This is a genomic window from Rhizobium glycinendophyticum (assembly GCF_006443685.1).
Lineage (GTDB): Bacteria > Pseudomonadota > Alphaproteobacteria > Rhizobiales > Rhizobiaceae > Allorhizobium > Allorhizobium glycinendophyticum.
On the sequence record NZ_VFYP01000003.1, the window covers coordinates 57,672 to 114,208 of the forward strand.

Annotated in this window: 54 protein-coding genes (2 of these 54 cut by a window edge); 24 read left to right on the plus strand and 30 right to left on the minus strand. The window is 61.2% G+C overall.

Annotated features, from left to right (window positions below; translation table 11 throughout):
• A protein-coding gene (locus tag FJQ55_RS17345; RefSeq protein ID WP_140830183.1) for a putative bifunctional diguanylate cyclase/phosphodiesterase crosses the window boundary here: on the minus strand, positions 1-717 show its 5' portion. 1,593 nt of this gene lie to the left of the window's left edge; only the first 717 of its 2,310 coding nucleotides appear in the window; its start codon is at positions 715-717; the stop codon falls past the left edge of the window.
• Between the two features lie 365 nt (positions 718-1,082).
• Here FJQ55_RS17345 and FJQ55_RS17350 point away from each other — a divergent pair, with 365 nt between their 5' ends.
• Entirely contained in the window at positions 1,083-1,634 is a 552-nt protein-coding gene (locus FJQ55_RS17350) for a TRAP transporter small permease subunit (RefSeq protein WP_140830185.1), read from the plus strand.
• Between the two features lies 1 nt (position 1,635).
• Positions 1,636-3,513: a TRAP transporter large permease gene (locus tag FJQ55_RS17355; RefSeq protein ID WP_140830188.1), complete on the plus strand. Its 1,878-nt coding sequence runs from the start codon at positions 1,636-1,638 to the stop codon at positions 3,511-3,513.
• Between the two features lie 113 nt (positions 3,514-3,626).
• Here FJQ55_RS17355 and FJQ55_RS17360 read toward each other — a convergent pair whose 3' ends face one another.
• The 5 genes from FJQ55_RS17360 to FJQ55_RS17380 form a co-directional block, all read right to left on the minus strand.
• The gene (locus tag FJQ55_RS17360) at positions 3,627-4,733 is read right to left on the minus strand and encodes a TRAP transporter substrate-binding protein (RefSeq protein ID WP_140830190.1); all 1,107 of its coding nucleotides are present in this window, start codon (positions 4,731-4,733) and stop codon (positions 3,627-3,629) included.
• 274 nt (positions 4,734-5,007) lie between these two features.
• Entirely contained in the window at positions 5,008-5,475 is a 468-nt protein-coding gene (locus tag FJQ55_RS17365) for a hypothetical protein (RefSeq protein ID WP_140830192.1), read from the minus strand.
• An 87-nt stretch (positions 5,476-5,562) separates the two neighbouring features.
• Complete coding sequence (locus tag FJQ55_RS17370; protein ID WP_140830194.1) at positions 5,563-6,528, minus strand: 2-hydroxyacid dehydrogenase; 966 nt, start codon at positions 6,526-6,528, stop codon at positions 5,563-5,565.
• A gap of 17 nt (positions 6,529-6,545) precedes the next feature.
• Complete coding sequence (locus tag FJQ55_RS17375; RefSeq protein WP_140830196.1) at positions 6,546-7,562, minus strand: LacI family DNA-binding transcriptional regulator; 1,017 nt, start codon at positions 7,560-7,562, stop codon at positions 6,546-6,548.
• A 77-nt stretch (positions 7,563-7,639) separates the two neighbouring features.
• Positions 7,640-8,197, minus strand: a complete 558-nt coding sequence (locus FJQ55_RS17380; RefSeq protein WP_140830199.1) for a MarR family winged helix-turn-helix transcriptional regulator — start codon at positions 8,195-8,197, stop codon at positions 7,640-7,642.
• Positions 8,198-8,300: 103 nt separating this feature from the next.
• Here FJQ55_RS17380 and FJQ55_RS17385 point away from each other — a divergent pair, with 103 nt between their 5' ends.
• The 6 genes from FJQ55_RS17385 to FJQ55_RS17410 all read left to right on the plus strand — a co-directional run bounded on the left by FJQ55_RS17385 (position 8,301) and on the right by FJQ55_RS17410 (position 14,230).
• Positions 8,301-9,092, plus strand: a complete 792-nt coding sequence (locus tag FJQ55_RS17385) for a creatininase family protein (RefSeq protein WP_140830201.1) — start codon at positions 8,301-8,303, stop codon at positions 9,090-9,092.
• A 54-nt stretch (positions 9,093-9,146) separates the two neighbouring features.
• Positions 9,147-9,422 carry a type II toxin-antitoxin system Phd/YefM family antitoxin gene (locus FJQ55_RS17390; protein ID WP_140830203.1) on the plus strand — a complete coding sequence of 92 codons (276 nt, stop codon included), beginning with the start codon at positions 9,147-9,149 and terminating at the stop codon, positions 9,420-9,422.
• Positions 9,419-9,829, plus strand: a complete 411-nt coding sequence (locus FJQ55_RS17395; protein WP_140830205.1) for a type II toxin-antitoxin system VapC family toxin — start codon at positions 9,419-9,421, stop codon at positions 9,827-9,829. Before FJQ55_RS17390 ends, FJQ55_RS17395 begins: the two co-directional genes overlap by 4 nt.
• A gap of 79 nt (positions 9,830-9,908) precedes the next feature.
• Complete coding sequence (locus tag FJQ55_RS17400) at positions 9,909-11,018, plus strand: CobW family GTP-binding protein (protein ID WP_140830207.1); 1,110 nt, start codon at positions 9,909-9,911, stop codon at positions 11,016-11,018.
• Between the two features lie 66 nt (positions 11,019-11,084).
• Positions 11,085-12,071 (plus strand): WD40 repeat domain-containing protein, encoded by a 987-nt coding sequence (locus tag FJQ55_RS17405; protein ID WP_140830209.1) that lies wholly within the window; start codon positions 11,085-11,087, stop codon positions 12,069-12,071.
• A gap of 311 nt (positions 12,072-12,382) precedes the next feature.
• Complete coding sequence (locus FJQ55_RS17410; protein ID WP_140830211.1) at positions 12,383-14,230, plus strand: methyl-accepting chemotaxis protein; 1,848 nt, start codon at positions 12,383-12,385, stop codon at positions 14,228-14,230.
• Positions 14,231-14,303: 73 nt separating this feature from the next.
• On the opposite strand, the gene FJQ55_RS17415 is transcribed toward FJQ55_RS17410, so the two are convergent.
• The 5 genes from FJQ55_RS17415 to odc2 form a co-directional block, all read right to left on the minus strand.
• Positions 14,304-14,930: an outer membrane protein gene (locus FJQ55_RS17415; RefSeq protein ID WP_140830213.1), complete on the minus strand. Its 627-nt coding sequence runs from the start codon at positions 14,928-14,930 to the stop codon at positions 14,304-14,306.
• Positions 14,931-15,226: 296 nt separating this feature from the next.
• Positions 15,227-15,925 carry an OmpW/AlkL family protein gene (locus FJQ55_RS17420; protein ID WP_140830215.1) on the minus strand — a complete coding sequence of 233 codons (699 nt, stop codon included), beginning with the start codon at positions 15,923-15,925 and terminating at the stop codon, positions 15,227-15,229.
• Positions 15,926-16,188: 263 nt separating this feature from the next.
• Complete coding sequence (locus FJQ55_RS17425) at positions 16,189-16,824, minus strand: outer membrane protein (RefSeq protein WP_140830217.1); 636 nt, start codon at positions 16,822-16,824, stop codon at positions 16,189-16,191.
• Between the two features lie 163 nt (positions 16,825-16,987).
• Positions 16,988-17,584, minus strand: coding sequence for a GNAT family N-acetyltransferase (locus FJQ55_RS17430; protein ID WP_140830219.1), 597 nt, complete (start codon positions 17,582-17,584; stop codon positions 16,988-16,990).
• 69 nt (positions 17,585-17,653) lie between these two features.
• The gene (gene odc2, locus FJQ55_RS17435; protein ID WP_140830221.1) at positions 17,654-18,787 is read right to left on the minus strand and encodes an ornithine/lysine decarboxylase; all 1,134 of its coding nucleotides are present in this window, start codon (positions 18,785-18,787) and stop codon (positions 17,654-17,656) included.
• Between the two features lie 571 nt (positions 18,788-19,358).
• Here odc2 and FJQ55_RS17440 point away from each other — a divergent pair.
• From FJQ55_RS17440 to FJQ55_RS17450, 3 genes are all read left to right on the plus strand, one after another.
• The gene (locus FJQ55_RS17440; RefSeq protein ID WP_062280249.1) at positions 19,359-20,252 is read left to right on the plus strand and encodes a LysR family transcriptional regulator; all 894 of its coding nucleotides are present in this window, start codon (positions 19,359-19,361) and stop codon (positions 20,250-20,252) included.
• Positions 20,253-20,339: 87 nt separating this feature from the next.
• On the plus strand, positions 20,340-20,984 hold the full coding sequence (locus FJQ55_RS17445; protein ID WP_140830223.1) for a DUF1007 family protein: 645 nt from the start codon (positions 20,340-20,342) through the stop codon (positions 20,982-20,984).
• Between the two features lie 23 nt (positions 20,985-21,007).
• Positions 21,008-22,111, plus strand: coding sequence for a nickel/cobalt transporter (locus FJQ55_RS17450; protein ID WP_140830899.1), 1,104 nt, complete (start codon positions 21,008-21,010; stop codon positions 22,109-22,111).
• A gap of 7 nt (positions 22,112-22,118) precedes the next feature.
• Here FJQ55_RS17450 and FJQ55_RS17455 read toward each other — a convergent pair whose 3' ends face one another.
• The 4 genes from FJQ55_RS17455 to FJQ55_RS17470 form a co-directional block, all read right to left on the minus strand.
• Positions 22,119-22,526, minus strand: a complete 408-nt coding sequence (locus FJQ55_RS17455; protein WP_140830226.1) for a hypothetical protein — start codon at positions 22,524-22,526, stop codon at positions 22,119-22,121.
• Positions 22,527-22,545: 19 nt separating this feature from the next.
• Positions 22,546-23,235, minus strand: a complete 690-nt coding sequence (locus tag FJQ55_RS17460) for a GNAT family N-acetyltransferase (protein WP_140830228.1) — start codon at positions 23,233-23,235, stop codon at positions 22,546-22,548.
• A 99-nt stretch (positions 23,236-23,334) separates the two neighbouring features.
• Entirely contained in the window at positions 23,335-24,033 is a 699-nt protein-coding gene (locus tag FJQ55_RS17465; RefSeq protein ID WP_140830230.1) for a tellurite resistance TerB family protein, read from the minus strand.
• Between the two features lie 102 nt (positions 24,034-24,135).
• Positions 24,136-24,774, minus strand: coding sequence for a 2-dehydro-3-deoxy-phosphogluconate aldolase (locus FJQ55_RS17470; protein ID WP_140830232.1), 639 nt, complete (start codon positions 24,772-24,774; stop codon positions 24,136-24,138).
• Between the two features lie 151 nt (positions 24,775-24,925).
• On the opposite strand from FJQ55_RS17470, the gene FJQ55_RS17475 reads away from it, so the two are divergent.
• The 5 genes from FJQ55_RS17475 to trhO all read left to right on the plus strand — a co-directional run bounded on the left by FJQ55_RS17475 (position 24,926) and on the right by trhO (position 28,538).
• Positions 24,926-25,414, plus strand: a complete 489-nt coding sequence (locus tag FJQ55_RS17475; RefSeq protein WP_140830234.1) for a CYTH domain-containing protein — start codon at positions 24,926-24,928, stop codon at positions 25,412-25,414.
• Entirely contained in the window at positions 25,398-26,324 is a 927-nt protein-coding gene (locus FJQ55_RS17480) for a CHAD domain-containing protein (protein WP_140830237.1), read from the plus strand. The genes FJQ55_RS17475 and FJQ55_RS17480 overlap by 17 nt, the downstream gene beginning before the upstream one ends.
• A 35-nt stretch (positions 26,325-26,359) precedes the next feature.
• Positions 26,360-27,055, plus strand: a complete 696-nt coding sequence (locus tag FJQ55_RS17485) for a helix-turn-helix transcriptional regulator (protein ID WP_140830239.1) — start codon at positions 26,360-26,362, stop codon at positions 27,053-27,055.
• A 66-nt stretch (positions 27,056-27,121) separates the two neighbouring features.
• A complete protein-coding gene (locus tag FJQ55_RS17490) occupies positions 27,122-27,487 on the plus strand; it encodes a VOC family protein (protein WP_140830242.1) in 366 nt (121 codons plus the stop codon).
• A 106-nt stretch (positions 27,488-27,593) separates the two neighbouring features.
• A complete protein-coding gene (trhO, locus tag FJQ55_RS17495) occupies positions 27,594-28,538 on the plus strand; it encodes an oxygen-dependent tRNA uridine(34) hydroxylase TrhO (RefSeq protein WP_140830244.1) in 945 nt (314 codons plus the stop codon).
• A gap of 23 nt (positions 28,539-28,561) precedes the next feature.
• Here the strand turns inward: trhO and FJQ55_RS17500 are convergent, their stop codons facing one another.
• The 3 genes from FJQ55_RS17500 to FJQ55_RS17510 form a co-directional block, all read right to left on the minus strand.
• Positions 28,562-28,810, minus strand: a complete 249-nt coding sequence (locus FJQ55_RS17500) for a hypothetical protein (RefSeq protein WP_140830246.1) — start codon at positions 28,808-28,810, stop codon at positions 28,562-28,564.
• A gap of 70 nt (positions 28,811-28,880) precedes the next feature.
• Positions 28,881-31,121 carry a bifunctional diguanylate cyclase/phosphodiesterase gene (locus FJQ55_RS17505; RefSeq protein WP_246085183.1) on the minus strand — a complete coding sequence of 747 codons (2,241 nt, stop codon included), beginning with the start codon at positions 31,119-31,121 and terminating at the stop codon, positions 28,881-28,883.
• Positions 31,122-31,315: 194 nt separating this feature from the next.
• On the minus strand, positions 31,316-31,954 hold the full coding sequence (locus tag FJQ55_RS17510; RefSeq protein ID WP_281285502.1) for an NAD(P)H-dependent oxidoreductase: 639 nt from the start codon (positions 31,952-31,954) through the stop codon (positions 31,316-31,318).
• 162 nt (positions 31,955-32,116) lie between these two features.
• Between FJQ55_RS17510 and FJQ55_RS17515 the strand changes: the two genes are divergently transcribed.
• Positions 32,117-32,512 carry a winged helix-turn-helix transcriptional regulator gene (locus FJQ55_RS17515; protein WP_140830251.1) on the plus strand — a complete coding sequence of 132 codons (396 nt, stop codon included), beginning with the start codon at positions 32,117-32,119 and terminating at the stop codon, positions 32,510-32,512.
• A gap of 32 nt (positions 32,513-32,544) precedes the next feature.
• On the opposite strand, the gene FJQ55_RS17520 is transcribed toward FJQ55_RS17515, so the two are convergent.
• From FJQ55_RS17520 to FJQ55_RS17545, 6 genes are all read right to left on the minus strand, one after another.
• Positions 32,545-33,918, minus strand: coding sequence for a GH1 family beta-glucosidase (locus tag FJQ55_RS17520; RefSeq protein ID WP_140830254.1), 1,374 nt, complete (start codon positions 33,916-33,918; stop codon positions 32,545-32,547).
• A 362-nt stretch (positions 33,919-34,280) separates the two neighbouring features.
• Positions 34,281-35,453 carry a Gfo/Idh/MocA family protein gene (locus FJQ55_RS17525; RefSeq protein ID WP_140830256.1) on the minus strand — a complete coding sequence of 391 codons (1,173 nt, stop codon included), beginning with the start codon at positions 35,451-35,453 and terminating at the stop codon, positions 34,281-34,283.
• Between the two features lie 222 nt (positions 35,454-35,675).
• The gene (locus FJQ55_RS17530; protein ID WP_140830259.1) at positions 35,676-36,728 is read right to left on the minus strand and encodes a sugar phosphate isomerase/epimerase family protein; all 1,053 of its coding nucleotides are present in this window, start codon (positions 36,726-36,728) and stop codon (positions 35,676-35,678) included.
• Between the two features lie 143 nt (positions 36,729-36,871).
• A complete protein-coding gene (locus tag FJQ55_RS17535; RefSeq protein ID WP_140830261.1) occupies positions 36,872-37,825 on the minus strand; it encodes a substrate-binding domain-containing protein in 954 nt (317 codons plus the stop codon).
• Between the two features lie 73 nt (positions 37,826-37,898).
• Entirely contained in the window at positions 37,899-38,909 is a 1,011-nt protein-coding gene (locus tag FJQ55_RS17540; protein WP_140830263.1) for an ABC transporter permease, read from the minus strand.
• A 95-nt stretch (positions 38,910-39,004) separates the two neighbouring features.
• Positions 39,005-40,531: a sugar ABC transporter ATP-binding protein gene (locus FJQ55_RS17545; protein ID WP_140830265.1), complete on the minus strand. Its 1,527-nt coding sequence runs from the start codon at positions 40,529-40,531 to the stop codon at positions 39,005-39,007.
• 177 nt (positions 40,532-40,708) lie between these two features.
• Between FJQ55_RS17545 and FJQ55_RS17550 the strand changes: the two genes are divergently transcribed.
• Both FJQ55_RS17550 and greA read left to right on the plus strand, forming a co-directional pair.
• The gene (locus FJQ55_RS17550) at positions 40,709-41,728 is read left to right on the plus strand and encodes a LacI family DNA-binding transcriptional regulator (RefSeq protein ID WP_140830268.1); all 1,020 of its coding nucleotides are present in this window, start codon (positions 40,709-40,711) and stop codon (positions 41,726-41,728) included.
• A 130-nt stretch (positions 41,729-41,858) separates the two neighbouring features.
• Positions 41,859-42,341 carry a transcription elongation factor GreA gene (gene greA, locus FJQ55_RS17555; RefSeq protein ID WP_140830270.1) on the plus strand — a complete coding sequence of 161 codons (483 nt, stop codon included), beginning with the start codon at positions 41,859-41,861 and terminating at the stop codon, positions 42,339-42,341.
• Between the two features lie 31 nt (positions 42,342-42,372).
• Here the strand turns inward: greA and FJQ55_RS17560 are convergent, their stop codons facing one another.
• Positions 42,373-43,245, minus strand: coding sequence for an aldo/keto reductase family oxidoreductase (locus FJQ55_RS17560; protein ID WP_140830272.1), 873 nt, complete (start codon positions 43,243-43,245; stop codon positions 42,373-42,375).
• Between the two features lie 113 nt (positions 43,246-43,358).
• Between FJQ55_RS17560 and FJQ55_RS17565 the strand changes: the two genes are divergently transcribed.
• The gene (locus FJQ55_RS17565) at positions 43,359-44,270 is read left to right on the plus strand and encodes a LysR family transcriptional regulator (protein ID WP_140830274.1); all 912 of its coding nucleotides are present in this window, start codon (positions 43,359-43,361) and stop codon (positions 44,268-44,270) included.
• 71 nt (positions 44,271-44,341) lie between these two features.
• Here FJQ55_RS17565 and xylA read toward each other — a convergent pair whose 3' ends face one another.
• The 5 genes from xylA to FJQ55_RS17590 form a co-directional block, all read right to left on the minus strand.
• The gene (gene xylA, locus FJQ55_RS17570) at positions 44,342-45,652 is read right to left on the minus strand and encodes a xylose isomerase (RefSeq protein ID WP_140830276.1); all 1,311 of its coding nucleotides are present in this window, start codon (positions 45,650-45,652) and stop codon (positions 44,342-44,344) included.
• A gap of 158 nt (positions 45,653-45,810) precedes the next feature.
• The gene (gene xylB / locus FJQ55_RS17575) at positions 45,811-47,265 is read right to left on the minus strand and encodes a xylulokinase (RefSeq protein ID WP_140830278.1); all 1,455 of its coding nucleotides are present in this window, start codon (positions 47,263-47,265) and stop codon (positions 45,811-45,813) included.
• Between the two features lie 25 nt (positions 47,266-47,290).
• On the minus strand, positions 47,291-48,316 hold the full coding sequence (locus FJQ55_RS17580; RefSeq protein ID WP_140830280.1) for a LacI family DNA-binding transcriptional regulator: 1,026 nt from the start codon (positions 48,314-48,316) through the stop codon (positions 47,291-47,293).
• 173 nt (positions 48,317-48,489) lie between these two features.
• The gene (locus tag FJQ55_RS17585; protein WP_167507754.1) at positions 48,490-50,079 is read right to left on the minus strand and encodes a DHA2 family efflux MFS transporter permease subunit; all 1,590 of its coding nucleotides are present in this window, start codon (positions 50,077-50,079) and stop codon (positions 48,490-48,492) included.
• Positions 50,080-50,114: 35 nt separating this feature from the next.
• Positions 50,115-51,332, minus strand: a complete 1,218-nt coding sequence (locus tag FJQ55_RS17590) for an HlyD family secretion protein (protein WP_425467549.1) — start codon at positions 51,330-51,332, stop codon at positions 50,115-50,117.
• A gap of 143 nt (positions 51,333-51,475) precedes the next feature.
• Here FJQ55_RS17590 and FJQ55_RS17595 point away from each other — a divergent pair, with 143 nt between their 5' ends.
• The 4 genes from FJQ55_RS17595 to gltX form a co-directional block, all read left to right on the plus strand.
• Positions 51,476-52,186 (plus strand): TetR/AcrR family transcriptional regulator, encoded by a 711-nt coding sequence (locus tag FJQ55_RS17595; protein ID WP_140830286.1) that lies wholly within the window; start codon positions 51,476-51,478, stop codon positions 52,184-52,186.
• Between the two features lie 85 nt (positions 52,187-52,271).
• Entirely contained in the window at positions 52,272-53,030 is a 759-nt protein-coding gene (locus FJQ55_RS17600) for a TerC family protein (RefSeq protein WP_140830288.1), read from the plus strand.
• Between the two features lie 151 nt (positions 53,031-53,181).
• Positions 53,182-54,948 (plus strand): SLC13 family permease, encoded by a 1,767-nt coding sequence (locus tag FJQ55_RS17605; RefSeq protein ID WP_140830291.1) that lies wholly within the window; start codon positions 53,182-53,184, stop codon positions 54,946-54,948.
• Between the two features lie 465 nt (positions 54,949-55,413).
• Positions 55,414-56,537 carry the 5' portion of a glutamate--tRNA ligase gene (gene gltX / locus FJQ55_RS17610; RefSeq protein ID WP_140830293.1) on the plus strand. Its footprint extends 334 nt past the window's final position, so the window shows 1,124 of its 1,458 coding nt (coding positions 1-1,124); it begins with the start codon at positions 55,414-55,416; its stop codon lies beyond the right edge, outside the window.

Below are 56,537 nucleotides of genomic sequence, written 5' to 3' on the forward strand. Positions count from 1 at the left end.
AGCCTTGCGATTGATCACCTCGATCCGGTTGTCCGGGTCGAGCATCAGAAGGCCATGCGTCATGTTGCTCAGCGCCGTGTCGAAACGATCGGCAATCTTCGACATTTCCCGCGAGGCAATGACATTTTCATAGAGAAACTCGCGCACACCATTCGCCATCGCCCGGGTGGTGAGGAAGAACGGAATGAGCATTAGGGACAGGAGCCCCTTGAACAGATCCTGCGCCAGCAGGCTGCCGATGACCATCGGGGTGCAGCAGGCCAGAGTCTGAAGATCGACGGCCAGTCGCGAGCCATAATTGCGGCCCACGACGGAAACCATGGAGCCCAGCGTGACGGCGATGCAGGCGAGTTCGGCAAAGGTGTCCTCAAACGATAGCATTGCGTAGCCGCTACCGATACCCAACAGGGCAGCTGTCAGGGCGCCGCCGAGAACATACCGCATCTCCCAGTTGGCGATGCCCTCGCGCGTCAGGCTCGCTTTGTCCACTTGGTCGAACTGCTTGAATGAGTAAATGCGGTAGGCGAAGACCGAAGCAAAACACCCACAAAGGAGGAGATAGAAGACGGCTCCGGTCTGGATATAGACCACGAGGCAGGTCAGGATGTGCACGACCATGCCCGTGAACAACGTCGAGCGATTGTCAAACAGCGAACTGACGAAGGACAGGTAGACGTCCGTCGGGACGTGCAGGTCGTGCCTGTTCTCGGCTCTCATCATCTGCCTCCCGGCAAGCTCGGGCGCGCAAAGCCCGTTGCCAATAGAAGTCTCAGCGCCTCGCCTCGCTTGCTCGACAAGTGACCGCCAAAGCCATGTTCCAAAACGCCACAGTCGTGATCCAGCCGAATAGCACGATACCTTGCACTACTCGAAAGCGGGACGCCAACCTCTACACGAGAACGTATTAAGACCGGGAAACCACGATTGTTAAAACTTTCGGCAATAGTGCAGCCATGAGCTGCGGTGCCGTCCAGTTGCAACGGCATTCGACTTTCGTAGACCCGCACCGTCACGCAACGGCGCTCCGGTTGCGCGTCGCGGACCCATGCTCTAAGGACGAAAAGACACGGGGAGAAAAAACAATGACCCTTTTATTGGCTGTTTCGCGGTTGATCGACTGGATCAACGGCGTCATTGGGCGGTCGGTGTCCTGGCTGCTTCTCGCAGCTGTCCTGATCAGCGCGGGAAACGCCGTCGTCCGCAAGGCGTTCGACATCTCGTCCAACGCATGGCTGGAGCTGCAGTGGTATCTCTTCGGTACAGTATTCATGCTGGCTGCCGCCTATGCTTTGCAACGCAACGAGCACATCCGGATCGACATTCTGTCGAGCAATTGGAGCGCGCGGACACGCAGCTGGATCGATCTTATCCTGCACATCATCTTCCTCGTACCTTTCTCCGGGCTGATGAGCTATCTGGCGTGGCCCTGGTTCTGGCGGTCCTTCTTCAGCGGTGAAATTTCATCCAGCGCCGGCGGCCTGATCATCTGGCCGGCCAAGGCGGCGATCCTGGTGGGTTTCCTGCTGCTGACGGCACAGGCCTTTTCGGAAATCATCAAGCGGGCAGCCGTTCTGATGGGGCGGATAGACGACCCGCTGGCAACCCAGCCCGCGACGGAAAGCGTGGAGGCCTGAGATGATCGACCTGATCGCCCACAATCTCGCCCCGATCATGTTCACGACCGTCATGGCCATGCTGTTGCTCGGCTATCCGGTTGCCTTCACGCTCGCTGCCGGCGGCCTGATCTACTTCGTACTCGGCGTCGAGGTCTCGCATATCTCCTCGGAAATCCGCCTCTTCTGGCCGCTGCTGCAGTCGCATCCCGAACGCATTTTCGGGATCATGTACAACGACACGCTTCTCTCGATCCCCTTCTTCACGCTAATGGGCATCATCCTCGAACGCTCGCGCATGGCTGAAGACCTGCTCGACACGATCGGGCAGTTGTTCGGACCCGTGCGGGGCGGCCTTGCCTATGCCGTCATTCTCGTCGGCGCCCTGCTCGGCGCAACGACCGGCGTCGTCGCGGCCTCGGTCATGGCCATGGGCCTGATATCGCTGCCGATTATGCTGCGCTACAAATACAACGGCCCTCTGGTCTCCGGGACCATCGCCGCCTCGGGCACCCTCGCCCAGATCGTGCCACCGTCGCTGGTCCTGATCGTCATGGCCGATCAGCTCGGCCGCTCCGTCGGCGACATGTATGTCGGCGCGCTCTATCCGGCGCTGATGATCATCGCGGCCTACTGCCTTTACGTCTTCGCCGTCACGATGATCAAGCCGGAATGGGCCCCTGCCCTGCCTCGCGAAGCTCGGACCTTGGGCGATGGCGTGACCTCTCTCTTCGTCATGATCGCCATCGGGGCTGCGCTTTATTTCCTCGGCCACGAAGTGCTCTTCACCGGTATCCAGAGCCCAGAATGGCAGATGGTGACGGCGCTGGCCTTCGGCGTGCTCTCTGTCTACGCCTTCGCCCTGATCAATCGTAGCCGCAATCTCAACATCATCTCGCGTCTCGCGCAGCAGGTCATCATCGTGATGGTGCCGCCGCTGGCGCTGATCTTCCTCGTGCTCGGCACCATCTTCCTCGGCATCGCCACGCCGACGGAAGGAGGCGCCATGGGGGCAGCCGGCGCCATGATCATTGCCGCTGCAAAGGGTCGGATGTCAGTCGGCATCCTGAAGAACGCCCTCGATGCCACCACGCGTCTCTCGGCCTTCGTCATGATGATCCTGATCGGCGCCCGCGTCTTCGGACTGACCTTCTACGGCATCAACGGCAATGTCTGGATCGAGGACCTGATGCTGGCATTGCCGGGCGGCGAATACGGCTTCCTGATCGTCGTCACCATCATCGTCTTCATCCTCGGCTGCTTCCTCGATTTCTTCGAGATCGCCTTCATCATGGTACCGCTGCTGGCGCCCGTTGCCCAGAGCCATGGCATCGACCTCGTCTGGTTCGGCATCATTCTCGGCATCAACCTGCAGACCTCGTTCCTGACGCCGCCCTTCGGCTTCTCGCTCTTCTATCTGCGCTCGGTCGCCCCGGAAGGCCAGTGGAAGGATAAGGTCACCGGCGAGCTGAGAGAGGGCATCAAGACCCTGGATATCTACAAGGGCGTCGTCCCCTTCATCATCATCCAGTTCCTGGCGATCATGGCGGTCATCGCCTTCCCCGGGCTGGTGATGCATTACAAGGGTGAGGCGGTCGTCACCGATCCGAACACGATCGAGATTAAGATCCCGGAACAGTCCAATCCGGGTGGCACTGCAGGGCCGAATTTCGGCCTACCCCCCCTCGGCAGCGAGGGACAGGCTCCCGCTACGAATCAACCGCCGGCACTCGGACTACCGCCGCTGGATTTCGGTGGCAACGGTAACACTTCGCCGGCAGCTCCTGCCCAGCAGCCGGCGCTGGGCTTGCCGCCGCTCGAGCTTGGAACCCCACCGGCCGCCCAACCCACGACACCGGCACCATCGATCGATCTCAGCAAGCCGCCGGTGATCAATTAAAGAAGATGAGTGCAGACCGTTTCCGGTCTGCTTAGGAAACTGCAAAGCCCCTTGAATGACAAAGGCCCTGGACGATTGCTCGTCCAGGGCCTTTGTCATAAGTGAGGATAATCTCAGAGCTTGCCGGCACGCTGCTGGATCATCATGAACGTGTCGAAGGTATATTCTCCGACCTGTGCCCAGAGATAGGCGTCCTTCTTGAAAGCGAGCTGGTCTTCATAGGTCTTCTTGAAGAACGGGCTCTGCGCCGAAAGCTCGGCATAGATCTCGGTCGCCGCCGTGTAGCAGGCTTCCATGATTTCCTGGCTGAACGGTCGCAGCACGGTACCCTCGGACACGAGCTGCTTCAGAGCAGGCGGGTTCTTCGTGTCATACTTCGCCATCATGTTGGTGTTGGCGAAGGCACAGGCGTCCGTCAGGACGGCCTGATAGTGCTTCGGCAGGGCGTTGTACTTCTCAAGATTGAAGAAGGCATGCACGACCGGGCCGCCTTCCCAGAAACCGGGATAGTAGTAGTACTTCGCCACCTTGTGGAAGCCGAGCTTGGAATCGTCGTACGGGCCGACGAATTCGGCCGCGTCGATCGTGCCCTTTTCCAGCGCCGGATAGATGTCGCCACCGGCCAGCTGCTGCGGCACGACGCCGACCTTCTCCAGCACCTTGCCGGCGAGGCCGGCGATGCGCATCTTCAGGCCCTTGAGATCGTCGACCGTGTTGATCTCCTTGCGGAACCAGCCGCCCATCTGGACCCCGGTATTGCCGGCCGGCAGACCATAGAGACCTTGGGTCGCGTAGAACTCGTTCATCAGCGTGTTGCCATTGCCCTGGTTGAACCAGGCATTCGACATGCGCGCATTGAGGCCGAAGGGCAGCGCCGTGCCGATAGCAAAAGTCGGCTCCTTGCCCCAGAAATAGTAGGAGGTTGTGTGAGCCGCTTCGACGGTGCCGGCAGATACGGCATCGACCGCCTGCAGGCCTGGAACGATTTCACCGGCAGCGAAAACCTGGATTTCGAAATTGCCGCCGGTGGCGGCCTTCACGTGGTCGGCGAGATCAACCGCGCCACCATAGATGGTGTCGAGGGACTTGGGGAACGACGACGTCAGGCGCCATGTCACCTTCGGGTTTTCCTGCGCAATAGCGGGTGCGGCGAGCGCTGCGGAAGCCGCAACACCCGCCCCGGTCGCGCCGGCCTTCTTGATAAATGATCTGCGATCCATGTATTTCCTCCCTGTGAAATTCCTCGACCGGCGGAACGTCTCGGCCCCTCCCGGCGCTGACATGTGAGCTAATCATGTTGGATGAGCCCTTTCAAGCCAAAGCGCCTTGGTCTTTCGGACTAGACTTTGGTCGTGCATACCGCCCGTGACAGTTGCAAGCCGTCTCGGCCGCCATGCTCCAAAGCCCGGCTGGCGCAGACGAACGATACGTGCGGAGCAGCGCGCTGTAAGCCGGCGCCTGTGCTGTTACCCAAGGGATATGAGACGTAGTGGGTCAGGGCACCATGAGCAGCGCCAGATCCGCCTCCGCCGGATCGGCGACCTCATAGGAAAAGCTCTTGCCCCGGACAAGCGTCAGAACGGGCGCCCCATGCACGGTGGACAGCGTGACGCTGCCGTCTTCGTTCTGCGTCCAATTCGTCGCTCGGGCGAGGCCGGGCCATACGGATTCGCAATCGGGAGGGGCAAAGAAGTCCCGACTGCGGCTCGTCAGCGTCGCCCCCCGCTCAACGAGGCAGACGGTCTTTCGTGAAAAATTGGATACGGAAAAGACCGCCGGCGGGGAGGCTGCAGAAATCTGCGGCGCAAACACTCCCGCTGGCGGCGTTGACCCGACAGTGATGGAATCGGGAACCTGATCAGCAACGACGGCTGGGCCCTGCCCAATCCACAGCGACAGCAGAACCGCAGACGCAGCCGCCGAAACGGCCGAGACACTCAGCACCTGGAGATAGGCCTTCATGGACGCACATCCTCTTGCCCGAGACGGGTATGGCGAACAAGGATGCGCCTTGAAGCTTGCGGAAGGCTGACGAGATTTAGAAACGCCTTAAGAAGACGCAGAGGTTTCCGGAACCGGGGTCAAAGCCTTGCCGCTATCGAACCAGGCGATCAGGTTGTTCGCAACCAGATCCGCCATGGCATTCCGGGTCGGAACAGACGCCGAGGCGACATGCGGCAACAGCGAGACGTTTTTAAGCGCAATCAGGTCATCTGGCACCTGCGGCTCGTCGGCGTAGACGTCGAGACCGGCCGCCGCGATCGTGCCATCCTGAAGCGCGCGGATCAACGCCGGCTGATCGATCGTTGACCCCCGACCGACATTGATCAGAACCCCGTCCGGCCCGAGAGCTTCCAGAACCTCGGCATTGATCGATCCCTTGGTTTGGGGCGTGGCCGGCACGATGGAAATCAGCGTATCGACTGCGCGGGCGAGCCCCAGCAGACTGTCATGATAGGCGAAGGACACGTCCGAACGCGGGCTGCGGGTGTGGTAGCTGATGTCGACCTTGAAGGGCACCAGGCGTTCCGCGATTTCGAGCCCGATCCGTCCGAGCCCATGGATGCCGATGCGACGCCCCTTGAGCGACATCGGCGACAGCGGAAATGGGCCCTCGGCGGCCCATCGACCGGCCCGCAGATAGCTTTCGGCGGCCGGAAACTGGCGCAGTGTGTTAAGAAGCAGAGCGATCGTCGTGTCCGCCACCTCGTCGTTCAGCACATCCGGCGTGTTGGTGACCACGATCCCGCGAGCTGCTGCAGCCTTCACGTCCACCCCGTCATAGCCGACGCCAAAGCTGCCGATCACCTGCAGATGCGGCAGGGCCTCGATCAGCGAGGCGGGAAAACGCCCGGACACGGCAGCGCCCCTCACACCCGACCGCGTCTCTTCCGTCAAAGCAACGACGGCATCTGCACTATCGATCTCGACCAGGTCGAACCGCTCCGTCAGCCGCGCGCGAACGCGCGGGTGAATCCGCCCCGGGATAAGGATCGTGATGCGTTCCGATGACATGGAAAACTCCTTGGTCTCTAGCGGCGGATCGGACCGGTTGACTGACGAATCCGCATCTCCGGCTTGATCAGGTGGATGCCGTCAGGCTCATGACTGCCCGCAAGCTTGTCGAGCAGGGCACGGGCCGCGAGCCGTCCGACTTCCGCCTGTCCGTTCCATACGGTCGTCAGCGACGGGGTCGCGATTGACGCCTCTTCGAGGTCATCATAGCCCGTAACGGAGATATCCTGACCGGGGATCAGACCGGCACGCGCGATGCCGTTCATCAACCCGATCGCTACCAGATCGTTCCAGCAGACGGCAGCAGTCGGTTTCTGTGGCAGCGACAGGAAGTTGACGGCAGCCTCGAACCCGCCTTGCTTGGTGCGTGGGCCAGGAATGCGAAGACCGGGATCGACCTCGATACCCGCCTTGCGCAACGCATTCACATAGCCCTGGTAGCGGTCACGGCCGGTCGATGTCTGATCCGTACCGCCGATCATGGCAATCGAGCGATGCCCGAGGCCAATCAGATGATTGGTGGCAAGCGAGATTCCATAGGTGTCATCACCGCGATAGATCGGGACGTCGACACCTTCCATGGACCGCGCCACGAAGATCGCCGGCATGCCGTTGTTTTCCGCTAGCGCCACGTCTTCCGGCGGCGTGCCGATGGCGGGCGACATGATGACACCGTCCCCGCCGAGCTGCAGCAGGGTTTCCACGAACATGCGCTGCTTGTCGACACTGTCGTAATGATTGGACAGGATGAAGGTATGCCGGCTGCGGTCGAGCTCGGTTTCGATGGCTTTCAGAATTTCCCCGTAGAACGGGTTCATGATGTCATGCACGACGACGCCGATGATCCCGGAGCGGGAGGTGCGCAGACTGGCGGCACGCCGGTTGTAGATATAGCCGAGATGCCGGGCCTGCTCCTTGATCTTCTCCCGCGTGTCGACCGCCACCAGAGGACTGTCACGCAGCGCAAGCGAGATGGTGGCAGTTGAAAGACCAAGAGACTCCGCAATGGTCGAAAGCTTTACCTTTTGCGCCACGTTTCCTCCCTCGCAGCAAAATCGGTGGTCGCCTTGGCGCCCTTAAACGTTTTAATTAAACAATTAAAAGGGCCTTTTCAATCGTCTTCATCAACGTCGTTGGCGGAACGAGAGAGTGAGACCTTACCCGACAGATTGCCATCGACGATGGCCAGCAGCTTGACCAAAGTTCGCAATTCCTTGTTGGAGAGGCCCCGCACCGCTTCCTGCTCGCACTCTGCCGTCGCACCGGCAATGCGCTCGACGGTGTTGCGCCCCTCCTCCGTCAGATGGACCTTGGTCAGGCGTGCATCGCGATCATCCGCCCGACGAAAGACGAAACCCTGCGCTTCCATGCGGCCGATGGTGCGGGTCATGGTGGGTGCCTTGACGCCGAGACGCTGGGCAAGAGCACCGGGGGTAAGCCCGTCTTCCACCGACAGCAACTGGATCACGCCATCCTGCCCCGGATAAAGGCCGCTTTCGGCAAGGCCATGCGACAGCCGGGTGCGCATGCCGCGCGCCACCTGCGTCACGGCATTGGCAAGTGTGCCCGGAGCGGCAGGCTCTTTCTTCTTGCCGGCCTTCTTCCGCTCAGCCTTTTCAGACTTGTCTTTATCGGCCCGCTCCTTGTCGGCCTTGTCCTTTTTCGCCATTACTCTCCCCGGGCTTCGCGCATCTGCGGCATGGTCGGCCTACCACCCGGACAGGCCGTCGAACTGGCTGCAAGTCTTAACGAAGATCAGGAGGCGATGCCAGATGTCGAAACCGATGCCTTGGTACGAGGAAAACAATCCATCTCTTGAGCCCGAAGAACGGGCGGAATGGATCGCCGTCCTCCCCCTTGGCGCGCACGAGCAACACGGGCCGCACTTGCCGTTCGACACCGACACGCTGATCGCCCGCGGCATAGTAGATCGTGTCGTGGCGGCCTTGCCTGCCTCCTTGCCGGTGACGGTGCTTCCGGTCGAGACAGTCGGCTACTCCATCGAGCACATGGACGTCGAGGGCACACGCACCCTTTCCTATGACGAGGCCATCACCCGCTGGCTCGCCATTGCCGAGAATCTCCATCGTCGGGGTATCCGTAAACTGGTTCTCCTCAACGCCCATGGCGGCAATTCGCCATTACTGACCATCGTGGCAACCGAAGCGCGCGTGCGCTTCAACATGCTGGTCGTGGCAACCAGCTGGACCCGCTTCGGTCAACCGGACGGCTGGATGGCCCCGGAAGACAAGGCGATCGACATTCATGGCGGCGATATCGAGACATCGGTGATGCTGGTGCTCTGCCCCGAACGCGTCGACATGACGAAGGCAGCCGCCTTTCCTTCGCGCCAGGCAGAATACACCACGCGCTTCAAGCACCTGCGCGCCTACGGCCCCCACGCGTTTGGCTGGAAGATGTCAGACCTCAACAAGGACGGCGTCGCCGGCAATGCTGCGGCAGCGACGGCGCAGCGGGGTGAGAAGCTGATCGCCCACAGCGTGAAGGGGCTGATTGAGCTGCTTGAGGATGTACACGGGTTTGATGTGACGACCCTTCGGTGAGCTTGCATCCTCGTACGGATAAGCTCATTTTCGAAGAGAACCGAGGGTTGCCGCATGAGGATTTTCCGTACAGGACGCGCAGGAAAATTAGGCGAACTCATCGATCGGGCAGACAAGGGAGAAGACATACTCCTGACCCGAGACGGAGATCCGATTGCGCGTATTGTTCCTTTGAAGGCTGTCGAGACGCCCACGAGAAGCAGAGACGAGTTCCGCGTCGCCCTACGCGAGATCAAGGAACGAGCGCGGCAGACGGCAGACCCATTTCCGGGCGAAACTGCCGCCAGAAGCCAAGACTTCCTGTATGACGAGGATGGCCTGCCGCAGTGATCGCCATCGACACCTCAGCTCACATGGCAATCTTACAACAAGAAGTACACGGAGTAGCCTGTGAACAGGCCATAGGAAGGGCCGGGCGGCGGCTCATTTCTGCGGCGACGATCGCTGAATGCCTCATCGTGGCAAGTCGTCGTCGACTTACCGGCCCCATGCAAAGTCTCTTCTCCATTGTCGTAACCGAAACCATAGATCTCACCCAGGCCCGATCCGAACGCGCCGCAGCTACCTACAAGCGCTTCGGCAAAGGCATCCGTCCCGCATCCCTCAACTTCGGCGATTGCTTTGCCTACGCTACGGCGACGGAATTCGACTGCCCGCTGCTCTATGTCGGCGATGACTTTGCGCGCACCGACCTTCGCTCGACACTCTCCACCTCCTCTCCGCATGAAAGCCTTTGAACTGGCGAAGCGGAACGCCTATATGGGGTAATACAATTACAGCCGCACCGCCCGGCACCCCCTGACATCTGAGGCTTTCATGACCGAAGCATCCGTAAAACCGACACCCGTCACCGTGCTCACCGGCTATCTCGGCGCCGGCAAGACGACGCTCCTCAACCGCATTCTGTCTGAGAACCACGGCAAAAAATACGCCGTCATCGTCAACGAGTTCGGCGAGATCGGCATCGACAACGACCTGATTGTCGAGTCGGATGAAGAAATCTACGAGATGAACAACGGCTGCGTCTGCTGCACCGTGCGTGGCGACCTTATCCGTGTCGTTGAAGGCCTGATGCGGCGTCCGGGCCGCTTCGATGGTATCATCGTCGAGACCACGGGCCTCGCCGATCCTGTTCCGGTCGCACAGACCTTCTTCATGGACGACGATGTCCGCACCAAGACGGAGCTTGATGCTGTCGTCGCCCTTGTGGATGCCAAGCATCTGCCGCTGCGCCTCAAGGACAGCCGCGAAGCCGAGGACCAGATCGCCTTCGCCGATGTCGTCGTCATCAACAAGGCCGACCTTGTCAGCCATGACGAACTCCACCAGATCGAGCACATCGTGCGCGCCATCAACCCGTCGGCCCGCATCTACTCGACCACCCGGTCGGGTGTCGATCTGACAAAGGTTCTCGACCAGGGCGCCTTCAACCTTGAGCGCGCACTGGAAAACGACCCGCATTTCCTCGATCATGACGATCCGAACCATGTCTGTGGTCCGGACTGCGACCACGATCATCACCATGGCCATGAACACCACCATCACGACCACCACGATCATGGTCACGGGCACGATCATGGCCATGGCCATCACCATCATGACCACGCCCCCTCGGCGATCCATGATGTCACCGTCACCTCGGTCTCGCTGCGCGGCGGCGAGATGAACCCGGATCGCTTCTTCCCGTGGATTCAGAAGGTCACCCAGACGCAAGGGCCGAATATCCTACGCCTCAAGGGCATCATTGCCTTCAAGGGCGATGAGGAGCGTTATGTCGTTCAGGGCGTGCACATGATCGTTGAAGGTGATCACCAGCGTCCGTGGAAGGATGGCGAAAAGCGCGAAAGCCGCCTCGTCTTCATCGGCCGCGAGCTTGACCGCGAGAAGCTCGAAGCGAGCTTCAAGGCCTGCGAAGCCACCGCCTGAACCACCTGAGCGGGGCGCAACGCGCCCTTCTCCGCCAGAACTTTGCCTGAAAGAAAGCTTGTTCGTATGCCTACAGTCGCCCCGCTCGATATCGAAGGTCACGTTGTCTCGACCCATTTTCTCGGAGACATCCCGGTCTTTGCTGCCGCAACGGGCGCCATCCACCGTCTGGACGGCGGCGAGAAGGTGACGGAGGCCAATGCCGGCCTTCTCACCTGCGTCAAGGATCCGGCGAGCCAGACCCTGCTCACCGGCGGCGAAGACGGCCGCGTTCTGCGCATTGCCCATGACGGCACGGTGACAGAACTGGCCCATGTACCGCGCAAGTGGATCTCTGTCGTGGCACCAGGCCCCCAGGGTGCGGTGGCTTATGCGCATGGCAAATCGACCTTCGTCCGCCTCGCCGATGGCACGACGAAGGATTTTACCGAGGAGCGCACTGTCGAGGCAGTCGACTTCGCGCCGAAGGGCCTGCGCATCGCGGTCGCCCGCTATAACGGCGTGACGCTCCACTGGGTCGGCACCGCGGGTGCCCCGGTCGATCTCGAATGGAAGGGCGCACATACCGGCGTCACCTTCTCGCCCGACGGCCGCTTCGTCGTCACCATGATGCAGGAGTCAGCGCTCCACGGCTGGAAGCTCGACGGCAAGGGATCTGACACGCGCCATATGCGCATGACGGGATATCCGGCGAAGGTAAAGTCGCTCTCCTGGTCACCCAAGGGCAAATGGCTCGCCTCTTCCGGCGCACCCGCCGCCATCGTCTGGCCTTTTGCCGGCAAGGATGGCCCTATGGGCAAGGCGCCACTTGAGCTCGGAACGCGTGCCAATATCATGGTCACCAACGTCTCCTTCCATCCGGCTGAGGAGGTTTTGGCGATCGGCTTCATTGATGGCATGATCCTGGCGGTTCGCATCACCGACGGCAAAGAGGCACTCCTGCGTCGCCCGGGCAAGGGGGCAATCACCTCGATGGCCTGGAGTTCCAGCGGCAAGCTTCTGGCTTTCGGCTCGGAATCAGGCGACTGCGGCGTGGTCGACATCGCCGGTTGATTGTGCCCAAAGCAGCCGAAACACTTCTCAATTGCGTGTAGAGCATACATTTTTCGCCCCTAGAGTTAGGGGAGGCGAAAAATCGCATATTTTGGTTCACCGAATACTTACCTTAACCATGCGGTAGTAATTCCATCCCTAATTTGGGGTGGGCGAGCAAGAGACAGAACGCCGGGTCTCGCCTGGACTGGGAATCACTCCTTCAAAATGTTGCGAACAATATCCGATTCAACGATGGCAAGACCTGCCAGCGGGGCGCAGACGCGTGCGAACTGCTACGGCTTGGTCTATCGCGCCAATGGACCCGCCCCATGAACCTGAACCTCAAAATCGTCGTTACGGCAACCGGCCTCGCCCTGGCTGCAGGCATCGTCACCGTCGCCGGCATCGGCACCCAGACCTTGCAGACGCTCAAGGTCAACGGACCGATCTACAAAGAGATCGTCGACGGCAAAGATCTGATCGCCGACATTCTGCCGCCGCCGCTCTATCTGATCGAATCCTATGCGCTCGCCAACGAGACGGTCGTGCATCCCGACACGACTGCAATCAACGTGCCGCGCTTCGAAGTACTGCAGAAGGCCTATGAAGAACGGCGCGAGTATTGGAAGAATTCGACCTTGCCGGAAAACTTGCGCAACCAGCTGTACAACAAGGTGCTGACCAAGGGCGACGTCTACTGGAAAACCCTGCGCAACGATTATCTGCCCGCTTTGCAGGCGGGTGATGCCAGCGCTATCAATCCGGTCCTCATCAAACTGAAGACCGAGTTCCACGACCACGAAGTGGCCGTAAACGAACTCGTGGGCATGGCAACCGAGTATCTGGTCAACAGGGAAAAATTCGCAGCGGAAGAATCCGCCAGCCGCGAACAGCTGAGTTTTGTACTGGGTCTCCTGCTGATCAGCATGGCGCTCGGCACCGTCTTCTTCATCCACCGCCGCGCCCTGAAACCGCTGGGCGAGATCACCGACTACATGACCCGCATGGCCGAGGGTGATCTTCAGTCCGTCGTGCCGCATGCAACGCGCAAGGATGAGATCGGCCATATTGCAACAGCCGTCGAGGTGTTTCGCCAAGCCGGCCTGGAAAACCAGCGCCTGCAGGCGGAGACGGAGGCCGCCCGCAGCGAGGTCGACCGTCAGCGCGCTGCCCGAGATCAGGACCGCATGATCGAGGCGGAAGCCCTGCGCTTCGTCATTGAGGCCCTCGGTGCCGGTCTGCATCGTCTTGCCGAATGCAACATTCGCATCACGCTGGACGAGGCGTTCGACGCCCGCTTCGAGCCACTGCGCCACGACTTCAACCATTCGATCGCAACGTTCCAGGCCACGCTCGAAAAGGTTCTGGAAGAAACCCGTCGGCTGCTGGAGAACAGCCAGGAAATGCGCGAGGCCTCCGGCAATCTGGCGACACGCACCGAGCAGCAGGCCGCCGCCCTGGAACAGACTTCGGCAGCACTCGAGCAGGTGACCGCAACCGTCCGTTCCTCCGCGGAACGCACACACGACACCCGCGAGCTGGTCCGCGAAGCCAAGCACTGTGCGGAAGCCTCCGGTGGCGTGGTGCGCTCGGCGGTCTCTGCCATGCAACGGATCGAAACGGCCTCTTCGGAGATCGGGCAGATCATCGGCGTGATCGATGAGATAGCCTTCCAGACCAATCTTTTGGCTTTGAATGCCGGCGTAGAAGCCGCTCGCGCTGGTGAGGCCGGCAAGGGCTTCGCGGTTGTCGCCCAGGAAGTCCGGGAGCTTGCCCAGCGGTCTGCCAATGCTGCACGCGACATCAAGGGATTGATCCAGAAATCGAGCGTGGAAGTATCGTCGGGCGTGCAGCTCGTCGGCGAAACCGGCACGGCCCTCACCCAGATCGGCGACTATGTCACCCGAATCGACACCAATGTCGATGCAATCGCCACGGCTGCCCGCGAGCAGGCGGTCGGGTTGCAGGAGATCAGCGCCGCGATCAACAGCATTGATCAGATGACCCAGCAGAACGCGGCAATGGTCGAGGAAACGACTGCGATCAGCCATACGCTTGCAGAAGGTGCGGTCCAGCTCACCTCCCTGGTCAACCGCTTCCAGCTCAACCGGCGTAGCGCAATTCGCGGCGACGACACGGCAATCCCGATGGTGGAGCGACCAGCCTCGGCCGCCTGAGTAACCACGCCGGCAAAACAAAAAAGCCCGGCTTTCCGAAAAGGAGAGCCGGGCTTTTCATTCAGTCAGTCGATCAGAACTTGACGGCGAGGCCGACGTTCACGACGTGCTGGTCGAAGTCGACGTCAGCACCGCCCAGGTCACCGCTGCCGAAATCGTTGTAACGATATTCGATGCGAGTGAACATGCGGTCGGTTACGGCGTAATCAACGCCACCGCCGATGGTCCAGCCGTGCAGCGTGTCATCGTCATCAACGCCAGCGCCGTCAGCCGAGATGTTGCTTCCGGTGTAACCGCCAGCTGCGAACAGCAGGGCACGGTCCATGGCATAACCAACACGTGCACGCGCGGACCAGTTGAGACCGCTGTTGATGTCGGTGCCTGCAACGGTTTCTTCGTTCCAGTCGTAGTTTAGATCGCCTTCGAGACCGACCACCAGCTGGTTTCCGAGATCCCAGTTGTAGCCGACGAAGCCGCCGAAACGCGCGCCGTCGAAATCTTCGTCGAAGGTAGCGCTAGAACCGTCGCCCCAGCCGTAGCCGGTGAGAATACCGGCATAACCGCCAGCCCAAGAAAACTGCGGAGCAGATTCCACGGCAACCGGCGGCTCTGCCGGCGCTTCGTAAATGGCGTCCGCTGCGAAAGCCGAGGTCGAAATTGCCATAGCTGCGGCAGATCCGAGAAGGAAGGTTTTGAACATATGAGTCACTCCTGTTTACGAGATCGCTTATATCACCATCCAGGATTTCATTGTGTAATAATTATACAACACAACATCACAAACCCGTCTGGTGCCTGAGTTCCCGCCCGAGCGATCAGATCGCCGGACCCTGCCCCAGAAGTCCCCAGCCTCCAGATGGTTCCCGAACACGGCGAAAAAAAGTTGATGCCGGACACAAGCGCGTGAGCCGTGGCTGAAATGCCACGAAATCGGCATGCAAAAAGGGCGACCGCAGCCGCGATCGCCCTCCGCTTCATCCCGTCAGATCTGTGGGATCAGAACCGGTACGTTACACCCGCACCAATCAGCCAGGGGTCCAGTTTTGCCTTGCCGGTATAGGTCGTACCGCCAATGGTGGCCTCGTAGTCCGGGCGCAGGAAGAGCTTCTTGACGTCGAAGTTGACGCCCCAGTGATCATTGATCATGTAGTCTGCACCGACCTGCAGAGCCGCGCCGAAACTGTCCTTCACGTCCACATCACTCGCCGCGTCACCAGACTGGTTGTAGAACATCGTGTAGTTCACACCGGCACCCATATAGGGCTTGAAGGCGCCAAAATCGGTGAAGTGATACTGCAGCGTCAGCGTCGGCGGCAGCACCCAGGTCTTGCCGATCTTGCCAAGACCCGCAATCGAACCCTCACCATAAATATTGGCATAGGTCGTGCCGAGGATCAGTTCGGCAGCGATATGGTCGGTCAGATAGTAGGAGATATCGAGCTCGGGGATGACGCTGTCGCTGTAGGACAGACCAGAACCACTGATCTGGTCGACGGAACCCGAATCATGGGTGATGACACCGAGTCCGCGAACGCGCACTTGCCACGGGCTCAGCGCCGCGACCGCATCCATCGTCGCCTGTGGTACCGGCTCCTGCGCGGGCGCCAGATCCGCAGCCACCGCCATCGGGGCGGCGAGCAGTGCGAGGCAAGTGGTAACAAGCGCGCGAAGGCGCAGTGAAGGGGCGGCGGTCATGTCTCTCTCCTTGTACAGTTCGGCAAAGCCACCCGCAGGTAACGTCCGGACCCCACTGGTCGAGTTGAGCCAGATCAATAGGTTAGCAAGTGCGCAGAGAGAAATGGTCGCAAAGGCGAGACTGTTGCAGACAGGCCACAACCAGCTTTGACGATTGCAAAACTGACGACAGATGGGGCGTCCATCTGCTCGAATACAGGACGAAATACATGAGCCCGGCTCTGCCGCGACAGAAACCGGGCTCGACTCACGCGGTGGTTGGCTCAGAATTTCAGGCCGAGGCCCGCTTGAACGACGTGTTGGGTGAAATCGATATTGACCGCACCGACATCGGCATTGCCGTAATCGTTGTAACGATACTCCGCCCGCACAAAGATGCGATCGTTGATCGCGTAATCCACGCCCGCACCAACGGTCCAGCCGTTCATCGTCTCGTCAATCGATACACCGGTATCGTCGTAACTGAACTGGGTGGCTGCCCAGCCGCCGGCAGCGTAGACGAGCGCCCGGTCGACGGCATAACCGACACGACCACGGACGGCGCCATGAATATTGCTGCCGAAGGTCTCTGTCCCGTCCTCGCGCTCGTTCCAGTCATAGCCGAGATCGCCCTCAATGCCGACAATCACAGAAGAACCGAGATCCACATTATACCCGGCAAAGCCGCCGAACCGGCCACCGTCGAAATCGATGGTGCCCGAAGCGCCGCCGGCCGCCGCATCGCCCTCGCCCCAGCCGTACCCGGCATGTAAGCCGACATAACCGCCAGCCCAGGAAAACGACGACACTGCGCTTGCCTCGGGCGGAGAAGCCGGCGCAGTTTGAACCGCGTCGGCGGCCTGCGTCACGCCGGACAGCAGGAGCGCCAGGGCCGCTCCAATAGACAAAACTTTCCACATTCCCATTCTCCTCGATCACCACAACCCGCTTATTCGGTGATGACTGTCTTAGAAAATGAATGGGAGCGCTGGCAGTCCAATCTCTGCAGGTATTTTGCTCGGGGACCGCGTGGTGGCCCGCGGCCCCCGTTGCGCTGGAGGCAAGGGGAGTTCTGGGACCGCCTCAGGCTGCGCGGCGCAAGCCCGTCGGCTGCGACAGCATGCGCCCGGAGGCGACAACCATGCCGGCGGCTCCTTCGAGCCAGCCATGCACGAGTTCCAGCGCCAAGAAGCGATCACGCGCGAACGGACCCGGCATCACCAGATGCTGCGTCTTCTCGGCAAAGAAGCCGAAGCGCTCGTAATAAGGCGCATCGCCGACGAGCAGTACGGCGCCATGGCCGCGCTTCTTGGCTTCCATCAGGGCGGCGCGCATCAAGGCGGCTCCGATGCCCTTGCCTTCCTGAGCGGAATCGACGGCAAGCGGCCCGAGCAGCAGCGCATCGATGGCGCGCCCCTCGCGGCTCACGCCCGCTTCGATGTTCCAGAGGCGCACGGTGCCGATGACGTGACCCGAGACATCGCGGGCGACGAGCGCAAGGCCTTCGGCGGGGATCCGGCCGCGACGGATCTTCTCGGACGACTTGTTGCGGCGATCCGGACCCATGGCACGATCGAGCAGCGCTTCGCGCGCCACGATGTCGGCTGGCGTTTCAGTATCGATGACGAAGGCAGGCGCCGGCGCAAAGAGCGCGCGCATGCTGGTCAGAACAGCGGCCATTGTGGCCTCCCATCCCAAGCGGTGACGATGATTGTGAAGATCCGCGCCGGTTTTCCGGCGCGGGAGACGTCAGATGACGTAGGACTTCAGCGGATCAAACCCGTTGAACGCCACCGCCGAATAGGTGGTTGTGTAGGCGCCGGTTCCTTCGATCAGAACCTCGTCGCCGATCGAAAGCGAGATCGGCAGCGGATACATGTTCTTCTCGTAGAGAACGTCAGCCGAATCGCAGGTAGGGCCGGCAAGAACGCAGGGTTCCATCTCGTCGGCGTCACGGGCGGTGCGGATCGGGTAACGGATCGCCTCATCCATGGTTTCGGCGAGACCGCCGAACTTGCCGATGTCGAGGAACACCCAACGGTGCTCGTCATTGTCCGACTTCTTCGAGATCAGCACGACTTCCGCCTTGATCACGCCAGCATTGCCGACCATGCCGCGGCCCGGCTCGATGATGGTCTGCGGGATGTTGTTGCCGAAGTGCTTCTTCAGCGACTCCTTGATCGCCAGACCATAAGCTTCTGCCGACGGGATGTCGCGCAGATACTTGGTCGGGAAACCACCACCCATATTGACCATCTTCAGAACGATGCCCTGCTTGGCCAGCGAGTTGAACACACGCTTTGCATCGGCAAGGGCGCCGTCCCAGGCATCGACCTTGGTCATCTGCGAACCGACATGGAACGAGACGCCGAAGGATTCGAGGCCGAGCTGGTGTGCGTAGACGAGAACGTCGACGGCCATCTGCGGCACACAGCCGAACTTGCGGGAAAGCGGCCACTCGGCGCCTTCACCGTCCGTTAGGACGCGGCAGAACACGCGGGAGCCGGGAGCGGCACGCGCGATCTTCTCGACTTCCTCGTGGCTGTCGACGGCATAGAGGTTGACACCGAGTGCGAAGGCACGAGCGATGTCGCGCTCCTTCTTGATGGTGTTGCCGAAGGAGATGCGCGAAGCATCCGCACCGGCATCAAGTGCCATCTGTATTTCGGCAACGGAAGCGCAGTCGAAGTTCGAGCCCAGCGATGCCAGAAGCTGGAGGATCTCCGGCGCCGGGTTCGCCTTGACTGCGTAGTAGATGGCGCTGTCCGGCAGGGCGTGACGGAAGGCGCCGAAATTGTCGCGCACAACGTCGAGGTCGACCACGAGGCAGGGACCTTCCGGACGTCGGGTGTTGATGAAGTCGAGGATACGTGCAGTGGTCATCGGTCTACCTTCCAAATTCCAAGCTTCCCGAAGCGGCCAGGCTTCGGATGGACAAAGGACGGCGAGACATCGCAAGAGACCAGTCGGTGGAGACACTGGTACCGTACGAACGCTCGACGCGCGAAACGATGGATGAACGCACTCTTGCCGGAGCGCATAAATCCGCTTTGTCTGCCATGGATTGGAGGGAGACCCTACCGCACTTCCGGCAATGATGGTGTGCCTCTTCAGTACCCCGGCTGATGGAAAGCCGGCAGAGAACCAGAAAGGCCCGCACCGTCGTTGCTTCAAGATGTCCTCGCATTTCCCGGTTGGCCGGAATAGCGACTGGAGGGGTTAGTTCCAGGTACCTTACCGATGACCTCACCTTAGGGATAAATCCCAGTTCGAGGGTCGGCGGACACCCACAGGCACGTGCGACTTTGGGCAAGCACGGAGATAAGAAAAGCGAACGTCATAATCAAGAGGTTTTTTGCACCGGGCTGGAAGTTTTTTCCCGCATTTCCGGTTATCTATTGAACGAACTCGCCGGAGTGTTCACAATCCGGCGAAAGAGGAAATCGAGGACACCATGGATACGCTGACCCGCATCCGCGCCTTCATTGATGTGGTGGAAGCCGAGGGCTTCTCGGCTGCCGCCCGCAAGACCGGTCGCTCGAAGGCACTGCTGTCTAAGTATGTCCGTGAATTGGAAGACGAATTGGGTGCGCTCCTGCTCAACCGCACCACCCGCCAGTTCTCCATGACCGAAGCCGGACACACCTATTATCGGACAGCCGCCGACATCCTGAAGGAGATCGACAACCTCGCCGACCTCGTGCGCGAAAACAATGCCGACCTCAAGGGCAAGCTGAAGGTCACGTTGCCGCGCACCTTTATCGATGCGGAGATCGGCCAATCCTTGATCGATTTCGCCAGCGAAAATCCTGAACTCGCCCTAGAGATTGTGGCTGAGGACCGATTCGTCGACCTGATCGAGGAGGGTTTCGACCTCGGCATCCGAATCACCAAGCTCGATGATTCCGGCATGATCGCTCGCAAGCTTTCCGATTTCCGCGTCTATGCCTGCGCCACGCCTGCCTTCATAGAGGCCCGCGGCCCCCTCACCCATCCCAGTGAATTATCGCGCGTACCCTTTCTCATCGACACCAACTCCCGCTCGCACAACAGCCTTCGCTTCATCGACACCGACGGTAGCCCGATCTCGGTCAGCGTATCCGGACCGATCGAGGTGAACAGCCCGCAGGCGACGCTCCGCGCCGCCCGCGCCGGCCTCGGCGTCGCAATGATCCCCGATTTCATCGCCCGCCCCTATCTGGCATCCGGTGAACTGGTCTCGCTGTTCGACGAATATATCGCCAAGGATCGCGGCATTTATGCCGTCTATCCACACCGGCGCTATCTCCCCGCCAAGGTGCGCGCTTTCGTCGACTATCTCCACGCATGGTTCAAGCGCTATTCCTGACGATCGGATGGAACAACGGGTCCCATTTTCGTCCCATTCGTGAGGCACGGAAGGCTCCCGAAACCGGATGCGGGAAGGTCGGATTACATGCGCGGATGCCTTGGATATGCAGCGGCAGGGCTCGGTCTGTTGCTGGCCACGCCTGCACTCTCGCATCCCCATATCTTCGCTGAAGCAAGGCTTGAGATCGTCGCGGCCGATGACGGCACGGTCAAGGAACTGCGCAATGTCTGGCGCTTCGACGACGTCTTCTCCTCCAGCGTTCTCATGGACTTCGACAAGAACAGCGACCTGAAGCTCGATCACAAGGAACTCCAGGAGATTGCTCATACGATCCGCGAATCGCTCGGCGACTACAGCTACTTCACCTTCATCTCCAAGGACGGCGCCTCGTCCGAGGTGGCAAAGCCGGACGTTTTCAACGTCGACTACAAGGACAACCAACTCCTCGTCTTCTTCATCGCCAAGCCGAAGACACCGCTGAAGATCGGCGGGCGAATGAATTTCGGGGTCTACGATCCGACACTTTACACGGCAATCGACTTTGCCAAGGACAGCGACATCGTTGTCGAAGGCAAAGCCTTTGCCGGCTGCAAGCACACGGTCGTCCGACCGGACCCCGATCAGGTCATCGCCCAGAACCAGTCTAACCTGACGGAAGCCTTCTTCAACGACCCCGCCGGGACCGACATGGGCAAGCTCTTCGCTACCCGGCTGGAGCTGACATGCTGATCGGTATTCGGGCGCCCAGGGCCATGCCGTTGCTATTGGGGTTTGCAGCCCTTCTGCTCGCTTCGGGCCTCGCCCATGCCGCCTCGCCGCTCGGCGTCGGTGCAGCAGAGCCCTCCTACCAGCCGATGAGCGGACCATTCGCCCATCTGCTTGTGTGGATCAACACCCATCAGCAGGCCTTTTACCGGTCGCTCACCACCGCACTGAAGGCAATGCGGGAAGATCCTTCTGCGCTCGCAACCCTGATCGGCCTCTCCTTTGCTTACGGGGTCTTTCATGCGGCCGGCCCCGGCCACGGTAAAGCGGTCATTTCCTCCTACATGCTTGCCAATGAGATCGAACTCAAGCGCGGTATACTCGTCGCCTTCGTCTCCGCTCTCCTCCAGGCTCTGGTTGCGATTGCCGTCGTCGGCGCCGCCTATTTCGTGCTGCGCGGCACGGCGATCACCATGACGGTTGCCACCCAGGCGCTAGAGACGGCAAGCTATGCGATGATCGTCCTTTTCGGGGTCTGGCTTCTCGTTCGCAAGCTCAAGGTGTCTTTCTCGCCTTCCTTGCGGGGTACACAAACAGCGTCTCCGCTATTCGATGGAGCCGCGGCAGCGGCAGGCCAGGCCGGCACCACGGCGTCACTCTTTGCCGCCTCGGAAGAACAGGTCGGTGCGCCCAAGCTTTCACCTGCCCAGACCTCGCGCTTTCGAGCCGATGCAATTGCCCACGGCCATGACGCGCTTGCACCGGGATCGATCTGTCACGAATGCGGCATGACCCACGTACCCGACCCCGCCACGTTGCGCATGAATGCTTTCGGCCTGCGTGATGCGTGGTCTGCCGTCATTGCGGTCGGTTTGCGCCCGTGTTCAGGCGCACTTCTGGTGATGACCTTTGCGCTCTTGAACGGTCTGGTGCTTGGCGGCGTGCTTTCGGTCCTCGCCATGGCGCTTGGAACGGCCATCACTGTCTCGGCCCTAGCAAGCCTCGCCGTCGGCGCAAAAGGGCTGGCGCTGCGGCTTTCCGGCCCCGGTTCGCGCCGTGCCGGCATGGTGGCAAGCGGCATCGAAATCGGCGCCGCTGTGCTGGTCACCCTCCTCGGCGCCCTGCTCCTGGCGGCAAGCCTTCAGGCATGAGTGCCAGTCAGGACTGATCGCCTTCATGGCTACGCTGATAGCGCGAGCGGAACCACAGGATCAGGAACATCGCCATCAGCCCGATCGCACCCACGAAGGCTCCAAGCTCCGGCGAATAGGAGCCGAGCCACAGCACGATAGTCGGCAGCAGCAGAAGAAGCCCGACGACCACGGCGACCACGATGGCAGCCGAGGAGGCCGGCGATTTTGCCGGGCTGGGCGCTACAGCACCTTCGGCGCGCGGCCTGCGCTTCGGCGCCGGCAGGAAACGGAAGGCATAGACCGCAATGCCGATCAGCACACAGATCCCGACCGAATAGGCAATGGTCGTGTTGAGATAGCTGCCATAGGCGAGCGCCGCAACGACCAGCACCGTGCCGACATTCAGGATGATGCTGAAGATGTTCTTTTCCACGAAACCGTCTTTCCCTGTCTTAAGCCTGTTTGGCGGCGAGGCCAGCCCGTAGGTCTTCCAGCTTCTGCTTCTGCTTTCCCTCGCCGTCGAAGTTCTCCGGCGAAAGCCAGGCCTCGAAAGCAGCAGCCAACAAAGGCCATTCGCCGTCTATCATCGAAAACCACGCCGTGTCGCGGTTCTTGCCCTTGGACAGCATGTGCTGGCGAAACACGCCTTCAAACTGGAAACCGTAACGCAGTGCCGAAGCCTTGCTCGGCGCATTCTCGTTGTGGCACTTCCACTCGTAGCGGCGATATCCCAGATCCTCGAACACGTGCTTTGCGAGCAGGTAATGCGCTTCGGTCGCGAGCGGTGTCCGGCTCATGTCGGGCCCATGCGCCACGCCGCCGATCTCCACCACGCCATTCGCCGGATCAGGCCGCATGTAGTTGGCCATGCCGACCACCTTGCCGGTCGCCTTGTCGCGAAACACCTCCGTGACCCAGCCGCCTTTCTGCACGCCGGTGAGCCAGGCATCGAAATCCTCAATGCCGCCGAAATCGGGCTGGGTGAAATAGGTGAGCAGCGGATTGATCTGCATTCCGCCAAGCCCATCCCACAGTGCCTGCAGATGCGTCGCGCGGTCATAGGGTTCGATAACGACGAAACGCCCCTCCAGCCTGACCGGCTGGGGAGCGGCACATCCCTTGAAGGTGGACAGATCGCGCATGGCGGGCCTCCGGCTAACTGATTGCCTGAGGCTTAGGCCACCGGCCCGCCAAAGGCAACTGTCGGAGTAAGGCGCCGCCCTGCCCCGATGCCGAAGGCTTTAAAGGCTGACCTTGGCAGACGATACCGTCGCCTCTATATGGTCGACCAGCGCATCGGCAAGGCCGAGACGACCGGCCAGCATGTCGAGATAGCCGCGCTCCGTGCGTGTATCCGGCTCGATCGCCAGCCGCGAGGCGGTGTAGAGCTCAACCTTCTGCTCTTCCGTCAAAGCAGAAGCGACCAGCGCATCCATGTCCGTCGGCTTGGCGAGCTCGCCTTCGATGAAGGCTTCAGCTTCGGACCCCAGCCCCGATAGCTGGATCTTCTCCATGATCCGCCCGCGCTCCTGCGCATCAATATGGCCATCCGCCTTGGCGGCGGCAATCATGGCGCGTAAGAGGCCAATCGCAAAGTCATGGGTGATCGCAGCGGGCTCGGTGCTGAAGGGCGAATCCGAGGGCGGCGGCAGGAGCTCCGGCAGCGCCTGCTTCGGCTCCGGCGCCTGCCCGGACTGATAATTCTTGTAGGCCTGATACCCGAGACCGGCGATCACGGCGAGACCACCCAGCTTCAGGGCGCTGCCGCCGAGCGAACGGCCGGTCTTCGTGCCGAGCAGGACGGTCGCCAGTGCGCCCGCCTTCCAGGGATTGGCCTTGGCCAGCCCCACCAGATCGGTCCCCTTCTGGCCGATCGAGCCAGTGGTTCCGGGCATCTGCGATCCCAGGAATTGGTCCAGCAGTTTTTTGGCGTCGAACATTATGGTCTCCTTGTTCAGCGTCTCGTTCCCTAGATAGGGATGGAGACGCTGAATGCAATTGGAGACCGCCGGTTCCGCCCGGCGCGTCCGTTCAAGAGAATGTCAACCCTTGAGGGCCGCCGCTTCGCTGGCAAGCTTGGTGATGCCGGCCCAGTCGCCGGCGGTCACCAGTTCTTTCGGCGCAACCCAGGAGCCGCCGACGCAGACGACGTTCGGCAGGGAAAGATAGTCCATCGCATTCTTCAGCGAGATCCCGCCGGTCGGGCAAAACAGCGTACCGGCGAGCGGCGAGGAGAGCGCCTTCAGATAGGCGGCACCACCGGCCTGTTCGGCCGGGAAGAACTTCAAGACCTCATACCCCTCTTCGCGCAGCGCCATAACTTCCGAGGCGGTGGCCGCACCGGGCAGCAGCGGAATATCCGACTGCCGCGCCACATCGAGCAGTTCCTGAGTCGTGCCCGGGCTGACGATGAACTGCGAACCGGCATCGACCGCTGCGGCATAATGGCTCGCATTGAGGATCGTGCCGGCGCCGACGACGGCGCCTTCGACTTCTTCGGCGACGAGCCGAACGGCTTCGAGGGCTGCCGCCGTGCGCAGCGTGATCTCGATTGCCTTCAGACCGCCTGCCACCAGAGCCCGCGCCAGCGGCACGGCTGACTTGGCATCCTCGATGATCAGCACCGGAACTACCGGCTGGAGCTTCAGGGTGGTGAGCAGCTTGTCGGTTTTTTCGCCCATGGCAGAGGCCTCTTTAAAACGATTAGATCGGCGTTTTACTAGCGCGCGTGACAGTCCTTGTCGAGCGACCCCTAGCACGGAATCTTTCCGGTTTCCTAACAGCAACGCCTCGTCTATGGTTGCATTGCGTAATTTTTCGGAGCGAGTGTGTATGGCGAAGGAAATCGAACGCAAGTTTCTCGTCCGCGACGATGGCTGGAAAGAGGGCGTCACGTCCCGGACCCGGATCAAGCAAGCCTATATCGCCGCAGAAGCCGATCGCTCGGTGCGCATCCGCACCCGCAACGACGAGACGGCACAGCTGACGATAAAATTCGGCAATGGTGTTCTGACACGAGACGAATTCGAATACCAAATCCCCCATGACGACGCTGTTGAAATGATTGAATTCGCCACCGGCAACGTCATTGAGAAGACGCGGCATACGGTCGATTTCGAAGGGTTCACCTGGGAGATCGACGTGTTCGAAGGCGCTTATCGCGGGCTGGTGATCGCCGAGGTCGAGATGGCCTCGGAAACCGACGATCCCTCGCTGCCGGCCTGGCTTGGCCGCGAAGTGACCGGCGACAAACGCTATTCCAATCAGGCGCTGGCCACCCAGCGACTGCGGCCGGAGCTGGTGCATGCCATATCGCATTAGGCCGGACCGGGATCTCCCGACGGAGCTTCGCTCCGTTGCCCGCCGCCAGCTCGATCACGCCATCACCGTCCTTCAGGCGAAGCCTGATGGTCTTCACGAGGCAATTCATGAAGCCCGCAAGAAGTTCAAGCGCGTCCGCAATCTCCTTCGCCTCGTCGCCCATGCAGACAAAGCCTTCTTCAAGCAACAGAATACGAGCCTCGGGGCCGCCGCACGCAGCCTGTCGCGCATTCGCGATGCGACAGCACTCATGGAGACCGTAACGCATCTGACGACATTTGCGAACGAGGAAGAAGCAGAGACGCTGGACGCGACCCGCACCGTGCTCGAACTGCGCCGGGACGAGATTGCAGCGCAAGAGACGGATCTCGAGGAGAAAGTTGCAGGCGTGATCGCCGATTGCCGCCTTTCGCTCGGTGCACTCGAAGCCCTCGACCTGCCTTCGAAGGCGGGCCCGGCCGCACGCCTGATAGCCAAGGGCTGGCTGAAGGCGCTCAAGCGTGCCCACGCAGCCCTGGACGGCTGCAAAAGTGAAGGTCATGGCGAGTCCTTTCACGACTTGCGCAAGTCCGCTCAGGCCCACTGGATGAACCTCTCGCTGCTGCGCGACCTCTGGCCCAGTGCCTTTGCCGCCAAGAGCCGCGATGCAAAAATCCTGGTGGACCTGCTCGGCCACGAGCACGACCTGACGGTTCTGACGGAACTCTTCGACACGGAGCCAGATCTGTTTGGCAGCGGCGAAGACCAGTCCTTCCTGCTCGCCATCATCATCCGGCGCCAGCAGGACCTGCGCCGCGAGGCGCTGGCTCTCGCCGAAATCGTCTTTTCCGACGGCGCACGCCGGGAGGCCGACGTGATCGAAACGCTGTGGACCGCTGCTGCTATCGGCAAGATTACCGGTCACGGCTGAACACGCATGATTGCCACCCCGGTTTCACCCCGCCCATGAGTCGCTCGCAACGCCTCCTCTTTCTGTTGCAGGTTTTGCGGCGCCACCGTTTTCCGGTGAGCGGGGCGACACTTGCCGCAGAGACAGGTGTTTCGTTGCGAACCCTCTACCGCGACATTGCAACCCTGCAATCGGAAGGCGCCGATATCGAGGGCGAGCCCGGCATCGGCTATGTCCTGCGTCCCGGCTACATGCTGCCGCCGCTGATGTTCACCCGCGAGGAGATCGAGGCGCTGATGCTCGGCTTCCGTTTCGTTGAAAAGCGGACCGACGAGGCGATCGCCGCGGCCGCCCACAATGCACTCGCCAAGATCGATGCCGTATTGCCGGAAGACCTGCGTCGCGATATGGCCGAGGTACCGCTGCTCGTCGGCCCAGGGGCCCCGCTTGCCAACGAACGGATCGACCTTCAAATGCTGCGTCAGGCGCTGCGCAATGAAAGGCCCCTCCTCCTCGCTTATCGCGATCAGCACGGCAAGGTCTCCAGCCGCGCCGTCTGGCCTTGTGCCCTGACGTTCTTCGACGGCGTCCGCGTTCTGGTTGCCTGGTGCACGTTGCGGGAGGATTTTCGCCATTTCCGCACCGACCGGATCGAAAGCGCGACAGCTGGCGAGACCCGCTACCCCAAGCGCCGCTCCGCCCTTCTCAAGGCCTGGCGCCAGAAAAACTCTATTCCAGACAACATCGGATGATCATGCTGACACTTTTTGGCAGCAGGAAGGAATAACCTCCCGTCATCAACCAAGCAGGAGATGACGATGACCCCCGCAATGACCATCCTCTATGTCGAAAACGCCGCAGTGAGCGCCGACTTCTATGAGAAGCTTTTCGGCATCAAGCCGACGGACCGTGCCGAAACCTTCTCGCTCTTCCATTTGCCTACAGGTCTCGTACTTGGCCTCTGGAGCCGCGCTGGCGTCGAGCCCGAAGCCCAGGTCACTGGTGGCGGCTGCGAACTTGCGATCCGCGCACCTGGCGCCGCTGACGTCGATGCCACCCACGCCCGCTGGTCCGCACTCGGTATCCCGGTTCTTCAGCCACCCGTGGAAGCCGATTTCGGCCGGACCTTCACGGTATCTGACCCGGACGGCCACCGCATCCGAGTCTTCAACCCGCCGGCCTGATCGAGGTATCGATACGATGATGGGCGAAAATTGACAGACTTCAAACTTCGCTCGTCGCGCGGAAATCCGTTGCACGCCAAGGGCCGAGGCGGTATTTCGCAAGGCCATGACACAGATCGATCAAGCCCCACGCCATGAAGAAGGCGACGCCTTCCTGGTTGCCGCCCTCTACCACTTTGCCCGGTTTCCGCGCTTCGAGAGTTTTCGCGAGCCATTGGAGAGCCTGTGCAAGACCGAGGGCGTGAAGGGCACGCTGCTGATCGCCCATGAGGGCATCAACGGAACGATTGCCGGAACCGATGCAGCGATTGCCAAGGTTCTGGCCTTCATCCGCAGCCAGCCGGAGTTCGAAAGCCTTGAGCACAAGGAAAGCCGGGCGTCGAAAATGCCGTTTCTCCGCATGAAGGTGCGGCTGAAGAAGGAGATCGTGACCATGGGTGTCGAGAACATCGACCCCAATGAGATCGTCGGCACCTATGTCGATCCGAAAGAATGGAACGAGCTGATTTCCGACCCCGAGACCATCGTCATCGACACGCGCAACGATTACGAGACCGCCATCGGAAACTTCCGCGGCGCGGTCGATCCGAACACCAAGACCTTCCGCGAATTTCCGGATTGGGTGAAGAACAATCCCGGCCTGCACAACAAGCCGAAGATCGCCATGTATTGCACCGGCGGCATCCGATGCGAAAAGGCGACCGCCTTCATGAAGCAACAGGGCTTCGACGAGGTCTACCACCTCAAGGGCGGCATCCTGAAATATCTGGAGGAAGTGCCGGAAGAACAGAGCCTTTGGGACGGCGCCTGCTTCGTCTTTGACGAACGCGTCTCGGTCACCCATGGCCTGAAAGAGGGCAATCACAAGCTCTGCCACGCCTGCCGCAATCCGATCACCGTAGAAGAACTGACCCATCCCCATTACGAGGAAGGCGTGTCCTGCAGCCATTGTTACGAGAGCCGCACCGAAGCCGATCGCGATCGCTATCGCCAGCGCCAGTTGCAGATAGCGCTGGCGAAGAAGCGCGGCGAAAAGCACATCGGCGGCTGAGCGCCGCCGATTGCCAGTGTCTGTCAGCCTGAGATCAGGTCGCCGCGTTGCCACTCGCGCCGGCCCCAATTGCGCAGGCGCATGCGGGGTGCGACGGCATAGGCGAAGAACGGCGCAGCGACAAAGCTGGTGACGACGACCAGAGGCAGCAGGACCTTTGCCTGTGCTGCCAGGGCCGGCACGGACAGAACGATAATGGCACCGGTCCCGAAGATCACGGCGTTGATCATCATGCTGCAGACGATGCGCAGCCAGGTGTCTGTGGTGAACATGGCAATTCTCCCTTTCTCTCCAAAGGAAGCACTGAACGGCCCGTTTGTTCCAGCGTAACTGCGGTTCGCTTTAACGGGGGAATGACGTTTCGAGAGGCGGGTGCCCGAAGGCAATGGCTGCAGCCTTGGCCCTGAGCTCCATGGGTCGCAGTCGCAATGCATCGATGTCGGCAGCACTGCAGGGGCGCCCAAAAAGATAGCCCTGCAACTGATCGCAGCCGGCCAGTCGCAGATTGACCGCCTGCTGATCGGTCTCCACACCCTCCGCAGTGACTGGCACATCGAGCGAGCGGGCAAGGGCTACCGTCGCTTGTAGCATTTCGATCGCCTTATGCCCTTGGCCAAGGGACTGAACCAGGGACTTGTCGATCTTCATCCGGTCGAAACCAAACTGTCGCAGGTATCCCACACTGGAGAAACCGGCGCCGAAATCGTCGAGCGCGATCTGCACGCCGATCTTGCGCAGTCGCTCCAGCACGGTTCGCGCCCGCTCGGCATTCTGAATGAAATAGGTTTCCGTCATTTCCAGCACGACACGGTGCGGTTCGATCCCGGTCCGACGGAATAGATCAGCAACATGCCCGGTAAACGCGGGGTCGCGGAACTGTCCGGGCGAAATGTTGACCGACAGTTTCAGTCCCGGCCAGCTGGTGAGCTGGGTCAACGATTGGCTAAGCACGCTGAGGCCGAGGCGATCGATCAAACCGCTGGTTTCGGCGATGGGAATGAAGATTTCGGGTGAGACCGGACCATGGCCGCGCCGGTTCCAGCGCGCGAGCGCTTCAATACTTACCAGTTCGAAGGTCGCTGAATCCACGACAGGCTGGTAGACGACGGTAATTTCATCGTTTTCGATCGCCGATCTGAGATCGAGCGCCAGCTGGTTCCGTGTCTCACGCTCCTCGTCCATCTGCGGGTGATAGGCGGTCCAGCGCCCGCGGCCGCCGTCTTTGGAGGCATACATAGCCATGTCGGCCTGGCGCGTCAGCTCACCGCCATCAATTGCGCCCTCGATCGAGACCGCAAGCCCCAGGCTGCAACCAACGGAGACCACGCGTTCACCGAGAGTCAGAGGTTCGCCGAAGAATTCGAGGATCGCTTCTGCGACGGATATGGCCCTTGCCTGAGCCTCTGCACCGAAGAACACGATGGCAAATTCGTCACCACCAATGCGGGCAATCGTTGCGTCTTCTCCGACAAGCACTTCCAGCCCTGCGGAAACGGCGCGGATGAGGCTGTCACCCACAGCATGGCCATAGGCGTCGTTGACTTCCTTGAACCCGTCCAGGTCGAGATAAAGCAACACCACATCGCCTTCACCGCTGCGCGCCTGCTGGAGGGCCTGCTCCAGCAGAACCTGAAGCCCGTCGCGATTGGCAAGTCCGCTCAACCGGTCCGTCCGGGCAAGCTTGACGGCGGCCGCCTCATCGGACCTCAGCCGTCGCACGACGCTGTTGCCGATGATGAAGAGCAGCAGGCAGTAGACAGCGATCAGGATCAGCGCGGACCTGACCAGCGGCTCCACCTGATCGCGGCTGATATCCCCCGGCGCGCGCGGCTTCCAGGTGAGCGAGGCAAGGCGGGTCCCGCTTGTCGACACGATCGCCACCGAATGTGTCGAGCGTGTCGAAGGCGGTGCGAGCACGAGGTCCGGCAGCCCATAGGCGCTGGAGATCCTGTTGGCCTTGTCCGGCGACATGTGGCGAATGAAAAGCAGATAGCGCCGCTTTTGTGGGTCGCTCTCGACAGCGCCCGACTTCTTCCGAATGAGAGCCACGCCGGCTGCACCGATCCCCTTCAACGTGCGCACGAAGCCGAGCGCCTGCGGGACATCACCGCTCTGGCCGGAACGCACCTGATCGAAGAGGATCGAAACATCATGGGGAAGATAACCGCGGGTGGCCTTGCCGAGCGATACGCCGTCGGAATAGGCCATACCGGGGCGGCCATCCTGGTCGAGCACCATGGCAACGTCGAACAGTTCGCTTTCGAAGGTCATGTCGCCGAAGTTGCTGTTCACCCAATCGGCATCAGGCGTCGTGTAGACATTCTCTGCCGCGTCGTCCCAGGCTGCGTAGTCGTTCAGCGTGGCACCGAGCTGGAACTTGAAGGTCTGTACGGCCCCGAGCAACGTCTCGCGCGATCGCTCCTCGTCGAGGTGGTTGGCATTGCTTGCAACGCGGTCGAGCGCGGTAAGCACGATCAGTGTCACCATCACGGCGAGCATCGCAAAAACCAGCAGCATGCCGGTCACCGCCATACGGCGATTTGCGAGCAACTTCAGCCGATTTTTCACTCCGAGAAGCCGCATGCAACACTACCCTGGCTTTCGGCGCACCGTGCCAGACAATGTGTTCAATTAGACTTAACATGCTGACAGTGATAATGAATATCGAATAATCCGGGAAAGCTAATGCTCAGACAATGCAACTAAAAAAAGAGGGTCCCGGTGTCCCGGAACCCTTGGCGGACCAGCCTGGAGGCGCGGATCCGACAGCTCTCGCGTCAAGCGACGACGGAGACGAATTCCTCCTTGGGGCGACGCACTTTCTTCAGCGGGGCGAGCCAGTCACCCTCAGTCGCACGATAGCCGAGCGGCAGGATCGTGACCGAACGCAGGCCCTTTTCGCGCAGGCCGAGGATTTCGTCGAGCTTGGCGGGATCGAAGCCTTCCATCGGCGTTGCGTCGACGCCCTCGAAGGCGGCGGCGGCAACGGCCATGCCGAAGCCAATATAGGCCTGGCGCGCCGCATGCTCGAAGTTCACGTCGGCGTCGCGGCCGGGATACATGCCGAGTAGCATCTGGCGATAGTTTTCCCAGCCCTCGTTCTTGAACCCACGCTCCTCGTTGACGAGGTCGAACATGTGGTTGATGCGCTCGGCCGTGTAGTTGTCCCAGGCGGCGAAGACGAGCAGATGTGAACCCTCGGTCACCTGAGCCTGATTCCAGGCGATCTCCTGGATCTTGGCGCGCACATCCTTATTCGTGACGACGATGACTTCGAAGGGCTGCAGGCCACTGGAAGTCGGTGCCAGACGTGCTGCTTCGACAATGCGCTCGACCTTATCCTCGGGAACGGCCTTGGACGGGTCCATTTTCTTGGTGGCGTAACGCCAGTTCAGCTTTTCAATGAGTGCGGACACGATTTCGCTCCTGGTTGGACCTGCCGGTGCCATGGGAGAGTTGGCAGCCCAGCCGAGGTCTGGTATCGATTGGTAACCAGGCCTAGATATGTAACCAGCAGATTTGTGCAAGAAGGCACATTTCTGATACCAGGTTACGCCGATAGAACGATTGGAGCGGCCATGTGCGACAATTACGATCCCGCCAAGTGCCAGACGGTGAGCGAAATGCTGGCCAGACTGGGCGATAAATGGACGGTTTTGGTGATCATGATGCTGGGAGACGGACCTCAGCGCTTTTCCGATCTTAAGCGCTCAGTGGTCGGAATATCGCAACGCATGCTCACGTTGACACTGCGTTCGCTGGAAAGAGACGGAATCGTCGAGCGCACGGTTCACCCGACCGTGCCGCCCAAGGTCGAATATGCTCTGACAGATCTTGGCCGCTCTTTCGGCGGTCCCATTCGCGCTCTGGGCAGTTGGGTCTTCACCCATCACGACAGCATCCAGACCGCTCGCGCCGACTTTGACCGCCGGAACGAGGCAGATGCGGCCAATAGGCTGATCAAGCTTGGCTGAGATCGCCAACGCGCTGGGTGAGTCCTGACGGTTCAGTCAGCTTTGAAATTCCCCTTCGGGAATTCGAGCGCGAGATCGCGGTACCATTTCCCGCTCTTCTTGATGGTGCGCACCTGGGTATCGTAATCGACATGAACAAGGCCGAAGCGCATCTTGTAGCCTTCCGCCCATTCGAAATTGTCCATCAGCGACCAGGCGAAATAGCCCTGCATCGGATAACCCTCGGCGATCAGATCCGCGACCTTGTCGAGATGTTCGGCGTAGTAATCGAGGCGCGGCTGGTCGTCGACCTCGCCCCCTTCCACTTCCATGTTGTAGCAGGCGCCGTTCTCGGTGATGTAGCAGGGTGGCAGCTCGTAGCGGGCATAGAGCCGCTCGACCAGCGACTTCAGCGCCGGAGCATAGACCTCCCAGCCGATATCGGTCTTGATCTTGGAAACCGGCGGCGCACCCACCGTTGCCGGGAATTCGGCACCGGGTGTCGGATCGTCGGCCACACGCATGGGCGTGTAATAATTCAGCCCCCACCAGTCGAGCTTCTGCTTGATGGTCGCGAGATCGCTCTCCTCGATTTTCGGCATCCGATGGCCGAGCGCCGATAGGAAGTCCGCCGGATATTCACCCTTGAAGACGGGATCGAAGAAGACGCCGTTGTGGAACTGATGCGCGCGCTCGGCAGCCGCGAGATCCGCAGGACTGTCAGAACCCGGCAACGTCTCGTGCGCGTTTAGCACCAGGCCGACGGGCACCTTCGGGCTGATGTCACGGATCGTCTGGACCGACAGACCATGCGCGAGGTTGGTGTAGTGCAGCGCATGCAGGGCGGCGTCCATGTTACGCTCGCCCGGCGCATGAACGCCATAGAGATGGCTGAGCCAGACCGAGCACCACGGCTCATTGAAGGTCGCAACCGCATCCAGCCGATCGCCAAGACGCTCCATCACCACCTTGGTGTAGCGCTGGAAGGCCTGTGCCGTGGAGCGCGCCGTCCAGCCGCCATCGCCCATCAGCGCCAGCGGCAGATCCCAATGGTAGAGCGTCGCATAGGCCTTGATGCCGCGCGCCTTTAGCCCGTCGACCAGCTTGTCGTAGAAATCGAGACCCTTTTCGTTGAACGGGCCCGTACCCTCCGGGATGATGCGCGGCCAGGCGATCGAGAAGCGATAGCCGGTGACGCCCATGTCCTTGATGAGATCCAGATCGCTTTCCCAGCGATTATAGTGATCGCAGGCGACATCGCCATTGTGCCGCCCGAAGACTCGGCCCGGCATGTTGGAAAACGCATCCCAGATCGAGGGTTTCCGCCCATCCGCCTTAGAAGCCCCTTCGATTTGGAAGGATGCGGTGGCAACGCCAAACAGGAAGTCACCGGGAAAACGCGAGGCAAGAGCCTTGGGATCGATCATGGAGTAAATCCTTCGTCATGCAAGCGCGGACACCGCCGCCGCTTATCCGTCGCACAGCGGTTTAGAGCAAAGCCAAGACGGGGTGAAGACGGCGGAAACAAAAAACTGCAACGTTGCAGGAAATCTACCCTCCCCTTGAGGGGGAGGGTCGGAGCAAAGCTCCGGGGCGGGCACAACGCCGGCGTGACCTCCTTGTCCCTCGGGGGATAGGACCGCCGAGCGAAGCGGAGTCGAGGTGAGGGGGCGGATCGATGAAGCGTTTGCCGCATGACCTTGCGCGTCGCGCCCCCTCCGCCCTTCGGGCACCTTCTCCCCGCTGAAGAGAAGAGGGAAACACCCGCCAACGCCAAGGGTGAGTCAGGTTACACCTTCACCCAACCGCCATTCTGCTTCGACGATGCGATGCAGGCCTCGACGAAAGCGACACCCTTCACACCGTCATCGACGGTCGGATAGATCACGGCCGAATCGACCGCAGTGCCTGCCTTCGCCGCATTGATGGCGGCAGCGGCTTCCGTGTAAATCGTCGCGAAGGCTTCGAGATAACCTTCCGGATGCCCCGACGGGATACGCGTGACGCGGGCAGCTGCGGCATTCGCCCCTGCCCCGCCGCGCGTGATCAGCTGCTTCGGCTCGCCGAGACGGGTGAACCACAGATAGTTTGGATCGGCCTGCGTCCATTCGATGCCGGCCTTCGTTCCGTAGATGCGGACCTTCAGCCCGTTCTCGTTGCCGGTCGCCACCTGGCTGCACCAGAGCAGGCCCTTCGCACCACCCTTGAAGCGCAGCATCACATGCGCGTTGTCATCGAGCCGGCGGCCTTCGACGAAGGTGTGCACATCGGCCGCCAACTCGTCGAGTTCGAGACCGGAGATGAAGGAGCCGAGGTTATAGGCATGGGTGCCGATATCGCCGGTCGATCCGCCGGCACCCGACTGCTTCGGGTCGGTGCGCCAGGCCGCCTGCTTCTGGCCGGTCTGCTCGATCGGCTCAGCCAACCAATCCTGCGGATACTCCATCTGCACCAGCCTGATATCGCCGAGCTCGCCGGAGCGCACGAGTTCGCGCGCATGCCGCACCATCGGATAGCCGGTGTAATTGTGGGTGAGGATGAAGAGCGCCTTCGCCTTGTCGGCAACCGCCTTCAGCGCCTTGGCATCTTCCAGATTGGAGGTCAGCGGCTTGTCGCAGATGACATGGATGCCGCGCTTGAGAAACGCCTTGGCCGCCGGGAAATGCACATGGTTCGGCGTGACGATCGACACAGCCTCGATGCCATCAGGGCGAGCGGCTTCCTTTTCCGCCATCTCTTCGTAAGAGCCATAGCAACGCTCCGGGTCGAGCCCGAGTTCGCGACCCGAGGCGGCAGATTTTTCCGGCGTGGAAGAGAGAGCACCGGCGACGAGAGCATACTGGTCGTCAAGACGGGCTGCCATGCGATGCACCGCGCCGATGAAGGCCCCGGCGCCACCGCCGACCATACCCAGCCGGATCTTCGGTGTCCGTTCACCCGTCTTGCTTGCTTCGATCGCCATGATGTTTTCTCCCTGATATGTTTGTTCTGCGGGGTTAGCCCCTCTGTCACTGCCGTGACACCCCGCCTCGAGGGTAGATTATAGATTTACGTTTTTACACGCCCCTCATCCGCCTGCCGGCACCTTCTCCCCGTGAACGGGGAGAAGGCGGAGAGCCGCAGCGTTTCCGTCCCCTCTCCCCGCCCGCGGGGAGAGGGTCAGGGTGAGGGGCAAAACTAAGTATTAAAGCCCCAGCATCCGCCGGTTCGCCGCATCATCCGTGCCACCGGAGGCAAAGTCGTCAAACGCCTTTTCCGTAACGCGGATGATATGCGCCCGCACGAACTCCGCACCCTCGCGGGCACCGTCTTCAGGATGCTTCAGCGCGCATTCCCATTCGACCACGGCCCAGCCGTCGAAGTCGTTCGCCGCCATCTTGGAAAAGATCGCGCCGAAATCGACTTGGCCGTCGCCGAGCGAGCGGAAGCGTCCTGCCCGCTGCACCCAGCCCTGGTAGCCACCATAGACGCCCTGCCGGCCGGTCGGATTGAACTCCGCGTCCTTGACGTGGAACATCTTGATCCGGTCCTTGTAGATGTCGATGTTGTCGAGATAGTCGAGGCACTGCAGCACATAGTGCGAGGGGTCGTAGAGCATGTTGGCACGGGAATGGTTCTTCACCCGCTCCAGGAACATCTCGAAGGTCACCCCGTCATGCAGGTCTTCGCCCGGATGGATTTCGTAGCACACGTCGACGCCCTGTTCCTCGGCATAATCGAGGATCGGCAGCCAGCGCTTTGCTAGTTCATCGAAAGCCGTCTCGACGAGACCCGCCGGACGCTGCGGCCAAGGATAGATGAACGGCCAGGCAAGCGCGCCGGAGAAGGTCGCATGGGCCTTGATGCCGAGATTGCGCGATGCCTTCAGCGCATACTTCACCTGCTGCACGGCCCATTCCTGGCGGGCTTTTGGATTACCGCGAACTTCCGGCGCCGCAAAGCCATCAAAGGCCTCGTCGTAGGCTGGATGCACGGCCACCAGCTGGCCCTGTAAATGGGTGGAAAGCTCGGTGATCTCCACGCCATTCTGGCGGGCCACACCGGCGAGTTCGTCGCAATAATCTTTGGATTCGGCGGCCTTCTTGAGGTCCATCAACTGGCCGGCCCAAGTCGGCACCTGCACGCCGACATAGCCCTTTTCGGCCGCCCACTTCGTAATCCCATCCCAGGTGTTGAAGGGTGCGGCATCGCCTGCGAACTGGCCGAGAAAGATCGCCGGCCCCTTGATCGTCTTCATGAATTCTCCTCCCTGAGATCCCTGCAACGTTTCCGTAAACGATTACAGGAGATGGATTTTCGACACAACCGCAATGATCAAAACATGGACAAATCTGCCCGGGAAAAAACCCGGGCAGGATCTTGTCGAAGCAAGCGGAAGGATCAGAACGGCGAGTCCGGGAAGTAGTAGTTCTTCGCGTTGTCGGCGGTGATCAGCGTCGCATCAAGCGTATAGGTGCCATGGACAGGAACGCTGTCGTAAAGGGCAGCGGCCGTCAGTTCCATAGCGGTACCGACCATCGACGGCGGATAGAGAACGTTGACCGGAACCATCTTGTCGCCATCCATGACCTTCTTGATCATGTCTTTCGAACCTGCACCACCGATGATGTACTGAATATCGGTGCGCTTGGCCTGCTCGATGGCCTGCAACACACCAACCGCCATGTCGTCATCCTGGCACCAGACAACATCGATCTTCGGATACTTGGTTAGATAGTCCTGCATGACCTTGAAGGCGTCGTCGCGGTTCCAGTTGCCGAACTGGCGATCGAGAACCTTGACGTTGGAGCCCTTGATGCCTTCATCAAAGCCGTCCTGTCGCTGCTGGTCGATCGGGATCGGCAGACCGCGGATGATGACGACTTCCGCGTCCGGCGAGTTCTTGGCGATATACTCGCCGGCGACCTTGCCCAGCGCCGGATTGTTACCGGCGACATAGAGGTCACGAACCGAATTGTCGTTCACCGACGGCGCACGGTCGACGATCGTGACGAAGTGACCCTTGCCCTTCACTTCCTTCATCGCATTGACCAGCGGATCCGGATCGGTCGGCAGGATGACGAGCGCATCGATGCCCTGGACTTCCAGGTCCTGCACGGCATTCGCCTGGGTGGCCGGATCGGCCGAGGTCTTGACGACGACGTTCAGGCCCGGATGCTCCTTCATCAGGAGTTCGGCGACACGGTTGGCATGATAGACGACGCCGGCGGTCCAGCCATGGTCGGCCGCGGGAATGGAGACGCCGATGGTCTTCGTCTCCTGCGCCTCTGCTGCCGTGAAGATCGACGCCAGCGCCGTCATGGCAACGGCAAGGCCTAACAGTTTCTTGTGCATTGGTTTCCTCCCAAAGTGACAAAGGGTCGACTGAAGAACGGACCGGGCGACCCTCCTCTGCCCGGTCGTTTGCTTACGCTTTGCGCGCCAGCGACCGCTGGACGAGCATCGCGATGATGATGATCGTGCCCTGGATGGCGCCGATCAGATATTCGGAGATGAAGTTCGACAGCAGCATGATGTTGCCGACGAGTTCGAGAATGAAGGCACCGCAGATCGTGCCCCAGACGCGGCCGGCGCCACCCTTCAATGCCGTGCCGCCGACGACGACGGCGGTGATCGCCTGCAGCTCCCAGAGAATGCCCGTGGTGGCCGAGGTCGAGCCGAGACGCGGCACGTAGAGAAGCACGGCAATCGCGACGCAGAGGCCCTGGATGACGAAGGCGATGGTCCGCACCCGGTCGACGGCGATGCCGGAATAGCGCGCCACATCGCGGTTCGAGCCGACGGCAACCACATGGCGGCCATAACGCGTGCGATAGAGAATGACGGCGGCAATGGCGGTGACCACCAGAATGATGACGATCGGCACCGGCAGGCCGAGGATCGAGCCGAAATAGACCGGCCGATAGATCTCCTGCTGCACCGGATCGCGCAGCGTGATCGCCCCGCCCTGGGAGAGCCAGGTCGTTAGCCCTCGATAAATGCCCATGGTGCCAAGCGTGGCGATGAAGGGCTCGATCTTGCCGACGGTGGTGATCAGCCCGTTCAGAAGCCCGCAGAGCGAACCGATGACGATCGCAAGCGCCATGGCGGCAGCAATAATCAGGCCTGGATCGGCGATCGCGCCGGAATTCATGAACAGGATCATCAGGCTGGCGACGAAGGCCACCATGGAGCCGACCGAAAGGTCGAGGTCCCCGGACGAAATGACGAAGGTCGCGCCGACGGCGATGATCGCGATGAAGGCCGAGCGGGTGGCGACATTGGCGAGATTGGTGAGGCCGATGAAGTTCGGGTTCACCAGCGCACCGACTATCAACAGGATCAACAGCGCGGCAAAGGGTGCGACGGCGCGCAGATCGACGTCGCGCCAGGTGCGGCGTGAACGGCCAGGGGTGGTCGTTTCAGTTTCGGCAGTCATGTCTTCCCGTCTCCTCCCGCACCTCGCACCGGAGGTCGCGTACCCTGAAGTCTTCGTTTCTAAGCCCGGTCTTGCCGCCGGACTCTTGCATTCGATCAGCTCGCCATCTGCCGTTTCAGGCCGGCGGCGTAGCGCATGATCGTCTGTTCGTTGATGTCTTCGCCCTCGAGCAGGCCCACCATCCGGCCCTCCCGCATCACGGCGACCCGTGTGCAGAGCCCGATCACCTCCGGCATTTCCGAGGAGATAACGATGATGGAACGGCCCTCGCGGGCGAGTGCTGCAATGAAATGGTAGATCTGCTGCTTGGTCCCGACATCAATTCCGCGCGTCGGCTCGTCGATGATGATCACGTCGGGCTCGACTTCCATGATCTTGGCGAGCAACAGCTTCTGCTGGTTGCCGCCGGACATGCGCCCGACCCGAACGCGGTCGTCACGCACCCGGATATCGAAGCGGCGCTTGGCCCGAGCCATGGCCTTCGCCTCGCTGCCGGGGTCCAGGTAACCGTGACGGACGTGATTATCCATGGACTGCAGCGTCAGGTTTGCCGTCATGCCCTCGCCCAGCAACAGGCCCTTGCCTTTGCGATCCTTGGTCATATAGGCGAGCCCGCGCCGGTTTGCTTCCCGGAAGTCGCCGGCGTCGAGGATCATTCCCTTGAGCCAGACTTCGCCCGAAAGACGGGGACGCAAACCGGCAACGGCCTCCATAAGCTCCGTCCGCCCCGATCCGATCAAACCGGAAAACCCGAGCACCTCGCCCCGCTTCAGATCAAAGCTGGCGTTCTTGACGAAACCGGTTGTCAGATCCTTGACCGACAGCACAATCTCCTCGTCGACATCAGGCTCATGTTTCGTCGGATAAAGGCTCGACAATTCGCGACCGACCATCAACTGCGCGATCGCCTCGCCATCAAGCGCCGAGGTCGGCGCAGTCTTCACCCACTGGCCGTCACGCAGCACCGTCACACGGTCGGTCAGCTCCATCACCTCGTCGAGCTTATGGGAAACGAAGACGAAGCTGGTGCCGCTGGCACGCAGTTTGCGCACCTGATCAAACAGCACTTCCGTCTCGTCGCGCGACAGCACGGCGGTCGGCTCGTCCATAAACACGATGCGGGCCTTGCGACTGATTGCCTTGGCGATCTCGACCATCTGCTTGTCGGCAACCGCTAGCGAACTGATCAAGGCATTTTCGTCGATGTGGGAGCCGAGCTGATCGAGCACGCGGCGCGTCTCCGCCCGCATCACCTTGCGATCCAGCATGCCGAAGCGCGTAACCTCCCGGCCGAGGAACAGGCTCTCGGTCACTGTCAGATGATCGGCAAGATTGAATTCCTGGTGGATGAGCACGATGCCCAGCGCTTCGGCGGCCCCATTGGCCGGCAGCGTGACCGGCTCGCCATCGAGAAGAATGCGACCCGCTGTCGCCTGCTCGAAACCCGAGAGGATCTTCACAAGCGTCGACTTGCCCGCGCCATTCTCGCCCATGAGCGCGTGAACCTCGCCCGGCAAGACGTCGAAATCCACGCTGAACAGCACCTGGACGTCGCCAAATGTTTTCGAGATACGCTCCGCCACGAGCACGGGTGTCCGCGCTTCGCCCCCAGCCAATGTCATGCAACCCTCCCGGCGGCTCCTCAACCGCTATGACCTGTGTGTAAACCTTTACATCACCGATGTAAAGGTTTACATCATCACATCATGGGGACAATGTGAGCCCTGCCGGCTTTCGCAGCCGCAACAGGAACGGTAAGGTCTCCAACGATTCCATGCGGATAGAGGGGATGGAGCCGCGTGCCGAATTCAGCACCAGCGACGATCGAAGACGTGGCGCGCATCGCGGAAGTGTCGATCGCGACGGTGAGCCGTGCCATCCATACACCTGACAAAGTCGCCAAGACCACGCGCCAGCGGGTGAACCAGGCCATTGCCATCACCGGCTACACGACCAATGCCATGGCGCGCTCGCTGCGCATGGGCCGGTCGAACATGATCCTGATTCTGGCGCCCGACATCGGCGACCCGAATTTTTCCTCGACACTGATCGGGCTGGAGAACGAAGCCCGTGCCCATGGCTATGGCGTCCTAATCGGCCACACCCAGAACGATCCGGAGCGCGGGCTGGAATATCTGAAATTCCTGAGCTCCGGCCAGGCGACCGGCCTCGTGCTCTTCACCGGTCACGAACCCTTCGGCCACCAGGTGCTGGGGCAGCGTCTGCCGCCATCGGTTGCCGTCTTCGAACCGGTCTTCGGCTCAAAAATCTCCTATGTCGGCGTCGACGACGTGGCCGGCGCGAGGAAAGCCGCCGAACACCTCCTGTCTTCCGGCCACCGCTCCATCGCCTTCATCGGCGACAGCAAGACGCGGCTGGGCCACCAGCGCCGCCGCCAGGGCTTCGACAAGGCGCTCGATGCCGCGCGCATCCCGCCGAACCAGCGTTTCGTGTTGGAAGGCGAAGGCACGATCGAAAGCGGCCGCCTCGCCGTTGAGCAGCTCTTCATGCGCGACCAATTGCCGACGGCTTTCATGTGCGTGAACGACGCGACCGCCGTCGGCGTCATCAACGGCCTCACCGCCCGCGGCTACGACCTGCCGCACGACTTCTCGGTTATCGGCTTCGACGACGTGCCGCAGGCGACCTATGTCAACCCGGCGCTGACCACCATACGCCAGCCCCGCACCGCCATCGGCCGCCAGGCCATGGCGCTGCTGATCAAGTCCCTCTCGGAACGGCCGGCAGAACGCGAGGAAATCCTGCTGATGCCGGATCTGATCGTGCGCGGCTCGGTGACGGGACCGGTAAAGCGCTGAACGCCTTTGCACGCTCTGCAGGACGGTACCGAAAGCCGCCCTTGGACGTTAGGCCCTGATCATCCTATACTAAGTCGACATCGGGCCGCCACAAGCGGCGCCACCTTGCCATATGCTTTCGGAGATCGTCGTGAGTGTCGCCTTCACCAAGGAAGAGAGTTCGGAAACCGCAGCGGAACTACATCTGCCGGATCGTCCGATCTCCCAGCATCCGAACCTCGTGACGGCGGCAGGCCTGAAGCAACTGGAGTCGCAGGCCGAAGACGCCCGCGCCGCCTATCTCGCCGCGCAGGCAGTCGAGGACGTGAACGAACGTCGCCGCCAGTCCGCTGTGCCCTATCGTGATCTGAAGTATTTGACCGAACGGCTCCGCACCGCCCAGATCATCCCGGAACCTGAAACCAACGCGCTCGTCGCCTTCGGCAGCAAGGTCACGTTTGAGCGCGATGACGGCCGCGTCCAGACTTACCGCATCGTCGGCGAGGATGAAGCCGACCCGAAGGCCGGCTCCATCTCCTTCGTCTCCCCGGTTGCGGCGCGCCTGATGGGCAAGACCGTGGGCGATGTGGTGATGGTCGGCGATCAGGAACTGGAAATCACCGCGATCGCGTGAGACGCACACCGGGCGACGCCTTTTACCGTCGTCACGCCGCCACGCCAATTCCGTCCAATTCCGCCATCACATCGTCAGGCAGATCGACATCGGCGACGGCGAGGTTCTCCCGCAAATGCGTCCGCGACGAGGTCCCCGGGATCAGCAGGATATTCGGCGACCGCTTCAGCAGCCAGGCGAGCGCCACCTGCATCGGCGTAAGCTCCAGCCGTGCAGCCACCTCGGACAGGGTGGCCGATTGCAGCGGGGAGAAACCGCCGAGCGGGAAGAACGGCACATAGGCCGTGCCTTCGGCTGCCAATTGCTCGATGAGTGCGTCATCGCCGCGATGGGCGAGGTTGTACTGGTTCTGCACACAGACGATCTCGGTGATCTTGCGCCCGTCCACCACCTGCTTTGCCGTCACGTTCGAGAGCCCGACGTGCTTGACCAGCCCCTGCTGCTGCAATTCGGCAAGCGCGGTCAGGGGTTCTTCGAGATCGCCCTCCGCCGGCCCATGCACGTCGAACATTGCCCGCAGATTGACGACATCGAGCGCGTCGAGCCCGAGGTTTCTGAGATTGTCGTGCACGGCGCGGGTGAGAGCATTCTTAGAAAAAGCAGGGTTCCACGAGCCATCGTCACCGCGCACAGCACCGATCTTGGTGACGATAACCAGGTCGTCAGTGTAGGGATGCAGGGCTTCCCGAATGATCTGGTTGGTAACGTGTGGACCGTAGAAGTCGCTGGTGTCGATGTGATCGACCCCGCTTTCGACCGCCTCGCGCAGAACAGCGACGGCCTCGGCCCGATCCCTAGGCGGACCGAAGACCCCGGGGCCGGCCAGTTGCATGGCGCCGTAACCGAGGCGCTTGACGGTGAGATTGCCCAGTTTGAAGCTGCCGGCTTTTATCAGATTGACCATATCGATTTCTCCTTCGTCGTGTGATCACCTATGTACGCCGCTTGCACTTTCAGGATAATAGGAGGCAATCCGGACGCCTCGTCCGGAAATCAGGACAATGCATGGGAGAGGCAATGGTCGATGCACCCGACATCAGCGACGTCAGCGCCTTTCTCGCGGTCGCCCGCGTCGGCGGCTTTCGCGAGGCGGCGCGACTGGGTGACACCAGTGCCTCCGCCTTGAGCGATGCGGTGCGCCGGCTCGAGGCTCGACTCGGCGTCCGCTTGCTCAACCGCACCACACGCGCCGTCGTGCCGACCGATGCCGGGCGCGGGCTGATGGAACGCATTGGACCTGCCTTTGGAGAAATCGGGGCCGCGCTCGAGCATGTCAAAAGCTTCGACGGCCGTGCCGCCGGTACGTTGCGGCTGAACGTGCCAGCAAGTGCCGCAAAGCTGGTGCTGCCGGCGATCATTCCGGGCTTCCTCGCCGCCCATCCTGACATCCGGCTGGAAATCGACACTGAGGAAAGCCTGATCGATGTCGTTGCCGCCGGTTATGATGCCGGCATCCGCTATGACGAACGTCTGGCGCAGGACATGATCGCGGTGCCGATCGGCCCGCGCCTGCAGCGCTACGCCCTTGGCGCCTCTCCCGCCTATCTCGAAGTGCATGGTCATCCACGACATCCGCGCGATCTGCTGGCACATAACTGCATCCGAAGCCGCTTTGCCGGGCGTCCCGTCATGGCCTGGGAATTCGAAAAGGATGGCGAAACGATCGTCGTCGAGCCCAACGGGCAGTTGATCGTGCAGGCTGGAGATGCCAGCGACCTTGGTATCCGGGCCGCCATATCCGGTGCCGGCATCTTCGCCCTGTTTGAGGACTGGCTGAAGCCGCATTTCGATAGCGGCGACCTTCTGCCGGTGCTCGAACCCTGGTGGGTGAGCTTCTCCGGCCCCTTCCTCTACTATCCGGAACGACGCCTGATGCCGACACCGCTGCGCGCCTTCGTCGACTATATCAAGAGCAACCGGCCCGGCTGATTTAATTCGTAAACGGAAGAGGCCGGGACGCTTTCGCGCCCCGGCCCCGGTAGTCCCATCAGAGAAACCGGTCAAACGTAGCGATTGACCACGTTTTCCAACAGTTCCTGCTTGCCGGAAACCGGCTTCGGGTTGACGTTCTGGGCTTCGACGCGGGCGGCAATCGCATCGAGGCTTTCTTCGCCACGCAGCATCTTCTGGTTCTCGGCCTTGTCCCAGCCGGCATAGCGGGCGGAAAGCGGGCCGGACAGCGCCTTGTCCTCGATCATCTTGGCGGCGGCCTTGAGGCCACGGGCGCAGCAATCCATGCCGCCGATATGGCCGATCAGCAGGTCTTCGGCGTCGAGCGACTGGCGGCGCAGCTTGGCGTCGAAGTTGGTGCCGCCGGTGGTGAAGCCACCGCCAGCGAGAACCTGGTAATAGGCGAGCGCCATTTCCGGAACATTGTTCGGGAACTGGTCGGTGTCCCAGCCGGACTGGTAGTCGTTGCGGTTCATGTCGATCGAGCCGAAGATGCCGAGCGCATTGGCAAGCGCCAGCTCGTGCTCGAAGGAGTGGCCGGCGAGGATCGCATGGCCCTGCTCGATGTTGACCTTCACTTCCTTTTCGAGACCATAGGCCTTCAAGAAGCCATAGACGGTCGCGACGTCGTAATCGTACTGGTGCTTCGACGGCTCCTGCGGCTTCGGCTCGATCAGGATCGCGCCCTTGAAGCCGATCTTGTGCTTGTATTCGACGACGAGGTTGAGGAAGCGGCCCATCTGGTCCAGTTCCTTCTTGAGGTCGGTATTGAGCAGGGTTTCATAGCCTTCGCGGCCGCCCCACAGCACGTAGTTCTCGCCGCCGAGCTTCAGGGTGGCGTCCATGCAGGTCTTTACGGTTGCGGCTGCAAAGGCGAAGACATCCGGGTCCGGATTGGTGGCAGCACCCGACATGTAGCGGCGATGCGAGAACATGTTGGCCGTACCCCAGAGCAGCTTGACGCCGGTCTCTTCCTGCTTCTTGGCGAAGTAATCGACGATCTCGTTCAGGTTCTTGGTGTTTTCGGCAAAACTGTTGCCCTCGGGGCGCACGTCGGCGTCGTGGAAGCAATAGTAAGGCGTGCCGAGCAGCTGGAAGAATTCGAAGGCAACGTCCGCCTTCATCTTCGCCGCATCCATCGTATCCTTGAACCACGGACGCTCAAACGTGTTGCCGCCGAACGGGTCGGTGCCCGGCCAGACGAAGGTGTGCCAATAAGCGACGGCGAAGCGCAGATGGTCTTCCATGCGCTTGCCAAGGACGATTTCGTCCGGGTTGTAGTGGCGGAAAGCCAGCGGATTGCTGCTGCCTTCGCCTTCATATTTGATCTTCTGGATGTTGCCGAAGAAACCTGTGCTCATGGATAGTCCTCCTTGGTGTGTTCGTTAACTAGTGATCGCACTGGGTGGGGTTCCCCCTCACCCTGCCCTCTCCCCGCTGGGGAGAGGAGGATGTCGGCGCGTGCCGCTTGTATCTTCTCCCCAGCGGGAGAAGGTGCCGGCAGGCGGATGAGGGGGCGTCAGCTGCCGAGGGAACGGACCGCCGGATAAAGCGCGCGATAACGTCCGTAGGCCGCCTCATAGGCCGAGGTCAGCGCCTTTACCGGCTCCACCGTCTCCGCCGTCTCAGGCGCCGTGCAGACCGAAAGCGGATCAGCCCCGGTCGCCGCAATCAGGCCGAGACGCGCTGCCCCGAAGGCCGCGCCGAAGTCGCCGTCGGCGGGAATGTCGACCGGCATGTCGAGAGCCGTCGCAATCGAGGACAACCAATAGCGCGAGCGCGAACCGCCGCCGATGGCGGTCACTCGGGAAATCTTCGTACCTGCAGACTTCAGCGCCTCAAGGCTGTCACGAATGGCGAAGGTCACCCCTTCCAGCACCGCCTGAGTCAGCACCGGGCGGTCGCTCTCATGGCCAAGCCCGATGAAGGCGCCACGGATCTTGGCGTCGTTATGCGGCGTGCGTTCGCCCGAGAGATAGGGAAGGAACGTGACGCCGGTCGGTGCCTTGAGTGCGTCGCCGAGCTCGCCGGTCAGTTCACCGGCCGATTTGCCGGTGACGCCCGAATGCCAGTTGAGTGCATCGGTCGCCGACAGGATGACGCCCATCTGGTGCCAGGTGTTCGGCAATGCATGGCAAAACGCATGAACGGCGCTTTCCGGCTTCGGCAAATAGGAGCCGTTGGCGGCAAAGAGTACGCCGGATGTCCCGAGCGAGACGAACGCTTGTCCTTCGGCGACCGTGCCCATGCCGCAGGCGGAAGCCGCGTTGTCCCCTGCCCCGCCGGCGACGACGACGTCAGCGCCCAGACCCCATTTGGCCGCGAGCTCGGCGCGCAGCGTGCCGGCGCGGTCCGTGCCCTCGACGAGGCCCGGCATCTGCTCGACGGTCAGGCCCGTGGCCTCCAACAGCTCGGACGACCAGGCGCGTTTGCCCGTATCGAGCCAGCTGGTGCCAGCGGAATCCGACATGTCGGAAAGATATTCACCTGTCAGCAGCAGGCGCAGGTAATCCTTTGGCAACAGGACCTTGGCAACCTTGGCAAAGGTGTCTGGCTCATTGTTCTTCACCCAGGCAAGTTTTGGTGCCGTGAAGCCGGGAAACACGATATTGCCGGTCAGCGCCCGAAAGCGCGGATCGGCATCGAGGCTTGCTGCTTCCGCATGGCTGCGCGTGTCGTTCCAGAGAATGCAGGGCCGCAGCACCCGATCCTTCGCATCGATCAGGGTCGCGCCATGCATATGGCCGGAAAGGCCGATGCCCTTCACCGCCGCCAGTTCCTTCGGATGCGAGGCCTTGAGCGCAGCAACGGCCTCTTCCGTGGCACGCAGCCAGTCGCCCGGCGCCTGTTCCGACCAGCCGGGATGCGGCCGCTGGACGGTCAGGGCCGCGTGGCCTACGCCGATCACCTTCTGATCGCTGTCGATCAGCATGGCCTTCACGCTCGATGTGCCGAGATCCAGTCCGAGATACATGGATAACCTCCCATTGCTCTGCCTCTCAGGGCAGATTGTCCTTCAAGAAAATGTCGATACGAATACGTTCCTGGGCCGCGACGACAGGAAGTCCGTCAGCCTTGGCTTTCAGCACGCGAATGGCGCTGCGCACCTCGTGGCCCGCATCCTGGTTGAGCACGGCATCAATCAGCCCAGACTGCAGCGCACCGCGCGTCGTCTCGGTCAGTTCGTGCGCGATGACGACCGGTCGCCGTTCCGCCGGCAGTCGCTGCAACGCCTTGACCAGACCGCGATTGCCGGCGCCAAGACTATAGAGGCCGACGATATCGGGGCGTTCGAATAACAGCGCAGTGACAAGCTTTTCGACCACGGCCGGATCGTCCCGCCCTTCAAGCACAGGCAACTGCATGAATCCGGCAAAATCCGACGCCATGGTGGCGGAGAAAGCTTCGAAACGCTCGCGGTGGTCGCGCACCAGCATGGAACCGGCAAGCACCGCGACAGCCCCGTGCCGTCCATTGAGAAAACGTCCGATCAGGCTCGCCGCCGTACGGCCAGCGGCCGCATTGTCGATGCCGGCATAATGATCGCGAGCGGCTCCGGTGAGGTCAGAAACGAGCGTTACCAGTGGTATGCCCGCAGCAAGTACACGCTCGGCTGCGGCCGTGACCTCGGGCGCATCGACAGCGACGAAGGCAATGCCGGCAGGCGTTTCGGCTGCCGCCGCATCCAGTGCCCGTGCCAGCGCCAGCGGGTCGAAGGCGGGAACGTCGACGACGCGCACCGCGATCCGCTCGACCGCAGCCCTGCCCATTGCCTCATCGAGCGCCACCCGCAAGCCGCGCATGAAAGAATTGTCATTGGAGGGAATGAGGAAGGTCAGCGGATAGACCCGGCCCTTGGCGAGGTTCGCCGCCGCGACGTCGCGAACGAAACCGAGCGCATGCACCGCCTGGTCCACTTTTTCACGTGTCCGCGCGCTCACCCCGGGACGCCGGTTCAAGACCCGGTCGACGGTGGCAAGGCTGACGCCCGCATGGCTCGCGATGTCATGGACCGTGGGCTTCATTCTCTCCTCCGGCGCCTGTCCTACACCAGGAAATGAGGTACGTAAATCATGAATCTGATGTACGTACCTCTTTTCTCACGCGAAAAAACCGCCTCCCGAAGGAGGCGGCCAAGTAAGGAGATCACAAAAGGGAGGCTATCTTCTGCAGCTTGTGCCGGGGTTACGACGCGTGATCAGTGGCCGGCGCCCGCAGGAGCAGCAGCCTTTGGCTTCTTCAGAAGCAGGACCATGAAGATGAGCGAGGTGAAAAGGACGGTGAGGCCCATGAACACGTCCATGAAGGACAGAAGTGTCGCCTGTTGTGTGGCGATGCCCGACAGCTTCTTAATGGCGACGGCCGAGCCATCGAGCCCATAGCTATCATAGTTCGCGCCCACCGAAGACAGCCAGTCGAGCGCGGCCCGGTTGCCCCAGTTCAACTGCTCGGAAAGGCGCGCATAGTGATCATCAGACCGCTGCGTCAGCATGGTGTTGATGATCGCGAGCCCCACGGCCCCGCCAAGGTTTCGGGTCAGATTGAACAGACCGGAGGCATTCTTCATACGCTCCGGCGGCAGGGTGCCGAGCGCCAGGTTGTTGATCGGCACCATGCAGATCATCAGCGAACAGCCGCGCAGGATCTGCGGAATGAGCAGCTCATAAAAATCCCAGTCGGCGGTAAGCCCGGTCATCATATAGGTGCCGAGGGCGAAGCCCGCGAAGCCACCCATCATCATCACCCGCGGATCGAGTTTGTTGGACAGGATGCCGGCCACGGGCGCCGTGAAAAACATCGCCGCGCCGGAGACGAACATCGTCTCGCCGATCATCATGGAATCATAGCCTCTGATGCGCCCGAGATAGAGCGGATAGAGATATGTCAGGCCATAGAGCCCGACGCCCATGACGAAGGAGAACAAGGAACCAAAGGCAAAGTTGGCATTGGAAAATGCCCTTAAGTCGACCACTGGCAGTTCTGCCACGAAAACACGTCTGAAGAAGATGACAGCACCAATCGTCATGGCGACCGTAGCAACGACGATATGCTGGTCGTTGAACCAGTCGTTCTTGTTGCCCTCTTCTAGCACATATTCGAGGGAGCCGAGGAAGACTGCCATGGAGGCAAGGCCGGTCCAGTCGAAGATCTTGAAGAGCTTGAGATCCGGCTTGTCGAAATCGATCAGGCTCCAGGTCGCGGCAGCGACCAGCATTCCGGGAATGACGTTGATCAGGAACAGCCAGTGCCATGACATCGCGTGGCTGATATAGCCCCCGATGGTCGGCCCGATGGTTGGCGCGAGCGTCGCGACAAGTCCAACCATCGGCGAGACTATGCTGCGCTTGGATGGCGGAAAAATGGTGAAGGCGGCAGCAAACACCGAGGGGATCATGCCGCCACCGATAAAGCCCTGAATGGCGCGGTAGATGATCATCTGTTCGATATTGGTGGCTGTCGCACAAAGGGCGCTCGCCAACGTGAAGCCGGTCGCGCACATGGTGAAGAGCACACGTGTCGACAGGATGCGCGCAAGCACACCCGACAACGGGATCATGATGACTTCGGCAATCAGATAAGAGGTCTGGACCCAGGCGACTTCATCCGAGCCGGCCCCAAGACCGGCCTGGATTTCTGCCAGCGATGCCGAGACGATCTGGATGTCCAGGATCGACATGAACATGCCGAAGACCATCGCGAGAAACGCGAAGAGACGTCGCGGATCCATGCGCTCCTCGGCACCGGCCGGTGGCCGCATCACGCCAGGCGAAGAAGTAACCGTGGCCATGGAGAGGCCCTTTCCGAGACGAAAACCGACCTGTGTTACCTGCTGGTGGCAACCGCCTGCGCGTCGGGTGCGGTGCGGGTATCGACATCGACGATGACGCTGAGGCCGGCACGCAGATGGCCACCGGCGAGCGCATCCTTCGGCAAGGCGATCCTGACCGGCACCCGCTGAACGACTTTTGTGAAGTTGCCCGTCGCGTTTTCCGCCGGCAGCATCGAGAAGATTGCACCGGAGGCAGGCGCAATCGAGGTCACAGTGCCCTCAAGCGGCTTCTCGCCATAGGCGTCGACATGGATCGACACCTTGGAACCGGGAACGAGATGCGCAATCTGCGTTTCCTTGAAATTTGCCTCGATATAGAGCTCGCTGGTCGGCACCAGGGCTGCCAGACGCTTGCCGGCCGAAACGAGATCGCCATCCTGAACCGCCAGATTGCCAACAACGCCATCATACGGCGCCTTCAGCACGGTGAAGTCCAGGTCGCGCTGCGCCTTGTCGATCGCCAGATCCTGCAGCCGCACAGTCGACAAAGCTTCGTCGCGCTGCGCCTTCAAAAGACTGAGGTTGGCCTCTGCGGAAGCCACCGCGGCCTCGCCGGCGACGAGGTTGGCATTGGCCTGGTCGAGGGCAACCTTGGCGTTGTCGAGATCGGCGGTCGTGCCGACCGACTTGGCAGCCAGATCGGTTGCACGCTTGGCGGTAATCTCGGCGCCGCGAACGGCCGCCTGGAGAGCACCGAGCTGCGCCCTGGCCTGCGCGATGCTCGCCTCTCCGCCGATGATCTGCGCATCGATGCGCTTCACCGCAAGCTCTGCACTCGTCTTGTTGGCCTGCGCCTGTTCCAGCGCAATCTGATAGTCGCCACCATCAAGCGTCACCAGGGGGTCGCCGGCATGCACGAACTGGTTGCTGTCGACATTGACCTTCTCGACATAGCCGGAAATCTTCGGCGAGATGATCGCGATATCACCTTCGATATAGGCGTCTTCGGTCGAGACCATGAAGCGGCCATTGGTCCACCACTCGTAGCCGTACCAGGCGCCGCCGCCGAGGATGGCGAGCAGCACCACAGGCAGCACTGGGCTGCGACGCTTCTTCGGCGCCGCGGCCTGCGCCGCGACGGGAGCGACTGCCGCCGGCTTTTCGGCGACGGAAGGGGTCCCTGGTTCCAGCTGCGTCTCGGACACGTCTTCATTCCGATCGAGGGGACTGGAGGAGGAACGAAAGGCGGTGGATCTGTGCGTCGATGACATGGGCATAGCACCAGGGATGGGGTTACAACTTTCGAACTGAACCGTTCGGTTCGATTGACATATCGCGTTTTCTCCCGCATATCAAGGGCTGCCAATCCGACTTTCCCGAGTCAAAACGACTATTGTTAATATTTGGACCTGCGATGCCGAAAAAGATCACGTCAGAACAGAAGACGCCCGACGACGCGCCCTCCTCTGCGGCTGTGGCACTGGGACGGTTTCCGGCAGGCGAAGACCCGATCAAGCGCGGCCAGATCCTCGACGGCGCCAAGCGTGTCTTCATGAAGATGGGCTATGACGCGGCCAGCATGAACGACGTGACCCGCGAGGCCGGTGTTTCAAAGGGCACGATCTACGTCTATTTCCAGAGCAAGGAAGAACTCTTTGCCGCGCTGATCGATCGCGCCAAGGGACAGTTCACGGATACGGTGCGCGAGACCCTGGCCCAGAGTGTCAGCGCCGAAGACGGTCTTCGACGGTTCGGCCAGGCATTCGCCAATCGCATCTTCAACTCCGAAATGATCGCCTCGATGCGCATCCTTCTGGGCGTGATCGATCGCATGCCGCTGCTCTGTCAGCGATATCTGGCGGATTCTCCCAGCAATGCCCGGGGCGTCCTCAAGAGCTTCCTGGATCGCCACGTCGCCGACGGAACGTTGGAGATTGCCGACACCTCGCTTGCGGCGAAACAATTCATCGAACTGACGGGCGGCATTTTCTTGAAGGGACGCCTGTTTAACGAGATCCCCGAGGAGATCACTCCGGAAGAGATCCATCGCGTCATCGAAAGCGGCCTGAAAGTCTTTCTGGCCGCCTATGCCTGCAAGGCAGAGGCCGGATCACATCCGGGTTGAGCCTATCCTCGCTGCAGACCTTGCCAACTGCGATGTATTGCCCCACATCCACCGTCGCTGACCCTCGCGTACGGAACCGAAAAACATGCAGGACTATCTTCCGCTTCTTCAGGACCCCACTGCCTGGGTCGCTCTGGTGACACTGGTGGTAATGGAGGTCGTGCTCGGCATCGACAACCTGATCTTCATCTCGATCCTGACCAACAAGCTTCCGGAAGAGATGCGCGAACGCGCCCGCCGCATCGGCATCGGCCTCGCGCTGATCATGCGCCTCGCTCTGCTCGGCACCGTCGCCTGGATCGTCCAGCTGACCACGCCGATCTTCGAACTTTTCGGCCACGGCTTCTCCTGGAAGGACCTGATCCTCATTGCCGGGGGTCTCTTCCTGGTGTGGAAGGCCACCAAGGAAATCCACCACAGCGTTGATCCGGTCGACCATGAAGAGGATTTCATCGCCTCCTCGGCCACGACCACCTTCGCCAGCGCCATTGGCCAGATTCTCCTGCTCGACCTCGTCTTCTCGATCGACAGCATCATCACCGCCGTGGGCATGACCCCGCATCTGCCGATCATGGTAATCGCGGTTATTGCCGCCGTGACCGTCATGCTGGTGGCAGCGACACCGCTTGCCAACTTCATCGCCAAGAACCCGACCGTCGTCATGCTGGCCCTCGGCTTCCTGCTGATGATCGGCACCACCCTCATTGCAGAAGGCATGGGCTTCCACGTGCCCAAGGGCTACATTTACGCCGCCATGGCCTTCTCGGCTCTTGTCGAGGTGCTGAACATGTTTGCCAGACGCAAACATGTGCGGGACCGAGAGGCGAAGAAGAAGCTTCACTAAGTCCAATCGGGCCTGACACTATTTCCCGTCCGAGGCTGGCTTCTCGAAAGCCTTTGACGGGTTTTGCATTTGAGGGAACCGATCGACCGTCGAAGGGTTGCTGCGGTAACCGGACCTCTTTTCTGTCTCATGCCTCGCCGGCCGGAGCACCATGACCTACGAGCAAATTCTTGCCTTCGGCCTGATCGCCGTGATGATGGCCGCCTTCCTGTGGGAAAAATTCCGTTATGATGTCGTCGCCTGCGTGGCGCTGGTGGCGGCAGTCTCGCTCGGGCTTCTTCCAGCAAAAGATGCCTTTGCCGGCTTTTCCGATGATCTGGTGATCATCGTCGGCAGCGCGCTGGTGGTCAGCGCCGGTGTCGCCCGCTCGGGCGTGGTCGATCTTGCCATCAAGCGCTTCTTCCCGGCGCTGTCCTCGCTCCACGGTCAAATGCTGTTGCTACTGATCACGGTGACGGTTCTCTCGGCCTTCATCAAGAATATCGGCGCGCTCGCCATCATGATGCCAGTCGCCTTCCAGTTCGCCCGCCGCTCCAATGTCCCGCCTTCGGTCTTCCTGATGCCCATGGCTTTTTCAGCCCTTCTCGGCGGACTGATGACCCAGATCGGCACCTCGCCCAACATCGCGGTCTCGCGCCTGCGCCAGGAGCTGACGGGCACGCCCTTCACGATGTTCGATTTCACCCCTGTTGGTGCAATGCTCGCGCTTGCCGGCATCCTCTTCCTGATCTTCTTCTATTGGCTCGTGCCACGCCGCGAAAATCAGAACCCCTCGCTGCAGGAGGCTCTCGAAGCCTCAAGCTTCGCAACCGAGGCACATGTGCCGCCGCAATCACCCTTTGTGCAGAAGACGCTTAATCAGCTTTTGAAGACGGCTCAGGGCGAAGTCACCGCGTCCGCAGTGCTGCGCGGACAGACCCGGCTGTCACCATTCCCCGACATTCTTCTGCATGCCGAGGATATCGTGCTGCTGGAGGGCCCGTCGGATGCGCTCGATCGCATCGTTTCGCAGGCCGGCCTCACTCTGGCCGTCCACGAAAAGCCGGACATGAAACGCGGTGACCTCTCGTCGATCGAGGCCGTGATCGGGCGAGGCTCGCCCTTGATCGGCGAAAAGGCCAAGGAACTCGCCCTTGTTCACACCTACGGCGTCAATCTTCTGGCCGTCAGCCGGCAGGGCAAGCGCATTCGCGAGCGGCTGGGAGAGCTAACGCTTCGCTCTGGGGACGTCGTGCTGCTGCAGGGTCTGCGCCAGCAGATGCCGTCCATCCTGACCGAGCTTGGATGCCTGCCGCTGGCCGAACGCGAAATCCTGCTTGGCACGAGCCGCAATGTGCTCATTCCGCTGGCAATCCTTGTCGTTGCGATGGGAGCGACTGCGCTCGGCATCGCGCCGGTCGCCATCGCCTTCTTTACCGCAGCGCTCGCCATGGTCGCCTTCGGTGTCATTCCCGTCAGCGAGGTTTACCGGGCGGTCGATGGCCCGATACTGGTGATGCTTGCGGCTCTGATCCCGGTCGCAGACACGCTGCGGACTTCGGGCGGCAGCGATGTCATCGCCGGTTGGCTGAACGCGGTCGCAGGCGGCATGCCGGCCTGGGGCGCCGTCGCGATGATCCTGGTGACCGCAATGGCTGTCACCCCATTCCTCAACAATGCTGCCACTGTCCTAGTCATGGCGCCGATTGCGGCAAGCTTCGCCAACGGTCTCGGCTATAAGCCGGAGGCTTTCCTGATGGCGGTTGCAATCGGTGCCGGTTGCGACTTCCTCACGCCGATCGGCCACCAGTGCAATACGTTGGTCATGGGCCCGGGTGGCTACAGGTTTTCCGACTATCCTCGCCTGGGTTTGCCGCTGTCCATCCTGATCATCCTGGTCTCGGTGCCGGCGCTGCTGATGGTCTGGCCGGTAACGTGAGGATCTGACGGGAAGAACCCACGCAAAGAAAAACCTGCGTCGGCGGGACGCAGGTTTTCCTTGGGGCGGGGACTTGGGGGACGAGCGCAGGCCGGACGGTTAAGGGGCTCGCCTGCCATTTCGTTGGCCACGGAAAGAAACCGGAAAAACTTCCGTGTTCCCCATATCCCGTCGCGTCCGGTTGGCACGGCCTGCGCTCTGTCATCATAACGCCGACCCCGCCTTCGGGTTCCGGCCCTCGACAAATAATTTTGAAGTTTTTTCCAGCCACCCTTCCGGGACCGGCGCTATCAGTGGTTTTTCTTGACGCACGGGCCTGAATATGGCCTAAGGCCACGCGGTGGAACCGGCTTGCGCATCGACGTTTCCTCGCCTGTTACCGGCGTCCCGCCACACTGATTTCACACATTGTCCCGATCCGGCATCTGTCGCCCGATCATTCGCACGCACCACGAGCTGAATTCCATGACCAAGTCCGGCGTCCGCGTCCGCATCGCACCCTCCCCGACCGGCGAACCCCATGTCGGGACCGCCTATATCGCGCTGTTCAACTACCTCTTCGCCAAGAAGTTCGGCGGCGAGTTTATTCTGCGCATCGAGGACACCGACGCGACCCGCTCGACCGCCGAGTTCGAGCAGAAGGTGCTGGACGCTCTCAAATGGACCGGCCTCAACTGGTCGGAAGGTCCTGATGTCGGCGGCCCTTACGGCCCCTACCGCCAGTCCGAACGCAAGGACATCTACCGTCCTTTCGTCGACAAGATGCTCGCCAATGGCGGCGCCTTCCGCTGTTTCTGCACGCCAGAGCGCCTGGAAAGCATGCGCGAAGCTCAACGCGCCGCGGGAAAGCCCCCCGGCTATGACGGCCTCTGCCTGCATCTGAAGGCCGAGGAAGTGACCGCCCGCGTCGAAGCCGGCGAGCCGCATGTCGTGCGCCTGAAGGTGCCGACCGAAGGCTCTTGCGACTTCCACGACGGCGTCTATGGCGATGTCTCGATCCCGTGGGAAAGCGTCGACATGCAGGTCCTGCTCAAGGGCGACGGCATGCCGACCTATCACATGGCGAACGTCGTCGACGATCACCTGATGAAGATCACCCACGTCGCCCGCGGCGAGGAGTGGCTGGCCTCCGTGCCGAAGCATATCCTGATCTATCGCCATCTGGGGCTCGAACCGCCAAAGTTCATGCACCTGTCGCTGATGCGCAATCACGACAAGTCGAAGCTGTCGAAGCGCAAGAACCCGACCTCGATCTCCTATTACTCGGCCCTCGGCTATCTCCCCGAAGCGCTGATGAACTTCCTCGGCCTGTTCTTCATCCAGATCGCCGAAGGCGAGGAACTGCTGTCGATGGAAGAGCTGATCGAGAAGTTCGATCCGGACAACCTTTCCAAGGCCGGCGCGATCTTCGACATCCAGAAGCTCGATTGGCTGAACGGCCGCTGGCTGCGCGAAAAGCTGACGCCGGAAGATTTCGTCGCCCGCGTGCTCGACTGGGCCCAGGAAAACGACCGCCTGGTCGAAGGCCTGAAGCTCGCCCAGAGCCGTGTGACCAAGCTCGGCGAACTGCCGCCGCTCGCCGGCTTCCT

Bases quoted from the DNA above. Each gene is read 5' to 3' on its own strand.
- FJQ55_RS17540 (WP_140830263.1), bottom strand. From the start codon at position 38,909: ATGACTGCCGAAACTGAAACGACCACCCCTGGCCGTTCACGCCGCACC.
- trhO (WP_140830244.1), top strand. From the start codon at position 27,594: ATGACACAGATCGATCAAGCCCCACGCCATGAAGAAGGCGACGCCTTC.
- FJQ55_RS17360 (WP_140830190.1), bottom strand. From the start codon at position 4,733: ATGGATCGCAGATCATTTATCAAGAAGGCCGGCGCGACCGGGGCGGGT.
- FJQ55_RS17415 (WP_140830213.1), bottom strand. From the start codon at position 14,930: ATGTTCAAAACCTTCCTTCTCGGATCTGCCGCAGCTATGGCAATTTCG.
- FJQ55_RS17490 (WP_140830242.1), top strand. From the start codon at position 27,122: ATGACCCCCGCAATGACCATCCTCTATGTCGAAAACGCCGCAGTGAGC.
- FJQ55_RS17445 (WP_140830223.1), top strand. From the start codon at position 20,340: ATGCGCGGATGCCTTGGATATGCAGCGGCAGGGCTCGGTCTGTTGCTG.
- FJQ55_RS17365 (WP_140830192.1), bottom strand. From the start codon at position 5,475: ATGAAGGCCTATCTCCAGGTGCTGAGTGTCTCGGCCGTTTCGGCGGCT.
- FJQ55_RS17440 (WP_062280249.1), top strand. From the start codon at position 19,359: ATGGATACGCTGACCCGCATCCGCGCCTTCATTGATGTGGTGGAAGCC.
- FJQ55_RS17450 (WP_140830899.1), top strand. From the start codon at position 21,008: ATGCCGTTGCTATTGGGGTTTGCAGCCCTTCTGCTCGCTTCGGGCCTC.
- FJQ55_RS17380 (WP_140830199.1), bottom strand. From the start codon at position 8,197: ATGGCGAAAAAGGACAAGGCCGACAAGGAGCGGGCCGATAAAGACAAG.
- odc2 (WP_140830221.1), bottom strand. From the start codon at position 18,787: ATGACCACTGCACGTATCCTCGACTTCATCAACACCCGACGTCCGGAA.
- FJQ55_RS17355 (WP_140830188.1), top strand. From the start codon at position 1,636: ATGATCGACCTGATCGCCCACAATCTCGCCCCGATCATGTTCACGACC.
- FJQ55_RS17535 (WP_140830261.1), bottom strand. From the start codon at position 37,825: ATGCACAAGAAACTGTTAGGCCTTGCCGTTGCCATGACGGCGCTGGCG.
- FJQ55_RS17560 (WP_140830272.1), bottom strand. From the start codon at position 43,245: ATGGTCAATCTGATAAAAGCCGGCAGCTTCAAACTGGGCAATCTCACC.
- FJQ55_RS17475 (WP_140830234.1), top strand. From the start codon at position 24,926: ATGGCGAAGGAAATCGAACGCAAGTTTCTCGTCCGCGACGATGGCTGG.
- FJQ55_RS17545 (WP_140830265.1), bottom strand. From the start codon at position 40,531: ATGACATTGGCTGGGGGCGAAGCGCGGACACCCGTGCTCGTGGCGGAG.
- FJQ55_RS17600 (WP_140830288.1), top strand. From the start codon at position 52,272: ATGCAGGACTATCTTCCGCTTCTTCAGGACCCCACTGCCTGGGTCGCT.
- FJQ55_RS17580 (WP_140830280.1), bottom strand. From the start codon at position 48,316: ATGAAGCCCACGGTCCATGACATCGCGAGCCATGCGGGCGTCAGCCTT.
- FJQ55_RS17430 (WP_140830219.1), bottom strand. From the start codon at position 17,584: ATGGCCGCTGTTCTGACCAGCATGCGCGCGCTCTTTGCGCCGGCGCCT.
- FJQ55_RS17595 (WP_140830286.1), top strand. From the start codon at position 51,476: ATGCCGAAAAAGATCACGTCAGAACAGAAGACGCCCGACGACGCGCCC.
- FJQ55_RS17505 (WP_246085183.1), bottom strand. From the start codon at position 31,121: ATGCGGCTTCTCGGAGTGAAAAATCGGCTGAAGTTGCTCGCAAATCGC.
- FJQ55_RS17500 (WP_140830246.1), bottom strand. From the start codon at position 28,810: ATGTTCACCACAGACACCTGGCTGCGCATCGTCTGCAGCATGATGATC.
- FJQ55_RS17565 (WP_140830274.1), top strand. From the start codon at position 43,359: ATGGTCGATGCACCCGACATCAGCGACGTCAGCGCCTTTCTCGCGGTC.
- FJQ55_RS17385 (WP_140830201.1), top strand. From the start codon at position 8,301: ATGTCGAAACCGATGCCTTGGTACGAGGAAAACAATCCATCTCTTGAG.
- FJQ55_RS17515 (WP_140830251.1), top strand. From the start codon at position 32,117: ATGTGCGACAATTACGATCCCGCCAAGTGCCAGACGGTGAGCGAAATG.
- FJQ55_RS17400 (WP_140830207.1), top strand. From the start codon at position 9,909: ATGACCGAAGCATCCGTAAAACCGACACCCGTCACCGTGCTCACCGGC.
- FJQ55_RS17480 (WP_140830237.1), top strand. From the start codon at position 25,398: ATGCCATATCGCATTAGGCCGGACCGGGATCTCCCGACGGAGCTTCGC.
- xylB (WP_140830278.1), bottom strand. From the start codon at position 47,265: ATGTATCTCGGACTGGATCTCGGCACATCGAGCGTGAAGGCCATGCTG.
- FJQ55_RS17605 (WP_140830291.1), top strand. From the start codon at position 53,182: ATGACCTACGAGCAAATTCTTGCCTTCGGCCTGATCGCCGTGATGATG.
- FJQ55_RS17460 (WP_140830228.1), bottom strand. From the start codon at position 23,235: ATGCGCGATCTGTCCACCTTCAAGGGATGTGCCGCTCCCCAGCCGGTC.
- FJQ55_RS17525 (WP_140830256.1), bottom strand. From the start codon at position 35,453: ATGGCGATCGAAGCAAGCAAGACGGGTGAACGGACACCGAAGATCCGG.
- FJQ55_RS17390 (WP_140830203.1), top strand. From the start codon at position 9,147: ATGAGGATTTTCCGTACAGGACGCGCAGGAAAATTAGGCGAACTCATC.
- xylA (WP_140830276.1), bottom strand. From the start codon at position 45,652: ATGAGCACAGGTTTCTTCGGCAACATCCAGAAGATCAAATATGAAGGC.
- FJQ55_RS17520 (WP_140830254.1), bottom strand. From the start codon at position 33,918: ATGATCGATCCCAAGGCTCTTGCCTCGCGTTTTCCCGGTGACTTCCTG.
- FJQ55_RS17465 (WP_140830230.1), bottom strand. From the start codon at position 24,033: ATGTTCGACGCCAAAAAACTGCTGGACCAATTCCTGGGATCGCAGATG.
- FJQ55_RS17585 (WP_167507754.1), bottom strand. From the start codon at position 50,079: ATGGCCACGGTTACTTCTTCGCCTGGCGTGATGCGGCCACCGGCCGGT.
- FJQ55_RS17405 (WP_140830209.1), top strand. From the start codon at position 11,085: ATGCCTACAGTCGCCCCGCTCGATATCGAAGGTCACGTTGTCTCGACC.
- FJQ55_RS17590 (WP_425467549.1), bottom strand. From the start codon at position 51,332: ATGTCATCGACGCACAGATCCACCGCCTTTCGTTCCTCCTCCAGTCCC.
- FJQ55_RS17420 (WP_140830215.1), bottom strand. From the start codon at position 15,925: ATGACCGCCGCCCCTTCACTGCGCCTTCGCGCGCTTGTTACCACTTGC.
- FJQ55_RS17530 (WP_140830259.1), bottom strand. From the start codon at position 36,728: ATGAAGACGATCAAGGGGCCGGCGATCTTTCTCGGCCAGTTCGCAGGC.
- FJQ55_RS17485 (WP_140830239.1), top strand. From the start codon at position 26,360: ATGAGTCGCTCGCAACGCCTCCTCTTTCTGTTGCAGGTTTTGCGGCGC.
- FJQ55_RS17350 (WP_140830185.1), top strand. From the start codon at position 1,083: ATGACCCTTTTATTGGCTGTTTCGCGGTTGATCGACTGGATCAACGGC.
- FJQ55_RS17425 (WP_140830217.1), bottom strand. From the start codon at position 16,824: ATGTGGAAAGTTTTGTCTATTGGAGCGGCCCTGGCGCTCCTGCTGTCC.
- FJQ55_RS17370 (WP_140830194.1), bottom strand. From the start codon at position 6,528: ATGTCATCGGAACGCATCACGATCCTTATCCCGGGGCGGATTCACCCG.
- FJQ55_RS17470 (WP_140830232.1), bottom strand. From the start codon at position 24,774: ATGGGCGAAAAAACCGACAAGCTGCTCACCACCCTGAAGCTCCAGCCG.
- FJQ55_RS17410 (WP_140830211.1), top strand. From the start codon at position 12,383: ATGAACCTGAACCTCAAAATCGTCGTTACGGCAACCGGCCTCGCCCTG.